Source organism: Streptomyces sp. NPDC104581, assembly GCF_055583685.1.
The window spans coordinates 7563-62959 of the sequence record NZ_JBVJNN010000021.1; the positions used below are offsets into that span (position 1 = coordinate 7563).

The following is a 55397-nucleotide window of genomic DNA, read 5'->3' on the forward strand; positions in this document are numbered from 1 at the left end:
CACCGCGAGACACCCGGCGCGGCGACCCTCCCCCAAGGGTCACGGGACCCCGCTGCGTCGTAGACCGGCCGACCACGAACGGTACGAGACCGGTCATCCGCCTCGCGACACCCCACCGCCGGACGCCGCGGGCCCACCCGACGGCCTGACCCGCGTTGGGACGCGCCCGCGAAGTCCCGCCCGGCACCGCGAGACACCCGGCGCGGCGACCCTCCCCCAAGGGTCACGGGACCCCGCTGCGTCGTAGACCGGCCGACCACGAACGGTACGAGACCGGTCCTCCGCCTCGCGACACCCCACCGCCGGACGCCGCGGGCCCGCCCCGCGGGCGGACGGCGCTACTTCGCGGACACGCCCTGACCACGCCACCGCTTCCGCTGCCGCAGCCCCGCCCCCGTCAGCCTCCGTACCAGCTCGCGCGAGCCCACCTCCACCGCGCCCGCCCGGACGGCGTCCATGTAGCGGTGGGACGGTACGTCGTAGTGATCGCGCTCGAACGCCCGCGCCGGGCACCCGATCCCCGCCGCGAAGGCGTGCAGTTCCTCGTACGAGACGTCACTGACCAGATGCGACCAGAGCCGCCCGTGCCCCGGCCAGGTCGGCGGGTCGATGTAGACGGTCACGTCAGCCGGCCCCCAGCACCGCGCCCAGCGACCCGACCGGCGCCACCACCACGGCCGCCTTCCCGCACACCCAGTGCGGGTCCGCGCCCAGCTCAGGCTCCACCTCCAGCGCGTGCGGCCCGCCCTCCGCCGCCAGCTCCGTGCGGGACTCGCCGCAGACGGGACAGAGCGGCCAGCGGCCGTGCGTCTCCAGGAGGGCGTCCTGTACGTCCTGGGCGACCAGGCCGACGACGAACTCGATCCCCTCCGGCCACTGCTCCACCCACCACCGCCGGTGGGACACGGCGTCCTCCACCAGCGAGACGATCTCGGCCCGCGCGACGTCACCCGCCGCGAGATCGGCGAGGACCAGGGCGCGTGCGCTGTGCAGCGCCTGCTCCAGGGGGTTCATGTCTTCCATGCCCCCATTGTCGTACGCCCGGCGCTCCGCCCCGGCGAGCCGCGGGTCACCCGCCTCCCGGACGCGGCGCCGCCGACCCGGCCCGGCCCTTGACGCATCCTCCCGGCTGAAATTATCTTTCAGGTGTGACCAGTGACGTGAAGGAAATTTACAGCGGTGGCGCCCCTCCGGCCCCCGCCGCCCTCGCGGCCAAGGTGCGTACCCTCGCGCCCTCCATGACGCGCTCCATGCAGCGCGTCGCCGAAGCCGTGGCCGCCGACCCCGCGCGGACCGCCGCCCTCACCGTCACGGGTCTCGCCGAACTCACCGGTACGAGCGAGGCCACCGTCGTCAGGACCGCCCGCCTCCTCGGCTACCCCGGCTACCGCGATCTGCGTCTCGCCCTCGCCGGCCTCGCCGCCCACCAGGAGTCCGGCGCGGCCCCGGCGGTCACCGCCGACATCGCCGTCGACGACCCGATCGCCGATGTCGTCGCCAAGCTCGCGTACGACGAGCAGCAGACCCTCGCCGACACCGCCGCCGGGCTCGACACCGTGCAGCTCGGCGCGGTCGTCACCGCCGCGGCGAACGCGCGGCGTATCGACATATACGGCGTCGGCGCGAGCGGTCTCGTCGGTATGGACCTCGCGCAGAAGCTCCTGCGCATCGGTCTGATAGCCCACGCGCACAGCGATCCGCACCTCGCGGTCACCAACGCCGTCCAGCTCCGGCCGGGCGACGTGGCCATAGCGATCACACACTCGGGCTCCACCGGGGACGTCATCGAGCCGCTGCGCGTCGCCTTCGACCGGGGCGCGACGACGGTCGCGATCACGGGCCGTCCGGACGGCGCGGTGTCGCAGTACGCGGACCACGTCCTCACCACGTCCACGGCCCGCGAGAGCGAGCTGCGGCCGGCGGCGATGTCCAGCAGGACGAGTCAGCTCCTGGTCGTGGACTGTCTGTTCGTGGGGGTCGCCCAGCGGACGTACGAGAGGGCGGCACCCGCCCTCGCTGCGTCCTACGAGGCACTGGCCCACCGCCACTCGCCGCGCTCGCGCTGATCCGGACCCGTACCCAGCCGCCGGTCGCCGCGCCGGCGAACGCGCACCCGCCGATGACGGACCGCCGATCACCGACCCGCGACCGTACCCCGCGACCTCAGCCGCGACCGCGCACCGCGACCGCACAGCCGCGCGCCGCCGCACAGGCGCGCACCGCCCAACCGCCCAACCGCTCGACCGCTCGACCGCTCGACCGCTCGACCGCGTCACCAAAACGGGGCTTCCTCAGGTTTCTGCCAGCTCGCCAGAAAGAGCCGCTTCTCCATGACCTCCATGCCCACCGATGCCTCCTCGATGTCCGGCGCCGGTTCCGCCTCCAGCCCCGCCTACGGCGAACTCCGCGCCGAGCTCGCGACCCTCACCACCGAGGCGTTCCGCCCCGAACTCGCCGACATCGACCGCCGGTCGACCGAGGACATCGCCCGCGTGATGAACGGCGAGGACCAGACCGTCCCGGCCGCCGTCGCCGCTCAGCTCCCCCGTATCGCCGCCGCCATCGACGCCACCGCCGAACGGATGGCCCGTGGCGGCAGGCTGATCTACGCGGGCGCCGGCACGGCCGGCCGTCTCGGCATCCTGGACGCCAGTGAGTGCCCTCCCACCTTCAACACGGACCCCTCGGAGGTCGTCGGCCTCATCGCGGGCGGCCCCGGCGCGATGGTCAAGTCCGTGGAGGGCGCCGAGGACTCGAAGGAACTGGCGGCGGCGGACCTGGCCGAGCTGGGGGTCGGCCCGGACGACACCGTCGTCGGCATCTCGGCGTCCGGCCGCACACCGTACGCGGTGGGCGCGGTCGAGCACGCCCGCTCGCTCGGCGCGCTCACCGTCGGTCTGTCCTGCAACGCGGACAGTCCGCTCGCCGCCGCTGCCGAACACGGCCTGGAGATCGTGGTGGGCCCCGAACTGCTCACGGGCTCGACGCGGTTGAAGGCGGGGACGGCGCAGAAGCTGGTCCTCAACATGATCTCGACGATCACGATGATCCGGCTCGGCAAGACGTACGGAAACCTGATGGTCGACGTCCGCGCGTCCAACGAGAAGCTGCGGGCCCGCTCCCGCCGTATCGTCGCGCTCGCGACCGGCGCGGGGGACGAGGAGATCGAGGCGGCGCTCGCGGCGACCGACGGCGAGGTGAAGAACGCGATCCTCACCATCCTCGGCTCGGTCGACGGACCCACGGCGGCCGGTCTGCTCGCGGACTCGCACGGTCATCTGCGGGCGGCGCTCCAGGCGTCGAAGGGGACCTCGTCCGATTCGTAGGATCGTGACACCGCGCACGACCGAGCCCCACCCCGAACACCCCGCATCTTCCGCAGCCCCCGCACTCCCCGGTAAGGACGACCGCCCATGACCACCGCCCACCCCGCCGACGCCCCTGCGGCCCTGTCCCGCGCCGAAGTGCGCGGGCGCGCGACCGGCGCCGGTGTCATGGCCTTCTTCGGCCTCGGCTGGACGGCGTGCGGTGTCACGGACATGCCGGTGCCGGCGGGCCGGGCGGTGTTCGCCGCCGCCGTACTCGCCTCGCTCACCGTCGCGTTCCTGGCCTCCCGCAGGAGCCGCGCGGCGGCGGACGCCCCGGCGCACGGCGACCCGACGGCGGCCACCAGGAAGAAGACGGGCCTGCGCTTCGGGCTGGTGGTGCTGGCGGAGTGGGTGGCGATCTTCGCGATCGCCCGCGCGCTGGTCGTGACGGACCACACGGAGGCGATCCCGGCGTTCGTCGCGGCGGTCGTGGGCGTCCACTTCTTCCCGCTGGCCCGTCTGTTCGGCGTCCGCGCCTACCACCTCACGGGCGCGGCGATGTGCGCGTCCGCCCTGGCCGCGGCCGTACTGGCGCCACTGACCTCGACCACCGCCCTCTGGACGGCCCTTCCGGGCTTCGGCTCGGCGGCGGCGCTGTACGCGACCTGCGTACATCTGCTGCGGTCGTGACGCGCTCGCGGCGGGCCTGCGCGTGATCCGGCCTCAGACAGGGAAAGCGGCGGTCTCCAGCGTCGTCCCGAACGGCTGGGGCAGCACGATCGGCTTCCCGAACGCCACCTGCTCGGAGTGCTTGTACGTGCCGTCCTCGCTCGGCTCGCTGAAGAGCGTCACCACGGGACCGCGGGTGTCGAACCGGTCGATGAGCAGGTAGAGCGGAACCAGCGCGCGGGCGTAGGCCCGGTACTTCTTCGTCCGGTCGTCGCGGGCGTTGCCCTTGGAGGTGATCTCCACGATGAGCAGGGCTTCCGCGGCGTCCACCGGATCGTTGGTGTCCGCTCCGACAGCCTCGACGGCCTCGGACGGCATGATCACCAGATCCGGCACGTAGAGCTTGTCGAGGGGCGCGACATGTACACCGAGGGTCTGGTAGATCTCCAAGTCCTCGGACAGATTCCGGTAGAGCGTGCGCTGCACCCTGGCTGCGATGCCGTTGTGATGCGCATGCGGCGGCGGTACCAAGACGATCTGCCCTTCGTCGATCTCGGCGCGCCAGCCTTCGGGCACGTCCAGCTCACGCCATGTCTCCAGTAGGTACTCCCACGGGCGGAACTCAGATGACGGGTCGTTCTCGACCATCGCGGCGGTCATCGCGGGTCCCTTCTCTGCGGCCTGAGCTAGGCGAGCGTAGATCGACAGATGGACAGCCCTGCCGACTCTTCACCCAGCGTCCCACGAACGAGTGACGAACGCATCGACCTGCCGTTTCGCCCTCCCCGGACGCCCGGCCGGGAGGGAAGCCCGCCCGCCATGCCGGAGCGCTTCGGGAACGCACGCGTCAACGCAGCGGTACGGACACCGCGTTGTACGTCGTCTCCGGTGTCGGAGGTGTCGTGAAGCGGGCGTTGACCAGATAGAGCCGGTCGCCGAGGCGGGCCGCGGTCGTGGGGACGTCGAAGCGGGGGTCGGTGATGGAGCGGCGCAGCGTCGCGGTGCGGGCGCGGGGGTCGAGGTCGAAGACCGTGATGACGTTGAGGCGGTTCTGCACCACGTACAGCGTGCGGCCGACGCGGAGCAGTCCGTCGCCGTTGACGACCGACTCCGCGCCCCGCAGGGTGATGTTCGTGGCGTGCCCGGTCCTCGGATCGACGCGGAACAGCGTGCCCGCCGGGCTGTTGACCACGATCAGCGCGCGGCCGTCGGGGGTGGTCTCGATGCCGTTGGCGCTGATGGTGCCGGCCGGCCCCTGCTCCCAGTCGCCGCCGAGCGGGACCTCCCGGAGGTCGCGGCCGCCTGCGCCGTGGCCGCGCGGGACGGTGTAGATCACGGGGGCGTGCGAGTTGGTGAACCAGGCGCGGTCGCCGTACAGGATCACGTCGTTGACGAAACCGGCCGTCGTGGGCTGATACGTGGCGGTGAGCCGGTTCGTACGGGTGTCGAGCACCCGGATGGAGGCGCTCAGACCGCCCGAGACGTAGAGGAGCCCGTCGCGGTCGAGCTTCAGGCCGGTGGCCGCCGCGCCGGCCGCGCCCGCGAGGACGGTCCTGCCCTCACCGGTGCGCAGATCGGCGCGGCGGACGGAGCCGTCCGCGAGGGAGCCCATGTAGGCGTACGGGCCGGCGCCGATGGCGATGCCCTCGGGGCGGAAACCGTTGGGCAGCGCGAACTCGGCGGGCCACTGGGGGCGGCCGGGCCGGCCGGTGCGCGGCTGCGCCGTGGCCGTGCCCGCACCGAGCGCGAACGCCGTCGCGGCGACGCCGCCGAGCACAGCACGGCGGGAGGGGCGGGAGGAGCCGGGGGGAGTCAGGGGCATGGTGTCGGGCCTCCGGGGCTTCGGGGGTGCCTGGGGACAGGGACAACTCCGGTGCGCTATGCGCACGTAACGCGCCGCGCCCGCCACCGAGTTCCCGGTGCCGGGGGCGAACGGTCCCGGCTGTAGCCTCGGCGGCATGTCAGCGAATGATCGGGAGACCGTGTCCGCCGAGGTGACGGCATGGCTGTCGGAGAACGCCGTGCCCCTGAGCGGCGGTCTCACCGCCGGAGCGCCCACTACCGACCTCCAGCCGCTCAAGCGGGTGCTCGACGGCGTACGGATCGTGGGGCTGGGCGAGTCCACCCGCGGCACCCGTGAGTTCTTCCGGCTCAAGCACCGTCTGCTGGAGTACCTGGTCACCGAACTGGGTTTCACCGTCCTGGCCATGGAGGCGAGCGCGTCCGCCGGTCCGGCCGTCGACGCGTACGTGCGCGACGGTGTCGGCGACCCCGAACAGGTGCTGAGCGGGCTGGGGTTCTGGACCTGGCGGACCGAAGAGGTCCTGGCCGTGATCAAGTGGATGCGCGCGTACAACGACGGGCGGCCGGACGGGGAGAAGGTCCGCTTCACCGGTGTCGACCCGCAGCGGTCGGGGGATTCGCTCGCGGTGCTCGAAGCGTTCCTGACCAGCGTGGCACCGGAGCGGCTGCCCGCCCTGCACTCCGCGCTCGGGGTGCTCGCCACCGCGTATCCGGGCTCGCTCCCCGACCCGGAGCAGAAGCTGATGGGCGAGGCGACGAGGCTGCTGGAGTTCGTCCGCGGCTACGACGAGCCCGGCACCCCCGCCGGCGCCGTGGCGGTGCGGCACGCGCGCAATCTGGTCAGGGCCGCCGATCTGGTGACGCGCGGCACCCGGCACCCGGATCCGGAACGGACCGTCCAGGCCGCACGGGACCGGTACATGGCGGAGGCCGTCGAGGACGTCATGGACGCCGACCCGGCGGCCAAGGTGGTGCTCTGGGGCCACAACGGCCATGTCACGAAGGGCCTCAACCCCGGTGGCGGCCGGCCGCTGGGCCTGCGTCTGCGCGAGCGGTACGGCGACGCGTACTACGCCCTCGGGCTCCTCTTCGGCTCGGGGTCCTTCCGTGCCCACCGCATCTGGCCGGGCCCCTGGAGCGGCGTGGGCGGTCTGACGGGCCGTATCGCCGAGGGCAACCCCATCGGCCCCGCCCCCGCGGGCACCGTGGAGGCGCAACTCGCCGCGGCGACACCGCAGGACCACCTGCTGGACCTGCGCCCCGCGACGGCCGGGGACGCGCCGCGCGCCGTACGGGAGTGGGCCGGGGCCACGCACGGGACGCGTACCTTCGGCGCGCTGGTGACGCGCTGGTTCTACCGCCGGGACCTCAGCCCGGTCCGGCCGGCGGACGCGTACGACGGACTGGCCTACGTGGCGGTCTCGACGGATTCCCGGCCGATCCCGCGGCACCGCCCGTAGACCGGGGGCAGGGGCGGAGCGGCCCGAACGCCCCGAGGGCGGCACCCCCTTCACGGGAGTGCCGCCCTCGGTTCGTCGATCCGTGCGGGACAGCCGAACGGCCAGAGGCCGGTCAGAAGTCCATGTCACCGCCCGGCATGCCGCCCGGCGCGCCGCCGGCGGCGGCCTTCTCCGGCTTGTCGGCGATGACGGCCTCGGTGGTGAGGAACAGCGCGGCGATCGACGCCGCGTTCTGGAGCGCGGAGCGCGTGACCTTCGCCGGGTCGATGATGCCCTCGGCGATCATGTCCACGTACTCGCCGGACGCGGCGTTCAGGCCGTGACCGATCTTGAGGTTGCGGACCTTCTCGACGATGACGCCACCCTCAAGACCCGCGTTGACCGCGATCTGCTTGAGCGGGGCCTCCAGCGCGAGCTTGACGGCGGCGGCGCCCGTCGCCTCGTCGCCTTCGAGCTCCAGCTTCTCGAACACCGAGGAAGCCTGGAGCAGAGCCACGCCACCACCGGCGACGATGCCCTCCTCGACGGCGGCCTTGGCGTTGCGCACCGCGTCCTCGATGCGGTGCTTGCGCTCCTTGAGCTCGACCTCGGTCGCGGCACCGGCCTTGATGACGGCCACGCCGCCGGCCAGCTTCGCGAGGCGCTCCTGGAGCTTCTCGCGGTCGTAGTCCGAGTCGGAGTTCTCGATCTCGGCGCGGATCTGGTTCACGCGACCGGCGACCTGCTCGCTGTCACCGGCACCGTCGACGATGGTGGTCTCGTCCTTGGTGATGACGACCTTGCGGGCGCGGCCCAGCAGGTCGAGACCGGCGTTCTCCAGCTTGAGGCCGACCTCCTCGGAGATGACCGTGCCGCCCGTGAGGATGGCGATGTCGTTCAGCATCGCCTTGCGGCGGTCACCGAAGCCCGGGGCCTTGACGGCGACGGACTTGAAGGTGCCCTTGATCTTGTTCACGACGAGGGTGGAGAGCGCCTCGCCCTCGACGTCCTCGGCGATGATCAGCAGCGGCTTGCCCGACTGGATGACCTTCTCCAGGAGCGGCAGGACGTCCTTGACGCTGCCGATCTTGGAGTTGACGATCAGGATGTACGGGTCGTCGAGCGACGCCTCCATACGCTCCATGTCGGTGGCGAAGTACGCCGAGATGTAGCCCTTGTCGAAGCGCATGCCCTCGGTGAGCTCGAGCTCGAGACCGAAGGTCTGCGACTCCTCGACGGTGATGACGCCTTCCTTGCCGACCTTGTCCATCGCCTCGGCGATGAGCTCGCCGATCTGGGTGTCGGCGGCGGAGATGGAGGCCGTCGAAGCGATCTGCTCCTTGGTCTCCACGTCCTTGGCCTGCTCCAGAAGCGCACCGGAGACGGCCTCGATGGCCTTCTCGATACCGCGCTTGAGGGCCATCGGGTTGGCGCCGGCGGCCACGTTGCGCAGGCCCTCGCGGACCAGGGCCTGGGCCAGGACGGTCGCGGTGGTCGTACCGTCACCGGCGACGTCGTCCGTCTTCTTGGCGACTTCCTTGACCAGCTCGGCGCCGATCTTCTCGTACGGGTCCTCGAGCTCGATCTCCTTGGCGATGGAGACACCATCGTTGGTGATCGTGGGGGCGCCCCACTTCTTCTCGAGGACGACGTTTCGGCCCTTGGGGCCAAGGGTGACCTTGACGGCGTCGGCGAGCTGGTTCATCCCGCGCTCGAGACCGCGCCGTGCCTCCTCGTCGAACGCGATGATCTTGGCCATGTGAAGTGGTCCTCCCGGACAGGGGGTGGATTGCTCCGGACCGTGTCCGCGCCCGCGACGGACGGCCGAAGAGCCCTGCGGTTCCTTGCCCCACAGGCTCTCGGGCCTCGCTGACCCGGTCCATAAGTTGTCACTCTCACCTACAGAGTGCTAACGCCAATGATTAGCACTCGACCCCCGAGAGTGCAAGCGACTCCCGGGTGACCGCGGAGCCGCGCGGGACCCGCGCACGCCTCGCGCACACCCCGGCGCGCACGCACGAGGGGCCCGTATCCCCTGCCGGGATACGGGCCCCTCGTCCGTGAGTGCGTCGTTGGCCGATCGCGCCGGGATCAGACGGCGAGCTTGACCATGTCCGCCTGCGGACCCTTCTGGCCCTGCGAGATCTCGAACTCAACTCGCTGACCTTCTTCAAGGGTGCGGTAGCCGTCCATCTGGATCGCGCTGTAGTGGACGAAAACATCCGCACCACCGTCGACCGCGATGAAGCCGTAGCCCTTCTCCGCGTTGAACCACTTGACGGTGCCCTGAGCCATGCCCAACTCCCCTATTACTGGCCCCTGCGCGGGACCGCACTTCGCGCCGGAACGCGTCGACCGCGGCTGAATGTATCTGCCCAACTGCCCTCTGCAACAGGTCAATCGGACGAGAATTCTGGGCACGGCAGAACACGCAAAGGGGTGAATTGCCGGGCCACCAGGGCAAGTCGGGCCGGGCAAAGCGCAAGGAACCGCGCAAACAGCGTCCGCACTTCGACCGCATCTTGTCGCGAACTCATATGCTCGTGGCACAGGCGGCGGCGGGGCTACCCCAACTGTACCGCGTTCAACCTCATGGAATTGCCCCCTCCGTTTCTCTCGCGGAGGGGGCAACACCGTTCACCGTGCGTGCCGTTCAGCCGCCGGCGACCGCCGGGATGATCGAGATCCCGGCACCGTCCGGGGTGGCGGTCTCCAGGCCCTGCTCGAAGCGGACGTCGTCGTCGTTCACGTACACGTTGACGAAGCGCCGGAGCTTGCCCTGGTCGTCCAGGACGCGGGCGGCGATGCCCGGGTGGTTGGTCTCCAGGGACTCGATGACCTGGGAGAGGGTCGTGCCCTCGGCCGGGACCTCGGCCTTCCCGCCGGTGTAGGTACGGAGGATGGTGGGGATGCGGACGTTCACGCTCATCGGTTTCTGCCTTCCGGGAAGGAGCGGGTTGGTGAGGTGCTCAACGCGCCAGACCGGCCGCGCGGAACGCGTCGAGGCTCGGCGGGATCGTCGCGGTCGGCCCCGTCGTCGGCGCGACGGCGTCCAGCGTCTTGAGCCCGTCCCCGGTGTTCAGCACGACCGTGGTGAGCGCCGGGTCGAGCAGACCCGCCTCGATGAGCTTGCGCGTCACGCCCACGGTCACCCCGCCCGCCGTCTCGGCGAAGATCCCCTCGGTCCGTGCGAGCAGCTTGATCGCGTCGACGACCTGCTCGTCGTCCACGTCCTCCACGGCGCCGCCGGTGCGGCGGGCGATGTCCAGCACGTACGGGCCGTCGGCCGGGTTGCCGATCGCCAGTGACTTGGCGATCGTGTCGGGCTTCTGCGGCCGTACGACGTCGTGGCCGGCCTTGAAGGCGACGGAGACCGGCGAGCAGCCCTCGGCCTGCGCGCCGAAGATCTTGTACGGCTTCTCCTCGACCAGGCCGAGCGCGATCAGCTCCTTGAGCCCCTTGTCGATCTTCGTCAGCTGCGAGCCGGACGCGACGGGGACGACGAGCTGGTCGGGCAGCACCCAGCCGAGCTGCTCGCAGATCTCGTAGGCGAGGGTCTTGGAGCCCTCGCCGTAGTACGGGCGGAGGTTGACGTTGACGAAGCCCCAGCCCTCGCCGAGCGGGTCGCCGATGAGCTCCGAGCAGAAGCGGTTGACGTCGTCGTAGTTGCCCTCGATGCCGACGAGTTCGCCGCCGTAGATCGCGGCCATGACGACCTTGCCCTGCTCCAGGTCGTGCGGGATGAACACGCAGGAACGGAAGCCGGCGCGGGCCGCGGCGGCGCCGACGGCGCCCGCGAGATTGCCGGTGGAGGAGCAGGAGAGCGTGGTGAAGCCGAAGGCGCGCGCCGCCTCGACGGCGATGGCGACGACGCGGTCCTTGAAGGAGTGCGTCGGGTTGCCGGAGTCGTCCTTCACGTACAGGGCGCCGGTGACGCCCAGCTCACGGGCGAGGTTGTCGGCCTTGACGAGCTTGGTGAAGCCGGGGTTGATGTTGGGCTTCGACGCGACGTCGGCGGGGACGGGCAGCAGCGGGGCGTAGCGCCAGATGTTGTCGGGACCGGCGGCGATGCGCCGCTTCAGCTCGTCCGGGTCGCCCGTCGGCAGGTCGTAGGCCACTTCGAGGGGGCCGAAACAGCTCTGACAGGCGAAGATCGGGCCGAGTGCGAAGCGTTCCCCGCATTCGCGGCACGAGAGGGCGGCGGCGGGTCCGAGGTCCACGGTGCCGGCGTCGGATGCTGCTGATCCGGTGGCAGTGGTGGTGTCGTTGGTGTCGGAGACGGTCTGCACAGCCATGAAGGCGAGGGCCCTTTCCTCATCTTCCTCGCGACGCATCTCGCCGCGAGACGGAATTGGCACCTTCCCCACCGTGACCTCGCGGTCGGCGGGAGGGTTGCCGGGGCTTCAACGGGCCGTTCCCTCTGCCCCTCTGGATGAGCGGTATTCGATTGTCAGCCTGATGACCCCGACGTGCGACGGTCATCCGCGTTGTTCAAGACTGTAACCGAACCCCTGGACGGTTGAAGGTCTCGTCCGATCCGCGAGATGGAGATCACGTGCTGGAAGAGGTGGAGCGCTGGCTGGCCCGGCGGTCCTGGTCCGCGGCGGACCGGCCGCCCGGCGTGCTGGCCGCGGCGAAGCAGGGTACGCAGGTCAGCGTGGTGCTCCCGGCCCTGAACGAGGCGGCGACGGTCGGCCGGATCGTGTCGGTGATCCGGCGCGAACTGATGTCGGGCCCGGCGCCCCTCGTCGACGAGCTGGTGGTGATCGACTCGGGTTCGACCGACCGTACGGGGGAGGTCGCGGCGGCGGCCGGGGCACGGGTGGTGCACCGGGACGACATCCTGCCGAGGCTGCCGGCCGTGCCGGGCAAGGGCGAGGTGCTGTGGCGCTCGCTGCTGGTGACGAGCGGCGACATCGTCTGTTTCGTGGACGCGGACCTGAGGGACTTCTCGGCGGATTTCGTGTCGGGGATCGTGGGGCCGCTGCTGACCGAGCCGGACGTGCTGTTCGTGAAGGCGATGTACGACCGCCCGCTGGGCGGCGAGCCGGGGCAGGGCGGGCGGGTGACGGAGCTGGTGGCGCGTCCGCTGCTGAATCTGCACTGGCCGCTGCTGGCGGGCTTCGTGCAGCCGCTGGGCGGCGAGTACGCGGTACGGCGCTCGCTGCTGGAGCGGCTGCCGTTCCCGGTCGGTTACGGGGTGGAGCTGGGGCTGCTCGTGGACGCGCTGCACACGGTGGGGCTGGACGCGCTGGGCCAGGTCGACGTCGGGGTGCGCAGACACCGCCACCAGGACGGGCGGGCGCTGGGGCGGATGGCGGCGGCGATCTACCGGACGGCGCAGGTGCGGCTGTCGCGGGGGCATCTGGTGCGGCCGGTGCTGACGCAGTTCGAGCGGGGCGGGGGCGGCTTCGAGCCGCGTACGCACGCGGTGGACACCGAGGAGCGGCCGCCGATGCGGGAGATCGCGGAGTACGCGGAGCGGCGCGCGGCGTAGGGGCGCCGGGGGGGGCGGGCCGCGCCGGGCGGGCCGTGAGGGGGTCGCCGGGTGCGGCCGGACGGCGTCGGGAGTCGCCGCGTGGCACCACCGGTCCGTTCGTATGATTTGCGTATATTGCCCGGTATGGCGATGACTGCGGTGACCCTGACCACGGAACAGCTCTGGCTGCTGGGCGGCGTGGCCCTGGCCCTCGTCGCCGCGGGGGTGGTGGCGCTCGCGGCGGGCCGGGGCCGCGGACGTGGCTGATCCTCGCCGACCTGAATCCGTACGTTTGAGCGTTTGTGCCACGGGCTAGATTTCGGCACATGGTCTCCGAGCACGCCGCCCAGGTTCTCGTCGCGTCCAATCGCGGCCCCGTCTCGTACACACTCGGCGAGGACGGCGAGCTGACCTCCGGGCGCGGCGGCGGCGGGCTCGTCTCGGGCCTCTCCGCCATCGGACCCGACTCGAACGCGGTGTGGGTCTGCGCGGCCCTCGGCGACGGCGACCGCGAGGCCGTACGGCGCACCGGCGGCCGGCTGGACACCGCCGACACGGGCGGCCAGCGGGTGAGGATGCTCGGCATCCCGCCGGAGACCTACGCGGACGCGTACAACGGCGTCGCCAACTCCACGCTCTGGTTCGTCCACCACCTGCTCTACCAGACACCGCTGGAGCCGGCCTTCGGCTCGGACTTCCGGGCGCGGTGGGCCTCCTACGAGGCGTACAACCGCGCGTTCGCGGAGGCCCTGGCCGACGAGGCGGGCGACGGCGCTGCCGTCCTGATCCAGGACTACCACCTGGCCCTGGTGCCCGGCATGCTCCGGGCGCTCCGGCCCGATCTGCGGATCGGGCACTTCTCGCACACCCCGTGGGCCCCCGTCGACTACTTCCGGCTGCTCCCCGACGACATCGCGCGCCAGCTGCTGCGCGGCATCCTCGGCGCCGACCGGGCCGCGTTCCTGACCCACCGCTGGGCCGACGCCTTCACCGCGTGCTGCGAGGAGCTGCTGGGCGGGACGGGGAAGACCCGGATCGGCGTGCACGGCCTGGGCGCCGACGCGGACTTCCTGCGGGAGCGGGCGAGCCGCCCCGACGTCGACGAGCGGCTGGCCGAGCTGAGGGAGCAGATCGGTGTCTCGGACGGGGCCCCGCGCAAGGCGATCGTGCGGGTGGACCGTACGGAGCTGTCGAAGAACATCGTGCGCGGGATGCTCGCCTACCGGCAGCTGCTGACGGACCGTCCGGAGTGGCGCGGGCGGGTCACGCACGTGGCGTTCGCCTACCCGTCCCGGCAGGACCTGGCCGTCTACCGCGACTACACGGCCCGGGTGCAGGAGGTGGCCGACGAGATCAACTCCGCCTACGGCACGCCCGACTGGACCCCGGTGGTGCTGCACGTCAAGGACGACTTCGCACGCTCGCTCGCCGCGTACCGCCTCGCGGACGTGGCGCTGGTCAACCCGATCCGCGACGGGATGAACCTGGTCGCGAAGGAGATCCCGGTCGTCTCGGAAGAGGGCTGCGCTCTGGTGCTGTCCCGCGAGGCGGGCGCGTACGAGGAGCTGGGCGACGACGCGCTGGTGGTGAACCCGTACGACGTCGCGGCCACGGCGGCGGCCCTGCACGAGGCCCTGTCCATGGACGGCGACGACCGCGCGGCCCGTACGAAACGCCTGGCCGCCGCCGCGACGGCGCTGCCCCCGCAGCGCTGGTTCCTGGACCAGCTGGAGGCGCTGCGGAACGGCTGAGCGGCCACCGGGCCGGTGGTCCTTGAGCAGTACGCCGTGGACGGGGCCGCCCGCCCGCCCCTGCACGATCGGGGGGTGGGTCCGCGCCGCCTCGCCGTCCACGACGTCCGGCGGCGGACGCCGGCCGGTGGCGGCGTGCCGCTCCCTGGCGGGCAGGGGTTTCTCACCGGTCACCCGGCCGGTGTCGAGGCCGCACACGTGGATGCCACGCCCGGCGAGCGCGGCGGCGCCGGCGCGGGTGAGCATGTTGAGGACCGCCGCGCGCGAGCGGCGCACCCGGTGTCGCCCCGGTCTCGGCCCGGCGCCCGAGGTCTGGACCTCTGTGCTATGGGCTGTCCCGTAATCCCCGGCGGGCGCGCGACGACGGCTACGGCTCCTCGCCGCGTTGTCGGATCGCCCGAATACGCCCAGTACGAGGACGACCCTCCGCCTTGCGACGCACCGCATCCGACGCCGCACACCGATCCACCGGGGATGACGGGACAGCCCTTAGAGGCGGGCGGCCACCGCCGCGAGGAAGCCGGTCAGCGCCCCCGGGCCCGGCAGCACCAGGTCGGCCTTCGCGGCGAGTTCGGGGACCTCGCCCGTGCCGCTGCACAGCAGCAGACCCGGATGGCCGTCGCGGCGCAGGGCCTCGACCGCCGCGTAGGCCGGGAGGTCCCCCAGGTCGTCGCCGCCGTAGACGACCGTCTCGGCGCCGATCTCGTCGACGTACTCGCGCAGGGCCACGCCCTTGTCCACGCCGGGCGGGCGCAGTTCCAGGACGAGGCGGCCCGGTTCGAGCAGCAGGCCGTGCCGGGCCGCCAGGTCGGCGAGCGGTTCGCGCAGGGCGTCGAAGGCGCCCTGCGGGTCCGTGGCCCGGCGGGTGTGGACCGCGACCGCCTGGCCCTTCTCCTCGATCCACGTACCGCGCCAGGAGTCGAACCGGTCGAGGAGCGAGGGGAGTTCGGCGCGCACGGCGGCGACGCCGGGATGCGGCTCCGGGGTCCGTACGGACCCGCCGGCCGCGTCCCAGCGTTCGGCGCCGTAGTGACCGAGGACGACGAGGTGTTCGAGGCCGGGCACCTGGGCGAAGCCGCCGTACCGTACGGCGACGTCGGCCGGGCGGCCGGTGATCACCGCGACGGACGCCAGGTGCGGGGCGAGGGCGACGAGCGCGGGGACCGCTCCGGGGTGGGCGCGGGCCTGTTCGGGGTCCGGGACTATGTCGGCGAGAGTGCCGTCGAAGTCGAGCGCGACGACGGCCTTGCCGGGCCGCGCGAGCAGCGCGGCCAGCCCTTCGGCGCCGGCGGGGGTGACGGGGGTCGGCAGGGGGTGCGAGTGGCTGCCCATGCTCCGACCCTATCCGCGAGCGTGTCCCGCCGGGGCGGTGGCGGAGGTTCGTTTCAGCCGGGTCCGTCCGGTGGCCGGCTCGTCCTCGTACGCCGGACGGGCTCGGTGGTGCCCGCCCCCGCCGGCCGTTCCCGTGTTCAGCGGCTCGCGCGGCGGGCGTCCCTGACGCGGCGCAGGCGGTTGACCGTCACCGGGTCGTGGACCAGGGCCAGCGGGTCGTCGATGAGCACGCCCAGCAGCTGGTAGTAGCGGGTGGGCGAGATGCCGAGCCGCTCCCTGATGACGCGTTCCTTCGCGCCGGGGCCCGGCCAGGAGCGCTTCTCCACGGCGAGGACGGCGCGGTCCCGCTCGGTCAGCTCCGACCGGCCGGCGCGACCGGGGCCCGCGTGGTCGCGGTCCTGGTGCGGCGCCTGCCCGGTCTCGGGCTCGGGTATCGGTGCGGCGGTGGCGGTCATAGGGCTGCCACGCTACTCGGCGTTCTCCGCCGTCGTCGCGTCGCGGCCGATCCTCGCCAGGATCTCCGAGGGCACCGCGCCGGGCTGCACCGTCTTGCCGATGTTCTTCTTGATGTCGTCGCTGACACCCGCCCACGACGTCTTGCCGAACGGGTACAGCTCGGCGGTGGGCAGCGCCTCCAGGAACTTCCGCAGGTCCTTGTGCTCGTCGTCCGCCACCATCGTCTCGGAGGCGCTGTAGGTGACGGGCAGGAGGTCGTACTGTCCGACGAAGTCCATGACGTTCTCGTCCTCGAAGGCGAAGTCGAGGAACCTTCCCGCCTGTTCACGGTGGCCGGCCTGCTTGAACGCCATGATCCAGTCGGCCACACCCATCGTGGCCTCGGACTTGCCGTCGATGCCGGGCAGCGGCACCATCCCCACGTCGACACCGGCCTTCTCGGCCTCCTGCATCATCGTCGGGTGCCCGTTGAGCATGCCGACCTCGCCGTCGGCGAACGCCTTGAAGGCGTCGGCGCGGTCCAGTTCACCGGGCGGTACGGAGCCGGTGAGGCCCTCGCCGACCAGCTCCTTCTGAAGCCATTCGAAGGTCCTGACGTTCGTCTCGGAGTCGACGGCGTACGAGCCGTCGGTCGCGTCCGTGTAGCCGCCGCCCCCGCTGAGCATCCACATCATGGTCTCCGCCTGCGCCTCCTCGGGCCCGAGCGGCAGGGCGAACGGGGTCGGTACGTCCTGCGCCTTGAGCGCCTCTGCGTCCGCCCTGATGTCGTCCCAGTTCCGCGGCGCGGAGAGACCGGCCGCCGCGAAGAGGCCCTTGTTGTAGAAGAGGAGCCGGGTGCTGGCGACGAACGGCATTCCGTACTGGGTCTGGTCGACCTTTCCGGCGTCGGCGAAGCGGGAGAGGAAGTTCGCCTGGGTGGGAATGGAGAGCAACTCGTCCGCGCTGTACAGCTCTTCCTTCTTCACGTAGTCGGCGTACGCGCCGATCTGCGCGATGTCGGGCGCCTCGCCGTCCCTGACCATCTTCGCCACGTCGGCGTCCACGGTCTTCCAGGAACGTATGTCGACGTCGACCTTGATACCCGGGTTCTTGGACTCGAACTCGTCGGCCAGGCTGTTCCAGTACTTCTCCGAGCTGTTGGCGGCGCTGTTGCCGTAGTCCGCCGCCACCACTCTCAGGGTGACGTCACCGGAACCGCCGGAGCTGCCGCAGCCGCTCAGCGCCATCGTCATGCCCAGTGCGGCCATCGCCGCGGAAGCCCTAAGGAAGCGCTGCTGCACAGCTCTTTTCCCACCCTTGTATTCACTCGGCCGTCTTTACGGCGTTCGTTGTCCCAGTCGGTCCCCCGCGACGTCCTGCGTTGACGATGGGCGATTTTTCCCCATGCACCGCCGGAGGTCTACACCAGCCCCGTATCGCTTCGGCAACTTCCCTGGCCCGTCAGGTTTGGCGAAGGCTTTGTATGCACTGGCAACAATCCCGCACAGTGGACTAGACCTGTCTTGGGTTTTCGCGCGAGAATGCGTCTGTGAGACACGTCATCGCCCTGGATGTGGGCGGCACCGGTATGAAGGCCGCCCTGGTCGGGACGGACGGCGCGCTGCTGTACGAAGCACGCCGCGCGACCGACAGGGAGCGTGGCCCCGACGCCATCGTCGAGACGATCCTCGGCTTCGCGGCGGATCTGCGCGCGTACGGGGTCGAGCACTTGGGCGAGAGCGCCGTCGCCGCCGGAGTGGCGGTACCGGGCATAGTCGACGCCGAGCGCGGGATCGCGCTGTACGCGGCGAACCTCGGCTGGCGCGATCTGCCGCTGCGCGACCTGCTGGCGGCCCGGCTGGGCGGCGTACCCGTCGCGCTCGGGCACGACGTACGCACCGGCGGGCTCGCCGAGGGGCGGATCGGCGCGGGCCGGGGCTCGGACCGGTTCTTCTTCGTCCCCCTCGGCACCGGCATCGCCGGCGCCATCGGCATCGAAGGGGCCATAGAGGCGGGCGCGCACGGCTACGCGGGCGAGATCGGGCACGTGGTGGTCCGGCCCGACGGGCCCGTGTGCGGCTGCGGGCAGACCGGCTGCATGGAGACGCTCGCGTCGGCCGCGGCCGTGACCCGGGCGTGGGCGGCGGCCGGCGGCGATCCGGAGGCCGACGCCGCCGACTGCGCGAAGGCCGTGGCGTCCGGCGATCCGAGGGCCGTGGCGGTCTGGGCGGACGCCGTCGACGCGCTCGCGGCGGGGCTGGTCACCGCGCTCACCCTGCTCGACCCCCGGCGGCTGATCATCGGTGGCGGTCTCGCCGAGGCCGGGGAAACGTTGTTCACACCCCTGCGGGCCGCGGTCGAGGAGCGGGTCACGTTCCAGAAGCTGCCCGAGATCGTCCCGGCGGCCCTCGGGGACACCGCCGGTTGCCTGGGCGCGGGGCTGCTCGCCTGGGATCTTCTCTCGACGGAGGTATCCGCCTGATGGCCGCACGCGCCGAAAGCACTGTTCTCGCCGGGGCCCGGGTGGTGCTGCCGACCGGGATCGTGGAGAACGGACGGGTGAGCGTCGAGGGCGGACGTATCACCGGGGCCGGGCCGGCCGCCGCCGCGGGGGACCCCGCCGGATCCCCCGGTGCCGTCGCCCCCGGGGCGCTCGACCTGACCGGCCACTGGGTGGTGCCCGGCTTCGTGGACATGCACAACCACGGCGGCGGCGGCGCGTCCTTCATGTCGGGCTGTGCGGACGATGTCCTCAAGGGCGTCCGTACGCACCAGGAGCACGGCACCACCACACTCGTCGCCTCCACCGTCACCGGCGAGATGGACTTCCTCGCACAGCGCGCCGGGTTCCTCTCCGAACTCGTCGAGCAGGGCGACCTCGCCGGCATCCACTTCGAGGGCCCGTTCATCTCGCCCTGCCGCAAGGGCGCGCACAGCGAGGGGCTGCTGCGCGACCCGGACCCGGCCGAGGTGCGCAAGCTCCTCGACGCCGCCCGCGGCACGGCCAGGATGGTGACCCTGGCGACCGAACTGCCGGGCGGCATCGACTCCGTACGGCTGCTGGTCGAGCACGGCGTGATCGCGGCGATCGGGCACACGGACGCGAGTTACGAGCAGACCGTCGAGGCCGTCGACGCGGGCGCGACGGTCGCCACGCACCTGTTCAACGCGATGCCGCCGCTCGGCCACCGGGCGCCGGGGCCGATCGCCGCGCTGCTCGAGGACGAGCGGATCACCGTTGAGCTGATCAACGACGGCACGCATCTGCATCCGGCGGCGCTGGAGCTGGCGTTCCACCGGGCGGGCGCGGGCCGGGTCGCGTTCATCACGGACGCGATGGACGCGGCCGGTTTCGGTGACGGCGTCTACCAGCTCGGGCCGCTGGAGGTGGAGGTCAGGGACGGTGTCGCACGGCTCGCCGTGGGCGGTTCGATCGCCGGCTCGACCCTGACCCTGGACACGGCGTTCAGGCGCGCGGCGACGATCGACCGGCTGCCGGTCACCGACATCGTGCGGGCGATCTCCGCCAACCCGGCGAAGCTGCTGGGCGTGGACGACCGGGTGGGCTCGCTGGAGGCGGGCAAGGACGCCGACCTGGTGATCCTCGACGCGGACTTCGCGATCGCGGGTGTGCTGCGCAAGGGCGAGTGGGTGGTCAAGCCCGGACCGGGGCGGTAGCTCCGGCGGGTGCCGTGCCGGGCGGCCGGAGGTCATCCGTTCCGCTCCCCCCGCTGGGACGCCCGCCCCGGCTTTGGCATGATCAGGACCTGTACGGAGCGGGCGGGCGGCCCCTCCCCCGTCGCACCCCGAGGGAGGGCACCGCGCATGATCCTCACGGTCACGCTCAACACCGCCCTCGACATCACCTACCGCACCCCCGCCCTCACCCCGCACACCACCAACCGCGTCGCCGAGGTCTCCGAGCGGCCCGGCGGCAAGGGCCTCAACGTCGCCCGAGTGCTGTCGGCGCTCGGCCACGAGACCACCGTGACCGGGTTCGCCGGCGGCCGGACCGGCGACGCGCTGCGCGAACTGCTCGCCGCCGAGGGCCCGTCCGACGCGCTCGTGCGCATCGCGGGCACCACGCGCCGCACCGTCGCCGTCGTCGACGAGACGACCGGTGACACGACCCAGCTGAACGAACCGGGACCGACCGTCACACCCGCCGAGTGGGCCTCCTTCCTCACCTCCTACGAAGGGCTCGCCGCCCGCGCGGACGCCGTCGCGCTCTGCGGCAGCCTGCCGCCCGGCGTCCACGTCGGCGCGTACGCGGAGCTGGTACGCCTCGCGCGGGCCGCGAACCTGCCCGTCCTCCTCGACACCAGCGGCGAACCCCTGCGCCGGGGCATCGCCGCCCGCCCCGACCTCGTGAAGCCCAACGCCGACGAACTGGCCGGGCTCACCGGCTCGCGCGAGCCGGTGCGCGCGACCCGTGACGCGCGCAGGCGCGGCGGCCGGGCCGTGGTCGCCTCGCTCGGCGCCACCGGTCTGCTCGCCGCGACCCCGGACGGCTCGTGGCGGGCGGCGCCGCCCAAGACCGTGCGGGGCAATCCGACGGGCGCCGGGGACTCGGCGGTGGCCGGGCTGCTGTCGGGGCTCGTGGAGCGGCTGCCGTGGCCCGACAGGCTCGCGAGGGCGGTCGCGCTCTCCACGGCGACGGTCCTGGCGCCTGCGGCGGGCGAGTACGACCGGGAGGCGTACGCGGAGCTGCTGCCACGGATCGCCGTGACGGAACAGACACCGTGACCGAGCGGGCTCGGTGACGGAACGGAACACTCCGAACAGGGGGCCACATGCCACTCGTCAGTACCGGTGAACTCGTCTCGGCGGCGGCCGGACAGCGGGACGGGCGGCGCGGCGTCGCCGCGTTCAACGTCATCACGCTGGAGCACGCCGAGGCGATCGCCGCCGGCGCCGAACGGGCGGGCCGGCCCGCGATCCTCCAGATCTCCGAGAACGCGGTGAAGTTCCACGGCGGCCGGCTGACGGCCGTCGCCGCGGCCACCGCCGCCGTGGCACGCGCCTCGGACGCCCCGCTCTCGCTCCATCTCGACCACGTCGAATCGGCCGGACTGCTGCGCGCGGCCGACTCGGAGGGCTTCAGCTCCGTGATGTTCGACGCGTCGAAGCTGACCTACGGGGCGAACGTCGAGGCCACCGCGGAGGCGGTCGCCTGGGGCCACGCGCGCGGCATCTGGGTCGAGGCCGAGCTGGGCAAGGTCGGCGGCAAGGACGGCGAACCACCGCTGGGCGCCCACGCCCCCGGGGTCCGTACGGACCCCGCCGAGGCGGTCGCGTACGTGGACGCCACCGGCGTCGACGCGCTGGCCGTCGCGGTCGGCTCCTCGCACGCGATGACGGACCGCACGGCGGCCCTGGACCACGAGCTGATCGGCGCGCTGCGCCGGGCCGTCGCCGTACCGCTGGTGCTGCACGGCTCGTCGGGGGTCCCCGACGAGGAGATCCGGCGGGCGGTCGCGGCGGGCATGGTCAAGATCAATGTCGGTACGGCCCTGAACACGGCCTTCACCGCCGCGGTCCGCGCCCGTCTGGAGAGCGACACGGAGACGGTCGACCCCCGGAAATACCTCGCCCCGGCTCGCGAGGCGATGACCGGGACGGTGGAGGCGTTCCTGAGAGTGATCGGCGGCTGAGGAGCCGGCCGGGGAGGGCGCGCAGGGCGATTCCCCGCGCACCTGCTACCTGGGCGGCGAGACCTCGAGCCAGTCGAGGATGGCATCGCACTGGTTGCCCTGCTCACAGGAGATCTTGATCTCGTTGTTCCCCTTCTGGAGCTGGACCGGCGCCCAGGTGGTCTGCCAGTTCTTCTCCCAGTCGGGGTCGTCGGACTTGATGAAGTTCTTGAGGCCCAGCGGCGAGGTGTTGGCCTTGCCGTTCACCGTCAGCGTCGCGTTGGCGTCCTTGGCGGGGATGGCGTAGCGCACGTTGAGCGCGTACTCCCCCGCCTCCGCGATGTCGGCGGTCCAGGTCACCGAGGCGCCGACGGTGTTGAAGCCGGTCACATACGCGCCGTCCGCACCCTTCGCGCCCTTGATGTCCTTCGCCAGCACCGCCGGTGAGCCGAGCTTCAGCGTCGCCGCGTCCTGCTTCGGGAGTTCGATCGGCTTCTCGGGCTCCGGGTCCTGCTGGCCGGTGTCCTCGCTCGGCGCCGCCGACTCGCCCGTGGTCGGGCCGTCCGTCGGGCCGCCGTCGGCCTTCTTGCTGTCGTCCCCGTTGGAGAGCAGCGCGGCCGTGATTCCGATCACGACGACCGCCACGATCGCGACGGCGCCGATGAGCAGGCCCCTGGTGTTGGGTCCGCCGCCGTTGCCGCGACCGCCGCCGCCGTTGCGCTGGGCGGGAACCGTACGGGTGGTGGCGCCGCCGGTCTCGGGGGCCGCGTAGTGCGCGTCGGGGGCGTGTCCGTAGGGAGCCTGGCCGTGCGGCGCCTGCTGGCCGTACTGCTGCTGGCCTCCGTACTGAGGCTGCTGCCCGTAGGGCTGCTGTTGCTGCGGGACCTGACCGTACTGGCGCTCGCCGACGGTCCTGACCTGGTTGTACGACGTTCTCGGCACACCGGGCTGAGAGGCGGGACCTGGGTAGCCGTAACCGCCGCGCCGGGCCTGCGCACCGTTCGCGGCCGTCTGTCCGTCCTCGTACAGATAACCGAACGGATCGTCGTCCTCGGGCTTACCCGTGCCGTTGTTCCCGGCCGTCATCCCTGGGTCACTCCTCACCATCTCGCCAGCGTCGCCGACCGGCCGAGCCTACCTTCGATTGGGCAAGCATACGGACGGGCCTTGATCGGAGTGGGCGGTTGCGCCATCCCCCGGTGAACATCGGGGGACGTCGGTGGACATCGGTCAACAGCCGTACAGAGATATGGGACACGGCGGCCCCCGCGCACCGCCGATGTCACCCCGCCCTGCGCTGGACCTTGCTGCGCGAGCGCTTCTCGATGTACATCCGCTGGTCCGCGGATTTCAGCACTTCCTCGACCGTCATCCCGCAGCTCGCCCAGCCGATACCGAAGCTGGCCCCCACCCGGACCGCCCTGCCGTCCACCCTGATGGGCGGGATGATCGCGTTCCGCAGCCGGACCGCCAGGTCGGCGGCGTCCGTGGCGCCGAGGCCGTCGGCGAGGACCACGAACTCGTCGCCGCCCAGGCGTGCGACGGTGTCGCCGTCCCGCACGCCGGTGTTCAGCCTGCGGGCGACCTCGATGAGGACGGCGTCGCCGGTGTTGTGGCCGAAACGGTCATTGATCGACTTGAAACCGTCGAGGTCGCAGAAGAGGACGGCGAGGCCCTTGCTCCCGTCGTCGGGGTCGTCGCCCGGCGCGACGGTGTGCACGTGGTGGTCCAGGGGCACGGGGGCGGCGGACTGGTCGAAACCGTCTCCCTGGAAGGCGCGCTCGTCGGGGTCCCGGTAGGGGTCGTACGGCAGCCCGTACGGCTCATAGGGCCCGTACGGCCCGTGGCCGGGGTCGTAGCCCTCGGCCGCACCGCCGTGGCCCCCGCCGAAACCGGGCGCGGGCACGGGCGCGTAACCGGCGCCGCTGGTCCCGTTGTAGCCGCCGTAGCCGGACCCCTGGCCGTACGGGACCACTCCGGTGCCGTAACCGCCCTCGTCGTATCCACCGCCGCCGGGGAGCGCCGCGGTGCCGCCCTCGTACACGCCGTACGCCTTGTCCACGGTCTGCACGTCCGTCTCCCGCACCGATACGGCGCCCGGACGCTCGCAGAGGCGGGCACTGAGCCGGGCGCGCAGTTCGGCGCTGTTGGGCAGGCCGGTCAGGGAGTCGTGCGAGGCGCGGTGGGCGAGCTGGAGCTCGTTGCGCTTGCGCTCCTCTATGTCCTCGACATGGGTGAGGAGGAAACGGGGGCCGTCGGTGGTGTCGGCGACGACGGAGTTGCGCAGCGACACCCAGACGTAGGTGTTGTCACGGCGCGCCAGCCGCAGCTCGGCGCGACCGCCCTCCGCCGAGGTGCGCAGCAGGGTGCCGATGTCCTCGGGGTGGACGAGGTCGGAGAAGGCGTAGCGGCGGATGGCGGATGCGGACCGGCCGAGCAGCCGGCACAGCGCGTCGTTCGTCCGCAGCAGCCTGCCGTGCTGGTCCCCGCCCATCTCGGCGATGGCCATACCGCTGGGCGCGTACTCGAACGCCTGCCGGAACGACTCCTCGCTGGCGCGCAGCGCCTGCTGCTCCCGCTCCAGCCGCACCAGCGCGCGCTGCATGTTTGCTCTGAGGCGGGCGTTGCTTATCGCAATGGCGGCCTGGGAGGCGTACATCTGGAGCGCTTCGCGCCCCCAGGGGCCCGGACGGCGCCCGCCGCGCGGCCGGTCGACGGATATGACCCCGAGGAGCTCGCGCCCGCCTCCAGAGGCGTACATGGGGGCGTAGAGGCGGTCCTGCGGGTGCCACTCGTCCTCGAAGCGCGGATCGGGCCCCTCGGTGTACCACTGCGGGACATCGTCATCCAGCAGGATCCAGCCCTCGGTGTGGGGTATGTACCGCAGCTCGCCCCAGCTCTCGCCCATGCTGAGCCGGCGTTCCCAGGAGGCGCGCGCGCCGACGCGGCCGGTGATCAGCGCCTCGGCCGCGTCGTTGCCGGCGAAGGCGGCGACGACCAGGTCACCGTCGGGCTGTACGAGGTTGACGCAGGCCAGCTCGTAGCCGAGGCCCTTGACTATGCCGTCGGCAACTGTCTGAAGGGTGTCGGCCAGGCTGCGGGCGGTGTTGAGCTCGCCGACCACGTCGTGCAGCTGCCGCAGGGTCGCAAGGCGGACGTACGGCTCCGACTCGGTCTCCATCGTTCGCTCTCCCCGAGACCTCGACAGCAACTCCAGAATTCTCATCGGCTCGCTTGATGCGTATCCCGGCCACTGAATCACAGCGAGCTGTGCCGTCGGTACACAGGGTCAACAATTCCTGAGCCCTGTGAGCCAAGTCACATATGAGGAAGAAGTGTTGAGCAGGGGCGTGGGAGCGCTCCAGGGCTTCATGAACGCAAATATCGAGGTGGGAAGCGGTGCGGCAGGGGGCGCGCGGAGGGGCGCACTATGGGCGCACGCTCCGGCGTGCGGAGGCGCTGAGGGCCGTGCGGTGACCTTGCTCCCGGGGCGCGCGAAGTGTCGCGACTCACTCGCACGGAGGGCTGGACCTAGGTCCTGGCTGGTTCTGTGGTCCGATGCGGGCACTTCACCGCCGGGGCTAGCGTGGACGACGTGCTGCAGAAGACAACCGCCCGGCGTACCGAGGCCCAGCCTCCCGACGCCGCGTCTCCCGAAGCCGTCGTCCATCCTGAGGGTGTGAGCAACGACGAGTTCCGCGCCGCGCTCTCCCGGCTGGCCGCCGGGGTGGTGCTGGTCACCGCGCACGACCCGGACGACGGTCCGAACGGCGCGGACGCCGGAATGACGGCCACGTCCTTCATGTCCGTCTCGCTCGACCCTCCCCTGGTGGTGGTGAGCCTGCGCAACGGCTCCCGGATGGACGACCTGCTGGACGAACAGCCGATGTGGGCGGCGTCGATGCTCTCCGAGAGCCAGGTGCGGATCGCCGGCCGCTTCGCGATGAAGGGCCGGATCAGCGACCGGCTGCTCTTCGAGGACATGTCCTACCGGCGCGGCGAGGTGAGCGGCGCCCCGCTGATCGACGGCACACTGACGGCCCTGGAGTGCCGTACGGAACAGCGGATCGTGACCGGCGACCACACGCTGGTCGTGGGCCGCGTCCTGACGGCCACCGTGCCGGGCGGATCGGGCGACGGGGGCCCGCTGACGTACTTCCGCGGGAAATACCGGCAGTTGGGGCAGGGACAGGGGCAGGGCTGAGGAGGCGGAGCGGCGCCGCACCCCGGCCGCGTGCCCGCCCCGCTACGACCAATCCCGGCCGGTGCGCCCGCGCTTGGTCTCCGCGCGCTGCTTCTTCTGGCGCAGCCTGCGCTCGTTGATACCGCGCGGGATCTTCGTGGCGCGGCGCGGACGCGGCGGTGGGGCCGTCGCCTCGGCGAGGAGCGAGGCCATGCGCACCAGGGCCGTCTCGCGGTTGCGCCACTGGGACCGGTGCTCCGACGACCGTACGGTCACGACACCGCCCACCAGCCGGCTCGCGAGCCGCTCCAGCGCGCGCTCCTTCCACACCTCGGGCAGCGACTCCGTCTTCGCGAGGTCGAAGCGCAGCTCCACCTGCGAGTCGCTGGTGTTCACATGCTGCCCGCCGGGTCCCGACGAGCGCGAGAAACGCCACATGAGCTCGGCCTCCGGAAGGGAGACGGAGCCGCGAATGACGTGCGGGGACCCGGACATGTGTCCATCGTCCCGTGTCCGCACAGACAAATCAAAGGCGTTAAGGAACCTCTGAGTCCTCTCTCCGCGTTATGGCGGGTGACGGTAACTTCGGAAGCCGATCGAAGTCCGCACGAGCACGTACACAACGAAAGGGACCACCCCATGGCTGTAAGCCTGTCCAAGGGCGGCAACGTCTCGCTGACCAAGGAGGCACCGGGCCTGACAGCCGTCACGGTCGGCCTCGGCTGGGACGTCCGCTCCACCACCGGCACGGACTTCGACCTCGACGCCTCGGCGATCGCGGTCAACGCGGGCGGAAAGGTTGTCTCCGACAGCCACTTCATCTTCTTCAACAACAAGTCCACGCCGGACCAGACCATCGTCCACACCGGCGACAACCGCACCGGTGAGGGCGCGGGCGACGACGAGGCGATCAACGTCAACCTGGCGGGTCTGCCGGCCGACGTCGACAAGATCGTCTTCCCGGTCTCCATCTACGACGCCGAGACCCGCAGCCAGAACTTCGGCCAGGTCCGCAACGCGTACATCCGCATCGTGAACCAGGCCGGCGGCGGCGAGATCGCCCGCTACGACCTGAGCGAGGACGCCGCCACCGAGACCGCGATGGTCTTCGGCGAGCTGTACCGCAACGGCGCGGAGTGGAAGTTCCGCGCGGTGGGCCAGGGTTACGCGTCGGGCCTCGCGGGCATCGCCACGGACTTCGGCGTCAACCTCTGACCCGCCGAACCGCTGAACGCTGAACCGCCGATCCGCCGAGTCGCTCGCTGAGTGACCGGGGGAAGGGCGCGAAGAGGCCTCCGGCTTCGCGGCTGGGGGCCTTTGGCGTGCGAGCCCCCGAACCCACGGAGCGGTGCACGCGCGGAGCCGTACGAGCGCCGAACCGTACACACGCGGAAGCGGTGCGCCCACGGAGCGGTGCACGCGCCGAGCCCCGCACTCGGATAACCGCGCACGCACGGATCGCGGCGGGCGCGAAATCGTCCGCGCGGCGTCGTGACACCATCGGACGCGTGCTCGACATCGGCTACTCCCTCTCCCGCCGCTTTCCCGATCCCCCGCAGACCGACTACCGTCTCGCCGACGTCCGGACCCTGCGGCACGATCTGTTCTGCGGCGACGTGTACCTGGCCGACACCAAGGCCGACCGCGAGCTGTCCACAGGCTGGGGATGGGTGCCGGTGCTGGACTTCGCGTGGGCGCTGTGCGACATCGTGGAGCAGCTGGACCGTGATCCGCGCGGCAACCGGTCCGCGAACAGGCAGTACGCCGAGCTGGACTTCACCGAGTCGACGGACCGCGTGCTCTTCGAGCGGCGCTTCGGCTGGGTCGACGTGACCGCCGACTGGATGCCCGCCGACGAACCCCCGCTCACCTTCGGCCACCGGCTGCTGCGCCGCGAGTCGCGCGACTTCCTGCACGACCTGCTGGCCGATCTCGGGGACATGCACGAGGGGCTGATGGGTAACCCGGTGATCTGGGACATCCAGACCCGCTTCCCCCGCGTCTGACCGCCCCTTCCTCCGCTCCGCCCCTCCCGCGCGGCCGCCCGCTGTCCGTCCCGGCGCGAAGTGACATGACATCAGCCCTTGTGCACCGACTCCGGCGGGCATGGGCCGACATGGGTGAGCCCACACGTCCCTGTGGGATGATTTCGGATTGGCAGGAATACAGCCGCCGAAGGCGGGCAGGCGCACTTCTGCCGGGACGCCACCAGGAACCCAGACACCAGGGTTCGCCCCCCACATGGCCGTGCCCCCGGAGCACATTGAGGACCCCGACCCACCCCCCACGGTCGGGGTCCTCCGCTTGAGTGGCTCAGCCGCCCGGCGTCTCACCCACCCGGCGCGTCATCCAAGCGGCGCGTCATCCAAGCGGCGCGTCATCCACGCGGCCCGTCATCCACGCGTACGCCGATCTGCGCGGCGAACGCGGGTGCCAGATCCAGCAGTTGCGCCGTACTGATGACGGCGCCGGCCAGCCGGTCGACCCCGCGCGCGATGCCCAGCTCCGCGACGGTCCGCAGATCGACGTCCTTCATCCGGACGCCACTGAGGTCCGCGTCCCTCAGGACACAGTCCCGGAACTCGACGCGCTCCAACTCCGCTCCCCCGAAGTCCGGCTCGGCGAGGACGCAGCCCTCGAACACCACGTCCTTCAGCTTCGCCTTCCGCAGATTCAGATAGTCGATCTTGCCGCCCCGGATCAGCACCCGCTCGAACACCGCACCGTGCAACTGCACCCCGCCCAGCCGCGCGTCCACCACCTCGACGTCCCGCAGCGACGCTCCCGCCAGGTCCGTGCCCACCCCCCGGATCCCGTCAAGAACAGAGTCGATGAAGCGGGCCCGGCCCAGATCCGTCCGGTCGAGCCCGCACTCGCGCAGCGCGCAGTCCATGAACCGGGCCCCCGGACCCTCCTGATCCGCCAGATCCAGTCCGCCGAACTCCTGCCCGTCGTAATCCCCGTCGGGCTCCAACTCCCCCTCGTACGGCACCAGCGGCGGCAGCCGGACCTCCGGCCGCCGCACCGGCGCGATCCTGCCGGCCGCCCCCGGCTTCCCCTCCCCCGTCTTCCCCGCCGTCGTCCCGCGCGTCGTCGCTCTCCGAACCATGGGCCCATCGTGACGCACACCACTGACAGTCGCCCGAAATGCCCGGCTCGTAATGTCACAAACCGCACCCACGTCCCGTCATATCCATGAGGACCAACGCGCAGGCACACCGGGCACGAGTGAACGAGTGAAGGGGCAACAGCCATGGATCACATCACCGTCGTCGGCGGCGGCTTCGCCGGACTCACCGCGGCCATCTCCGCGGCCGAGTCGGGCGCCAGGGTGACCGTCTTCGAGGCGCACCACACCTTCGGCGGACGCGCCCGGACCACCGAGGGCCCCTACCGCGCCAACGAGGGCCCGCACGTCTTCTACCACCGCGGCCCCCACTGGGCCTGGCTCAGGCAGCGCGGTCTCCTCGGCCCCGTGGCCCGCGTCCCGGCCCTCGAAGCCGCCCGCCTCCGCTTCCACCGCGACGGCGCGCTCCGCAAGGCCCCGCCCTTCGGGCTGCTCAGGGCGAGCCGCAGCAGGGCCGAACTGGCGCCCGTGGACGTCGACTTCCACACCTGGGCCGCCGAGCGGCACGGCCACGACGCGGCCGTCGCCGCCGCCCGTTACGCCGCCGTCGTCCTCTTCCACCACGATCCCGGCTCCCTCTCCGCCGCCTTCGTCCAGGAACGGCTCCGGCGCGCCGCGACCGTCCCGCCGGAGGCCCACATCGCGACCGGCGGCTGGAGCCAGGTCATCGACCGGATGCTCGGGCGGGCCTGGAACCTGGGTGTACGCGTCGAGACCGTCTCCCGCGTCGACACCCTCCCCGAGGACGGCCCGGTGATCGTCGCGACATCGCTCGACGCGGCCCGGCCGCTGCTCGGCGACGACAGTCTGCGGTGGGACAGCGGACGCACCGCCCTGCTGGACCTCGGGCTCACCACCCGCAGGGGCGACCCCTTCGTCATCTGCGATCTCGACGCGCCGGGCTGGCTGGAACGGTTCACCGCCGCCGATCCCTCTCTCGCGCCGTCGGGCGAGCAGCTGCTCCAGGGCCAGTTCCCGGTCGCCCCCGGCGAACCGGCGGCCACCGGCCTCGCGCGCGCCGAGAACCTGCTCGACCTGGGCTTCCCCGACTGGCGCGAACGGGCCGTCTGGCGGCGCCAGTCGCTCGCCGCCGGCCGTACGGGGGCGGTCGACCTGCCGGGCACCACCTGGCGCGACCGGCCGCACATCGACCGGGGTGACGGCGTCTATCTCGTCGGGGACCAGGTCGCCGCGCCCGGTGTTCTCTCCGAGGTGTCGTTCAACAGCGCGATCGAGGCGGCCTCGCTCGCGCTGCTCAGGGTCGGCCGCGCACGGCTCCGCCACTCCGCCTGACCCCAGATCCCAGATCCCAGACCCGCGCGGCCTCACCCGGCCCCGTACCCGCCCGACCTCAAGTCCGCTTGACCTCAAGTCCGCTTGAGGTCGGAGGCTGGCTCCCGTACGACGCCCCGGAACAGCGACGCGCCCGAGCGCGCGACGCGACGTACCGGGACCGAACGAGGGAGCCAGCCATGCACGCCGTCCGCCTCCACGCCTTCGGGCCCGCCGAGAACCTGGTCCACGAACGGACCGACGACCCCGTCCCCGGCCCCGGCCAGGTCCGGATCGCCGTCGCCGCTGCCGGGGTCCATGTCCTGGACACCGCCCTGCGCGAGGGCGAACAGGGCCCGGTCCCCCACCCCGTCGCACTGCCCACCGTCCCCGGCCGTGAAGTGGCGGGCACGGTCGACGCGCTCGGTGAGGGCACCGACGCGGGCTGGCTCGGCAAGCGGGTCGTCGCCCACCTCGGCATGGTCCCCGGCGGGTACGCGGAACTCGCCGTCACCGACGCCGTCCGGCTCCACGAGATCCCCGGCAACCTCGACGCGGCCGAGGCCGTCGCCATGATCGGAACCGGCCGCACCACCATGGGCATCCTCCAGTTCACCACCCTCGGCCCCGAGGACGTCGCGATCGTCCCCGCCGCCGCCGGAGGCATCGGCACACTCCTGGTCCAGTACGCGAAGAACGCCGGCGCGACCGTCGTCGGCCTCGCCGGCGGCCCCGCCAAAGTGGCGCGCGTGACCGGGAACGGCGCCGACATCGCCGTCGACTACACAGCGCCCGGCTGGCCCGCGGAGGTCCGCGCCCGGCTCGGCGGGCGCCCCGCCACCGTCGTCTTCGACCCGGTCGGCGGCGACACCGGACGCGCCGCCGTCGACCTCCTCGGCAAGGGCGGGCGGCACATCGTCTTCGGCTGGGCCGGCGAAGGCATCCGCGACGGCGAACCGCTCACCTACACCGAGGAGGAGCAGGCGGCGCGCGGCATCACCTCCGAAGTCGTCGTCGGCCCCGTCATGCTCCAGAGGGCGGGCGGCCACGTCCGCGTACTGGAGGACCGCGCCCTGGCCGAGGCCGCCGCGGGCCGCCTGCGTCCCGCCGTCATGCGCTTCCCGCTCGCCGACGCGGCCCGCGCGCACCGCGCGATCGAGACGCGCGGCACGGTGGGCAAGGTGGTCCTGGAGCCACGTCTCGACCCGTCGGACGAGGGACGGGGCGAGTGACGGGTGACGAGGGACGGATCGACTCACCGGACCTCGGACGGACGGCAACCCCGCAACCGGGCCGGGGCGGACGGGGATCGGGCAGCGACCGGCTGACTGGATCAGGCCGACGACGGGCCGGGCGCCGACAGACGCTCGGCCAGCCGGTCGAGACCGCCCTTGATCAGCTGCCCGTACCCGTCGTCACCGAGCGTGCCCACCGCCTCCCGTCCGCGCGCCAGATGATCACGGGCCCGGTCGAGATCGCCCAGCCGCCGGTACACATCCCCCAGGTTGAGATGGAGCGACGGGTAGAACGCGGCCACCGGGCTCGCCACCCCCGCGAGCCGCGCCCGCTCGTCCGAGACCAGATCCGCCGCCTCCAGCGCCCGCAGGTCCCAGACCAGTTCCTCCCGCGGATCGTCCTGGACATCGGCCATGGAATGAGCCAGCGCGCATATGTGGAACGGATCGCCGTCCGCGCCCAGCCGGTCCCACACACCGGTGAACACCCGCCGGGCGGCGTCCCGTTCACCCCGCTGCCCCAGCTCCATGCCACGGCCGATCTCCGCCATCACCGGATCGGGCTGTTGCGTCGTCGTCCCGGACACGAGATCCCCCAGAAAGTCGGTCTCCGCACTCGTCACCGAGAGTAGAGGGCCCCACTGACAACGCCACCGACGCCACCGGCGCCGCACCTCAGCCGCCGGACGCCCCCAGCGCGGCCAGCTCCCCGTCCGTCAGCCGGAACACCGTCCACCCGTCCTGCGGCCGCGCCCCCAGCGCCCGGTAGAAGGCGATCGACGGCTCGTTCCAGTCCAGTACGGACCACTCCAGCCGCCCGTACCCGCGCTCCACACAGATCCGCGCCAGCTCCGTCAGCAGCGCCTTCCCGTGCCCGCCGCCGCGCAGCCCCGGACGGACGTACAGATCCTCCAGGTGGATGCCGTGCACCCCGCGCCACGTCGAGAAGTTGAGGAACCACAGCGCGAACCCCGCCACCGCGCCCTCGTCCGTCTCCGCGACGTGCGCGTACGCCGCGGGCCGCTCCCCGAACAGCGCCTCCCCCAACTGCGCCTCGGTCGCCCGCGCCTCGTCCGGGGCCTTCTCGTATGCCGCCAGTTCACGGATCATCGCGTGGATCACCGGAACGTCGGCGGCCGTCGCCGTACGAATCATGACCGCAGCCTGCCCTCTCACCGGCCGCCGCGCCAGCGACGGCCGGGGCGGCCGGGGCGGCCCGCTCCGGGCCCCACGATCCCGGCCGCGGCCCTCAGACCCGGCGGTCCCGCAACTCCCGCCCCACGGCCAGATGCACGGGCGACAGCCCCCGCTCCCCGTCCCCGATGTCCCACAGACAGTTCTGGAGCACCCGCCCCAGCATCCACGCCCGCGCACGCCCCCGGTCCAGCCCCATGACCTCCGTCATGAGATCGAACCTCCACAGGATGTCGCCCGCGTCGAACCGGTTGACGACGGCCGGCAGCAGCTCGAACCCCGGATCCCCGGCAAGCGGCTTCGGATCGATCGCCAGCCACGGCTCACGGCCCCGCCCCTCCCCTGCGGCCGGGCCCGCCACGGGCGCCAGCACGTTCCCGAAGTGCAGATCCCAGTGCAGCAGCCGGTCACCCGGCTCACCGGCCACCTCGCGCACCGCCGCCGCGCAGTCCAGGAGCAGCCGCCGCTCCGCGCCGCCGGGGAGCGTCCGCACCCTCACCGGCGCCTCGTCGAGCATCGCCGCCGTGATCGCGTCCAGCGTCCGCAGGTCCGCCGGCGCGGCCCGCGCCGTCAACCGGGCCAGCAGCCCGGCCACGACCGCCACCCCGTCCCGTACCGGAACACCCGTCAGATCGCGCGCCGCGTCCAGCCGCTCCAGCAGCAGCGTGCCCGACGCCTCGTCGTACTCCAGCAGCCGCACCGCGCCGTCGCCGTCCCACAGCCGCAGCGCCACCGGCTCACCGGCCGTCTCCTCGTCGAGGTTCTGGAGCTTCAGCACCGCCGCCGTACCGTCCGCCCGCTCCACCGGCAGCACCAGCGCGCACATGCCGTGCGTCGCCGGGCCCGTACGCCGGAGTTCCCACCTCTTCAGGAAGTCGGCCGCGCGCGCCGGGAGCGCGGCGATGAACGCGCGCCCCCGAGCGCCCAGGAACATCGACTGCGTCCTCACCAGCTCCGCCGGAATCTCCATCGTCCCGAGCCTACGAGCGCGCTCCCCGAACCTGGACACAGGCGCGGAAAGCGGTGTACGAACACCGTCATGAGCAGCACCACCAACGGCGGCATCTCCTTCTGGTACGCCCAGGACGGCATACCCGCGCCCCGCGAACCCCTCCCCGGCGACACGACCGCCGATGTCTGCGTCGTCGGCGGCGGCTTCACCGGCCTGTGGACGGCCTACTACCTGAAGAAGGCCGTGCCCTTCCTCAACATCACCGTCCTGGAAGCCAAGTTCTGCGGATACGGCGCCTCCGGACGCAACGGCGGCTGGCTCTACAACGGCATCGCCGGACGCGACGCCCACGCCCTCAAGCACGGCCACGACGCCGCCGTACGGCTCCAGCAGGCCATGAACGACACCGTGGCCGAGGTCGTACGCGTCGCCGCCGACGAGTCCATCGACGCCGACATCCACCAGGGCGGCGTCCTCGAAGTCGCGTACACACCCGCGCAGCTCGCCCGACTCAAGGACTTCCACGCCGCCGAGACCGCCTTCGGCGAGACCGACCGCACCCTGCACGGCGCACGCGAGACCGCCGCACGCGTACGGGTCACCGGAGCCGTCGGCTCCACCTGGACCCCGCACGGCGCCCGGCTGCACCCGGTCAAACTCCTCAAGGGCCTCGCCGCTGCCGTCGAGGCGCTCGGCGTCACCATCCACGAGTCGACACCGGTCACGGAGATCAAGCCCAAACACGCCGTCACCCCGTACGGCACCGTCCGCGCGCCCTACGTCCTGCGCTGCACCGAGGGCTTCACCGCCGGCCTCAAGGGCCAGCGCCGCACCTGGCTCCCCATGAACTCCTCGATGATCGTCACCGAACCGCTGCCCGCCGCGGTGTGGGACACCATCGGCTGGGACGGCCGCGAGACCCTCGGCGACATGGCACACGCCTACATGTACGCCCAGCGCACCGCCGACGACCGCATCGCGCTCGGCGGCCGGGGAGTCCCGTACCGCTACGGCTCCCGCACCGACAACGACGGCCGCACCCAGACCGCCACCGTGGCCGCCCTGCGCGACATCCTGGTCCGCTTCTTCCCCACCACGGCCGGCGTCCGTATCGACCACGCCTGGTCGGGCGTGCTCGGCGTCCCCCGCGACTGGTGCGCCACGGTCACCCTCGACCGCTCCACGGGCCTCGGCTGGGCGGGCGGCTACGTCGGCTCGGGGGTCGCCACGACCAACCTCGCGGCCCGCACCCTGCGCGACCTGATCCGCCAGGACTCCGGCCAGGACGGCCCCACGGACCTCACGACCCTGCCCTGGGTCAACCACAAGGTCCGCAAGTGGGAACCGGAGCCCCTGCGCTGGCTGGGAGTCCACACGCTCTACGCGGCCTACCGCACGGCGGACCACCGCGAGTCCACGTCCCACACGACGACAACCCACCGCCTGGCCCGCACGGCCAACCGCATAGCGGGCCGCCACTGACCCCGGGACTCCCCGCACCCCACCGAAAAGCCGAAAGGCCAGGTCACCCTTGATGACCTGGCCTTCCCCCGAGCCGCCTGTCGGAATCGAACCGACGACCGTTCCATTACAAGTGGAGAGCTCTGCCAACTGAGCTAAGGCGGCGTTTCGCACACGGTGGAAGCGGTGCGCGAGAGTGCCTCACTCTACACAGCGGCCAACCGCCCCAGCCACAGAGATCCACCCGCGCGTGACCTCACGAGCACGCGTTCGTTGTACGGACGGACGCACTGTCCGACGATGTGATCATGACGGGGGGAGCCGTGGTGGAGGCCGTGGGCGGACGCATACGTGTCACCGGCCCGGAGGCTCGACGCGTCAAGCGTGAGTCGCTCGGTATCGCCGATCCGCGCAAGCACCACGACCGCCGCGCCGCGCCGCCCACGCGTCGGTCCCGTGCCGGGCGACCGGACATGCGGCAGCGCGTCTACCGCTTCCGCTTCTATCCGTCCCCCGCACAGGCACAGCAGTTGGCGGACACCTTCGGCGCGTGCCGGTGGGTCTACAACGAAGGGCTCACCCTCCGTACGGAGGCCTGGGAACGGCACCGCGTCTCCGTGGGCTTCGCCGAGACCTGCCGCGCTCTGACCGGGTGGCGGCGGGCGGAGGGGACCTCGTGGCTGGCCGCGGTGTCGTCCACCGTGCTGCAACAGGCTCTGCGGCACCTGGACAGCGCGTTCTCCCGGTTCTTCAAGGGGGCGGCGAAGCATCCGCGGCGGAAGAGGAAACACCGGTCACGCGACTCGGCGACGTACGTGCGGACGGGTTTCCGCTGGATCGAGGACCCCGAGCACCCGGGGACCGGGCTGGTGACGTTGGCGAAGCAGAACGACCCACTGGATGTCCGCTGGTCCCGCGCGCTGCCCAGCGGGACGGCGCCGGTGAAACTGACCGTGACACGGGACAGGGCCCACCGCTTCTTCCTGTCCGTACTGGTGGAGGAGCGGATCCAGCGATTGCCCGCAGTGTTCCTGCCCGGTGACGGTGCTCCGAAGGCGGTGGGCCTGGATCTCGGCCTGGCGTCCCTCGTGACCCTGGACGACGGTACGAAGCTCGGTCACCCCCGCCTCCTGAAGAAGTACGAAGGCGAACTGGCCCGTGCGCAGCGGAGCCTGCACCGCGGGGCGAGGGGTTCGGCGAACCGGGAGAAGGCCCGCCTCCGGATCGCCCGGCTGCACGCTCTCATAGGCGACGTACGCAGAGACATGCTGAACCAGTTCACGACCCGCCTCGTGCGCGAGAACCAAGTGCTCGTGGTGGAAGACCTGTCCGTCGTGACCCTGCTGCGGTCGGCCAGGGGCGCGGGACGCCGGAGGAAAGCCGGGCTGAGCCGCTCCATGCTGGACGCGTCGTGGGGCGAGCTCCTGCGTCAACTGCGCTACAAGTGCGCTTGGTACGGACGCACGCTGGTGGTCGTCGACCGCTTCTTTCCCTCGACGCGCCGCTGCTCCTCCTGCCACACGACGGGCCCACGACTGGACATGTCGGTACGGACCTGGACGTGCTCCGGGTGCGGCGTCGAGCACGACCGCGATGTGAACGCGGCGGTGAACCTCCGCGACGAGGGAATGCGGCTCTACCGGACAGTGGCGTCGGCACTGCCTCCCGGCCAGGAGCCACCCCCGGTGATCAGCGCATCGGAGCTGACGGAGTCCGCGAACCGCGAGGCCCCGTAGAAGCCATTGCCGGGTTTGTTCGCGGTACGGACCGACGGGCCGTCGGCCGGAGCGCCTGTGGAGCCCGCGTAGGACCGGACGAACGCGCCTCTTGAGAGGTCGCGGCCGGACGGCTGCGGGCGTCGAAGCAGGAAACCCGTCCCGTGAGGGGCGGGAGACCACCGCACGCGGTGGGCCAGGTCAAAAGTGCGCTGCTCTGCCGTTTCCCCATGAACAAGATCGAAAATTTCGGCGACGCAGGACTACTGACAGATCTTGAAACGCGGGGTAGCGTCACCTCAAGTTCATCCAGGTGGACTAGACCCATCCTCCGCCCTCCGGCGGGGGAGCCATTCCTTTACTCGGATCGTCCGGCACGTTCCTGCCGGTGAAGGGACCACATCACCATGGCCACTGTTCAGTTCGACAAGGCGACCCGTGTGTACCCGGGTTCCACGAAGCCCGCTGTCGATCAGCTCGAGCTCGATGTCGCCGACGGCGAGTTCCTCGTGCTCGTCGGGCCCTCCGGTTGCGGCAAGTCGACCTCCCTGCGCATGCTCGCGGGTCTTGAGGACGTCAACGGCGGAGCGATCCGCATCGGTGACCGCGACGTCACGCACCTGCCGCCCAAGGACCGGGACATCGCGATGGTGTTCCAGAACTACGCGCTCTACCCGCACATGTCGGTCGCCGACAACATGGGCTTCGCGCTGAAGATCGCGGGCGTCAACAAGGCCGACATCCGTAAGAAGGTCGAAGAGGCCGCGAAGATCCTCGACCTCACCGAGTACCTGGACCGCAAGCCGAAGGCGCTCTCCGGTGGTCAGCGCCAGCGTGTGGCGATGGGCCGTGCGATCGTGCGTGAGCCGCAGGTGTTCCTCATGGACGAGCCGCTGTCGAACCTCGACGCCAAGCTCCGTGTGTCGACCCGTACGCAGATCGCCTCGCTCCAGCGCCGTCTGGGCATCACGACCGTGTACGTCACGCACGACCAGGTCGAGGCCATGACCATGGGTGACCGGGTCGCCGTCCTCAAGGACGGTCTGCTCCAGCAGGTGGACTCGCCGCGCAACATGTACGACCGTCCCGCCAACCTCTTCGTCGCCGGCTTCATCGGCTCCCCGGCCATGAACCTGGTCGAGGTCCCGATCACCGACGGCGGTGTGAAGTTCGGCAACAGCGTCGTCCCGGTCTCCCGCGAGGCGCTGTCCGCCGCGGCCGACCGCGGTGACAGCACCGTCACGGTCGGTGTCCGCCCGGAGCACTTCGACATCGTGGAGCAGGGCGGCGAGGTCGCGAAGTCGCTGTCGAAGGACGCCGACGACGCGCCGGCCGGTCTGGCCGTCACCGTCAACGTCGTCGAGGAGCTGGGCGCCGACGGTTACGTCTACGGCGACGCGCAGGTCGGCGGCGAGCACAAGGACCTGGTGGTCCGCGTCAACGGCCGCGCCGTTCCCGAGAAGGGCGCCAAGCTGCACGTCGTGCCGCGGCCGGGCGAGACGCACGTCTTCGCGTCGTCCACGGGCGAGCGTCTCAGCGACTGATCCCCTTCAGCGCGACTGAACTGAAGAACGTACTTACGGCCCCGCACTTCGGTGCGGGGCCGTTTGCGTGGGCGGCTCGCGCGGACACAAATACCCCGGCACACGGGCCATTTCGAATCGCGTGCGTCAACACCCGATTCGAAAAGCCCAGTCGAACCATCCCTCGGCCGAGTGACTAAATGTCGCCAAATCATCACTGACCGCTACGCTCGCCTCCGTGACCCACACTGCCCGCCGAATCGGCCGAACTCTCGCCCTCGTACTGCCCGTCGTCCTCGTCCTCTCCGGAACCCTGGCGGTCGCGACCGTCCCGTGGGCGGCGAAGAACTCCGAGGCACAGATCCTCACCGCGTCCTCGGACAAGGCGTCCGTGCGTGCCAAGTCCCGCGCCCCGCAGGACGTTCTCCGCGACAAGCTGCTCGTGGAGCTCCAGGAGAAGGACCCGGGGATCGCCCTGACCCACCTCCAGCGCCAGATCGAGGAGCGCCCCTCGCTCGCCAAGCACTGCATGTCCCTGGCACGCGCGCTCGGCCGCGCCGCTGTCGCGCACTACGGACCCACCCGCGCGCAGTCGTTCTCCCGCCCCGTGTGCGACACCTCGTTCGCCTACGGGGTCTCCCAGCAGACCGCGGGGCACTGAGCACCGCCTCCCCGACCGCCCCGCCTATCGTTCACGGCATGATGACGTTTCCGACGCAGGCCGTGGTCCTCGCGGGCGGCCAGGGTTCGCGGCTGCGCCCGTACACCGACGACCGACCGAAGCCGATGGTCGAGATCCCCGGGACGGGGACCCCGATCATCGGCCATCAGCTCGCCTGGCTGGCCGCCGAGGGCGTCACGGACGCCGTTGTCTCGTGCGGCCATCTCGCCGAGGTGCTCCAGGAGTGGCTGGACGCTTCGGAACTCCCGCTGCGTGTCACGACCGTGGTGGAGAACGAGCCGCTCGGCCGCGGCGGTGGTCTCAAGTACGCGGCCGCCCGGCTGCCCGAGCCCGAGCGGCCCTGGTACGCCACCAACGGCGACATCTGGACACGTTTCTCGCTGCGCGAGATGGCCGCGTTCCATGCCGAGCGCGATGCCACCGCGACGCTCGCCCTCGCCCGGCCGAGGATTCCCTGGGGGGCCGTGGAGACCGACGAGTTCGGCCATGTGCTGGATTTCATCGAGTCGCCGCCGTCGCCGTATCTGATCAACGCGGGTGTGTACGTGTTCTCTTCGGAGTTCGCGGGTCTGCTGCCCGACCGGGGCGACCACGAGCGGACGACCTTTCCCCGGCTGGCGCGCGAACGCCGGCTGGCGGGCTTCCCGCTGCCGCAGGGCGCGTACTGGCGGGCCATCGACACCGCGAAGGACCTCACCGAGGCGGCCAAGGAGCTGGCGTCCGCCGCGCGTTGACGTACTCCCGGCCGCTCCCGTCGCCCCTCCCCCGGGCCTTTCGCCGCCCCTCACCGACCGGTGCCGGGCCGCACGCTCCTGACGGGGCCTGACGGGCGCCGGAGCGTCTCCGTGCCCCTCGGGGCCGTACGGGACACCGGGGGCCCGCAGACGGGCGCAGAGCCCACACGGAGGGCACGGCAGACAGCTACGAGGGCGGCCACCCGATCCCGCCGGGTGGCCGCCCTCGTACGTGTTCCGGCCGTCGCCGCGCCGCCTCAGCCCAGCAGGCCGCCGATCGGGTTCTTGGCGCCTCCGCCACCGCCGCCGGTGGACGAGCCGCCCTCGCCGCCCGTCGTGCCGCCGCCGTCGCCTCCGCCTCCCGTGGTGCCGCCGCCGCCCGTCGAGCCGCCGCTCGTGGCGGGACCCTGGCTGCTGGACGGCGGTGGTGCCTGCTGCTGCTGGGACGTCTGCGGGGGTGCCTGGCCGGTGCCCTGGGTCTGGCTGGGCTGTCCGCTCGCGCCGGTCGGGCCGGGCTCGCGGGCCGGGTCGCGGCCCGGCGTCGACTGCTCGGCGGACGGTCCGCTGGTCTGGCCGGCGGTCGGCGCGGCGCTGCCGCCGTTCTGCCGGGCCTCGCCGGTGGGCGAGCCGGACGCGCTGCTCCTGCCGGACTTCTGCGGGAGCGGCGAGCCGGGAAGCTGGTTGACCGGGTTGTTCGGTCCGGGCACGGTCACCATGTCCGTGGACCGTACGGCGCCGCCGAGCATGGAGCCGATGAGCAGCGTCAGACCGATGACCACGGTCGCGACGACCGCGCCCCGGCGCAGTACGCGGCGCCGCAGCTCCCGCAGGGGAGTGCGCGGGCCGAGCTTGCGCCAGGCCTCGCCGGCCAGGCGTCCGTCCAGCGAGTAGACGGGGGCGCCCGCGATGATCAGCGGGGACCAGGCGGCCAGGTAGATGATGTCGGGCGCGTCGTAGACGGGGACGGTGCGCCAGCTGACGGTGAGGATCAGCGCGGCCGAGAGCAGCGCCCCGAAGCAGGCGGCGAGCCGCTGCCAGAGGCCGAGGACGGTGAGCACTCCGGCGATGATCTGGAGGAACGCGACGCTGAGTCCGGCGCCGACGGGGTGCGAGAGGGCGAAGTCGCGCAGGGGTTCGGCGAGCGCCCACGGCTGGAGCGAGGTGAGCCAGGTGACCATGGAGCCGCGCTTGCCGCCGTCGAAGTAGACGGGGTCGCAGAGCTTGCCCATGCCCGCGTAGACGGAGATGAGTCCGAGGAAGACGCGGAGCGGGAGGAGCACCACGCCGAGGTTCATACGGCGGCCGGGGTAGTAGGCGTGCCGTACGGCGGCGTCGGCCGGTGAGAGGTCCCGGCGGTCGCCGCGGGGGTCGTCACCGTGGTCGTGGCCGCGGCGTTCGCGTTCGTAGTCGCGCTCGTACTCGAGGTCGTCGCGGTCGTCGTGGCCGCCGCGGTGGCGTGCGCCGCCCGCGCCGTAGGTGTCGTAGTCGGGTGTGTCGTACGCGCCGACGGCCTGGCGCATGGGGGGCAGCAGGGGGGTGTCGGATCCGGCGCCGGCGCGGTGCGGTACGCGCGGGGTCGGCATCGTGTCGTCGCCGAGGTCGATGCGCGGGATGACCTGGGTGGAGCCGGTGGCCCCGGCTTCGTAGGGGCTGCCCGGCGCGTCGGTGAGGGCCGCGCCCGTGGCGGTCGCGGAGGAGTTCCGTACGGCCTGGAGGAGCCCGGTGGCTCCGAGGTCGCCCGGTTCCGACCTGCCGCTCCAGACGACGGGGGCCCGGCGGCGGGCGGCGCCTGCGGGGCGGCTCATCGCGGGGATCCGCGCGGTGTCCGCCGTGGCGCGTACGGGGCTGGGGCGCTGGCTCGCTGCGAGCTTCACCCGAAAGCTGGCGTGGTTCACGATGACCTGCGCGGGATCGCAGTCCACCTTGACCATGCTCAGCGGGGGCTGTTCGTCGAACCCGGGCCGGGGCGTTCTGGTGTCCACACTCATCTAACCGAGTGACTTGTGTTTAGGACACTGCCTTGACGGCCGGGAAATGTCCGAGACCCGTCAAGAGTGGGGCGACGGGGACATCAGTACGAGGGCTACCCCGTACCCGCCCGGCGCCACCGCGTACCGCGCCGCCCCGTACCACCGCGTAAGGAACCGCAACGCGCCGCCCCGCACCGGCGCGGTGCCCGTCGCCGGGCCCGCGCCCCCGGCCGCTCAGCCGCGCCGGCGGGCCGCCTCGTACAGCACCACACCCGCGGCGACGCCCGCGTTCAGCGATTCGGCGCCGCCCGGCATCGGGATCCGCACCAGGTGGTCGCAGGTCTCGCCGACCAGCCGGGACAGGCCCTTGCCCTCGCTGCCGACCACGATCACGACGGGGCCGCCGAGCGCCGGGAGGTCGCCGACCTCGGTGTCGCCGTCGGCCGCGAGACCGACGACGGTCAGCCCGGCCTTCCGGTAACTCTCCAGCGCGCGGGTGAGGTTGGTGGCGCGGGCGACGGGCGTACGGGCGGCGGTGCCGGCCGAGGTCTTCCACGCCCCGGCGGTCATCCCGGCGGCGCGCCGCTCGGGGACGACGACGCCGTGACCGCCGAAGGCGGTGACGGAGCGGACGACGGCGCCGAGGTTGCGCGGGTCGGTGATGCCGTCGAGCGCGACGATCAGCGGGTCCTCGCCCTCGTCGAAGGCGGCGGCGGCCAGGTCCTCGGGGTGCGCGTACTCGTACGGCGGGACCTGGAGCACCAGGCCCTGGTGGTTGAGGCCGTTGGTCATGCGGTCCAGCTCGGGCCGGGGGGCTTCCATCAGGTGGATGCCGCCGCGGTCGGCGGCGAGCTGGAGGGCCTCGCGCACCCGCTCGTCGTTCTCGATGTACTGCTGTACGTAGAGCATCGTCGCCGGTACGCCGTCGCGCAGCGCCTCGAAGACCGGGTTGCGGCCGACGACCATCTCGCTGGTGCCCTTGCCGCCGCGCCGGGTGACCTGGCGGCGGGCGGTCAGCTTGGCCTTGGCGTTGGCGACACGGTTCTGCACATGGCCCTTGCGGGCGGACGCCGGCGGCGTCGGGCCCTTGCCCTCCAGTCCGCGGCGCCGCTTGCCACCGCTGCCGACCTGCGCGCCCTTCTTGTTGGACGTGCGGCGGTTCCTGCGTTGGCTGTTCCCGGCCATGACCTACCTGTTTCGTTGCTTTCGTCGGTTCGTGAGAACTTCACTTCGTTCACGCGAGTGTGCCGCCCGGCGGCCGGACAGCACAATCGGGGCCCGGCCGGAGCCCTGTGGCGCCCGGTCCGCCCGGCGCCTCCTCTTCAGGAGGCCGTTCCCCGCCTCCTCTTCAGGAGGCTGTGCTGTCTGCCCCGCTCAGCGGGGGCCGAGCGTCCACCGCGGGCCCGCCGGACTGTCCTCGATGACGAGTCCGGACTGCTGGAGCCGGTCCCTGATGGCGTCGGCCGCGGCCCAGTCCTTGCGGGCCCGGGCCGACTCACGCTGGTCGAGCACCAGCCGTACGAGGGTGTCGACGACTCCGTGGAGGCTGTCGCGCCCGTCGGGGCCGTCCTCGCCCGCGCCCGCTCCCGTCCAGTGTGCGTCCAGCGGGTCCAGACCGAGAACTCCGAGCATCGCGCGGACCTCGGCGAGACGGGCGACCGCCGCTTCCTTGTCGTCGGCGGCGAGGGCCGAGTTCCCCTGCCGGACGGTGGTGTGGATGATCGCGAGGGCCTGCGGGACTCCGAGGTCGTCGTCCATCGCCTCGGCGAAGGCGGGCGGTACCTCGTCGGCGGGCCGCACGGTGTGGCCGGCCATCTCGATGACGCGCTGGACGAAGCCCTCGATCCGCCCGAAGGCGGACTCGGCCTCGCGCAGGGCCTCCTCGCTGTACTCGATCATCGAGCGGTAGTGCGGGGTGCCGAGGTAGTAGCGCAGGACGATGGGCCGCCAGTGCTTGACCATCTCGCTGACCAGGACCGAGTTGCCGAGCGACTTGGACATCTTCTCGCCGCTCATGGTGACCCAGGCGTTGTGCACCCAGTAATCGGCGAACCCGTCGCCGTACGCCTTGGCCTGCGCGATCTCGTTCTCGTGGTGCGGGAAGACCAGGTCGAGCCCGCCGCCGTGGATGTCGAAGGCGCTGCCGAGGTACTTGTGCGCCATGGCGGAGCACTCCAGGTGCCAGCCGGGCCGGCCGGGGCCCCAGGGGGTCTCCCAGTACGGCTCGCCGGGCTTGGCGGCCTTCCACATGGCGAAGTCGCGCCGGTCGCGCTTGCCGGTCTCGCCCTCGCCCGAGGGCTGGCGCAGGTCGTCGATGTCCTGGTTGGAGAGCTGGAGGTACTCCGGGAAGGACCGCACGTCGAAGTAGACGTTGCCGTCGCTCGCGTAGGCGTGACCGCGCTCGATGAGGACGCGCATCATGTCGATCATCTCGGGGACGTGCCCGGTGGCGCGCGGCTCGTAGGTGGGCGGCAGGCAGCCGAGCACGTCGTAGCCGGCGTTGAAGGCGCGTTCGTTCTCGTACCCGATCGCCCACCAGGGGCGGTCCTGGACGGCCGACTTGGCGATGATCTTGTCGTCGATGTCGGTGACGTTCCGTACGAAGGTCACGTCGTAGCCGCGGTGGGTGAACCAGCGCCGCAGGATGTCGAAGTTGAGCCCCGACCTGATGTGCCCGATGTGCGGTGCGGACTGCACGGTGGCACCGCAGAGGTAGATCGAGACACAGCCCGGGACGAGCGGGGTGAAGTCACGGATCTGCCGGGCGCCGGTGTCGTACAGCCGAATAGTCACCAGACAAGGGTAGTGCTCCGGAGGCAGTGCACCGGGCCCCTTGGGCAGACGGGACACCGAAGCGTGACGTTGCGCGCCCCGCACGACCCCCGGCGGAGGCTGCCGGAGGGGGGCCGGGCGCTCCCGGACGGCGGCGCGCGGCGCCCTCCGCGACGTCCGGGCACTGTCCGTGATCGGACAGTGCCCGGTGGCGCCGGGACGGCGTCAGATGCGGCCGACGACCTTCCGGGGGGTGATCCGGACGACCACGCGCTCGTCGTCCTGCGCCGCGTTCGAGTTGAACTCGGCGTACGGCTTCCCCACGTACTTCACCGCCAGCTCGTCGATGAGCTCCTGGCCGCCCTCCGTGGTGAGGGTGGCCGACCCGCGGATCTCGGCGTACGAGTACGGGGCGTCGAAGGGCTGGAGCATGACCGTCACCCTCGGGTCGCGCCGCAGGTTCTCCTCCTTACGACGGCCGACGGTCGTCGAGATGAGGATGTCGTCGCCGTCACGCTTCACCCATACCGGCGACACCTGGGGGCTGCCGTCGGGCTGGATGGTGGCGATCGCGACGAAGACGGGGCTGTCGAGGAGCTCCTTGAGCTTCTCGGAGAGAGCGACTGCCATCGATGCTGCCTTTCCTGGAAGGGATGCGCGGAAGGGGTACGCCGTGGTGCGCGTACCCCTCGTCGCCTTCTCAACCGACGTGGGCCGCCCGGTATTTCGGGTCCGGCCGCCCGATGTCGGCGGGCCGCCCGCCGTCTGGTCGGGCGGGCGTCCGCGCGGAGGGTTCAGCCGGCGCGCACCAGCAGCGCGGTGGCGATCGCGGCCAGGCCCTCGCCGCGTCCTGTCAGCCCCAGCCCGTCGGTGGTCGTGCCGGACACGGAGACGGGCGCGCCGACGGCTTCCGACAGCGCCTTCACGGCCTCGTCGCGGCGCTTGCCGATCTTCGGCCGCACGCCGATGACCTGGACGGCGACGTTGCCGATGACGAACCCCTCGGCGCGGACGATCCTGGCCGCCTCCTTGAGGAGGGTGACGCCGGAGGCACCGGACCACTCGGGCCGGGAGGTCCCGAAGTGCGCGCCGAGGTCGCCGGCGCCGGCCGCGGAGAAGAGCGCGTCGCAGGCGGCGTGGGCGGCGACGTCGCCGTCGGAGTGGCCGGCGAGGCCGTAGCCGTCGTTCCCCGGGCCGTCCCAGAGCAGACCGGCGCACCACAGCTCACGCCCGGCCTCGAAGGCGTGCACGTCGGTGCCGATGCCGATCAGCGGCAGGGCGGGGAGCGGTGCGGACTCAGAACCCATCGGTGGCCCTCCTGCGGGCGAGTACGGCCTCGGCGAGCACCAGGTCCAGCGGCCGGGTCACCTTGAACGCCTCCTCGTGGCCGGGCACGACCACCACGGGCGCGCCGAGCTGTTCGACGAGCCCGGCGTCGTCGGTGGCGCCCTGGCCGGCGAGCGGCACGGTCAGGTGCGCGCGTACGAGGGTGTCCCGGTCGAAGCCCTGCGGGGTCTGTACGGCGCGCAGTCTGGCGCGCTCGGGGGTGGCCACGACGGGCTCGGGCTGGTCCTTCCCGCCGGGCTCGACCTCTTTGACGGTGTCGGCGAGCGGCAGGGCGGGGACGACGGCGGGCGCTCCGGCCCGTACGGCGTCCACCACGGCGTCCACGGTGTCGACCGGCACGAGCGGGCGTGCCGCGTCGTGGACGAGGACGGTGGTGATGTCGTCCGGCAGCGCCTCCACGCCGAGCCGTACGGACTCCTGGCGGGTCTCGCCGCCGGGCACCACGAGATAGTCGGTGCGGGTGGGCAGCGAGTGCTCGTCGAGGAGCAGCTTCACCGGCCCCGCGTCGTCGGGCGGGGCCACCACGACCACGAGGGAGACCGCGCGGGAAGCCGCCATGGCCCGTACCGCGTGGACCAGCATCGGGGTGCCGCCCAGGGTGCGGAGCGCCTTGGGGGCGCCGGGTCCGAGCCGTATGCCACGGCCCGCCGCGGGGATCACGGCGGCGGTGCGGTGTGGGCTCGATTCGTCTGACATCGGTTGCACTCCGGCAGGTTTGTTTCCTCGGCCGACATGGGTATGGCCTCAGCGTGCCGGGCGCGGCGCCTTGACCGGACCCTTCCGTGACACTGGTTGAGACCAGCTGCGCCAGCTGCCCGGGCCCGGCACACCAGGATCGGGCGCAGGCGCGTGTGCCGGATTCGAGTACGGATACGGGGACTGCGGGGGAAATTCGGTTGTGACGGGGTGTCACATCCGAGTAGATCTTAGGGCCGGACGAGGCTCGTGAAGAGGTCCCGCCGCAGAGATTCTCACTTGCCGGGTCCGCCGACTCCTCCGGGCATGCCGCAGTGCCCGGCGACTCAGCGTCTGGATGAATCACTGCTGGTCAGCGGGCACCGCGGCATTGATGCCTGGTCCTGTTTCACGTCCGGCCACTGCTCCGCGTCGGTGCGCGTGTGACGCGCACATCGGCGTGCACGACAGCCGGGACGTCCGGGTCAGGACCCGGTCAGGACGCGAGGACCTCGTCGAGCAGGGCCTCGGCCTTGTCCTCGTTGGTGTTCTCCGCGAGAGCCAGCTCGCTCACCAGAATCTGGCGCGCCTTGGCGAGCATGCGCTTCTCACCTGCGGAGAGACCGCGCTCCCGCTCCCGGCGCCAGAGGTCGCGGACCACTTCGGCGACCTTGATGACATCGCCGGAGGCGAGCTTCTCGAGGTTTGCCTTGTAGCGCCGGGACCAGTTCGTCGGCTCTTCGGCGTACGGTGCCCGGAGCACCTCGAAGACCCGGTCCAGCCCATCCTGACCGACCACATCGCGCACTCCGACGAACTCCGCATTGTCCGCCGGGACACGAACCGTCAGGTCGCCCTGGGCGACCTTGAGCACCAAGTAGGTCTTGTCCACGCCTTTGATCTGGCGAGTTTCGATAGCCTCGATCAGCGCGGCCCCGTGATGGGGATAGACCACGGTGTCGCCAACCTTGAACGTCATGTGACAGGTACCCCTTCCGTGGCTATCCAGGGTAACACGGGAACGGCCTGTTCTGAATGGCGTTTTCGCAGGTCAGGGCGCATCTCGGGGCTTGACAACAGCAATAGGAACGTGCTGCGAGCGGCTTCCGGAACGAGGTATTCGCAGGTGGGAGCGGCTGCGAAGCCGGACGGAAACACACGTGTTCCACCACCCCGAACCCCGCCACGATGGGTTGAACATCCACATATGTCTGGTTCCGAAGGCTGAACTTCCCCTGCTCCGTTCGGATGTCGGTCACACGTACGGACGGAAGTGCGAACCCAATCCGAATTTGATCACCCGCGGTTTACACAGCTATCCGGCGCTATTCGTAAGGAATGTGTGTCGGGCCGGGGAATTGATCACCGGACTTATGTGAACGGCGTACTAAACATGCCGTGACCACTTACTTCCGCCTCTCCCGGGACCGCACTCATCGGTCGTCCCCCGGTCGCGTCCCCGGCCGCCCTCGCCGCCGGCCGGGCGCCGTAGTGGCGGGTCGGGTGCGGGGCTGTGACGGGGGCTCGGTAACCTGGGCCCGCTGAACCAGCGCCAGCCTCACTCAGCCCGCCCGCACGTCCAAGTCCAAGGAGTTGCCGCCGCCGTGAGCCGCAGCCTTCGACGCGGCACCCTCGCCGCGTCTGCCATCGCGTTCTCGATCGCCTCGCTCGCCGCGTGCGGCGCCGGCAACAACGCGCAGACGCTCGGCGTCCGACCTGACAACGCCTCGACCTCGATCGGCGACATCAGCGTCCAGAACGCCACGGTCGTCACTCAGCCCAAGGCCACCGCCGAAGGCCCCGCCGTCATCACCGCGACCCTCTTCAACAACGGCCGCACCCAGCAGACGCTCGACGCCATCACGCTGCCGGACAGCGGCAACACCGTGACGATCACCCCGGTCAAGGGCAAGGGACCGCTCAAGGTGCCCGCGGGCGGCTCGGTCCTGATCGGCGGCGAGGGCAACGCCTCCGCCGTGATCGAGACCGGCAACGAGCCCGCGCGCAACGGCGACGCCCAGCGCGTGGTGTTCCAGTTCAGCGAGACCGGTGACGTCGCGCTCGACGCCTTCGTGGTCCCGGCGACCGGCCCCTTCACGGGCTTCGGGCCCAGCGCGCAGCCGTCGCCCGGCCCCACGCAGCAGCCGGGCGGTTCGCCCTCGGGCTCCCCGTCCGACGGCGCGTCCGGCGCCCCCGGCGACGAGGAGCGGGACGACAGCGCCAACGGTGGGTCCGAGGCGCCCGAAGGCACCGCCGAAGGCGCGGACCAGGGCACCGAGGAGGGCGAGCAGTCGACACCGACGGACGCCGCCTCGGCATCCTCGAACACGGAGAACTGAGCACCGGGCCACGTGTGAGGGCGCCGTACCGGGATCCCGGTACGGCGCCCTCACACGTGTGACCGCGTACGAGCCGCGCGCGATCTCTCCGGGCGAACGGGGCAGGGTGACAGGGGCCGGGGGCCGGAGCCGGACGCCGGAGCCGGGGGGGTCTACGGCTCGAACTTGTAGCCGAGACCGCGCACCGTCACCAGGTACCGCGGCGCCCCCGGGTCCGGCTCGATCTTCGCCCGCAGCCGCTTGACGTGGACGTCGAGGGTCTTGGTGTCCCCCACGTAGTCGGCGCCCCAGACCCGGTCGATGAGCTGCATACGGGTCAGCACCCGGCCCGCGTTGCGCAGCAGCATCTCCAGGAGGTCGAACTCCTTCAGCGGCAGGTCGACCTTGCCGCCGGAGACCGTCACGACGTGGCGGTCCACGTCCATCCGGACCGGGCCGGCCTCCAGGGCGGCGGGCGTGACCTCCTCCGGCTCGCCCCTGCGGCGCAGCACCGCGCGGATGCGCGCCACCAGCTCCCGCGAGGAGAAGGGCTTGGTCACATAGTCGTCGGCTCCTATTTCCAGGCCGACGACCTTGTCGATCTCACTGTCCTTGGCGGTCACCATGATCACCGGGACGTTGGACTTCCCGCGCAGCTGGCGGCACACCTCGGTGCCGGGCAGACCGGGGAGCATCAGGTCGAGGAGGACGAGGTCGGCGCCGTTGCGTTCGAACTCGTCGAGCCCCGCGGGCCCGGTGGTCGCGATCGCGACCTCGAAGCCTTCCTTGCGGAGCATGTAGGAAAGGGCGTCGCTGAAGGATTCCTCATCCTCGACGACGAGCACTCGGGTCACGGAAGGACCTCCGGGGCAGGGATCTCAGTCGATTGGTCAAGATCGTTGACGTCGTGATGAAAGCGGCGCTGGGCGTCTTCGTCCTGGCCGGTGGGTGTGCGGTCCCGTCCGGCGCGCGCCTCGGGGAGCCTCAGGGTGAAGGTGGAGCCCTGGCCTTCGGAGCTCCACATCGTGACCTCCCCGCCGTGCGAGGCGGCCACGTGCTTGACGATGGCCAGGCCGAGGCCCGTGCCACCGGTGGCTCGGGAGCGGGCCGGATCGACGCGGTAGAACCGCTCGAAGACGCGTTCCCGGTCCTTCTCGGAGATGCCGATCCCCTGGTCGGTGACGGCTATCTCGATCAGATCCCCGCCCGGCGCCGCCACATGGCGGGCCGCGATGCCCACTCGGGTCCGGGCCGGGGAGTAGTTGACGGCGTTCTCGACGAGGTTGCCGAGGGCGGCGGCCAGCTGGCCGCGGTTGCCCCAGACCCGCAGGTCGGCGGCGCCGCCCGCGGCCATGGTGATCTGCTTGGTGGACGCCGCGTGCCGGGACCTGTCGATGGCCTCGTCGACGAGTTCGTCCACCCGTACGGGTTCGGCGTCCTCCAGCGGGTCGTCGTTCTGCACCCGCGAGAGGTCGATGAGTTCCTGTACGAGATTGGTGAGCCGGGTCGCCTCGATCTGCATGCGGCCGGCGAAGCGGGTGACCGCCACGGGGTCGTCGGAGGCGTCCATGACCGCCTCGGAGAGCAGGGAGAGCGCCCCGGTGGGGGTCTTGAGCTCATGGCTGACGTTCGCCACGAAGTCACGCCGGACCGCTTCGATCCTGCGTGCCTCCGTGAGGTCCTCGACCAGGAGCAGTACGAGGCGGGAGCCGAGCGGCGCCACCCGGGCCGATACGGCCAGGGCATCGCCGCGGCCGGTGCCGCGCCGCGGAAGGTCGAGCTCCACCTGGCGTATCTCGCCGTCGCGGCGGGTGTCGCGCGCCATGTGCAGCATCGGCTCGACGGCGAGCTTGCCGCCCCTGACCAGACCCAGCGCGTACGCGGCCGAGCTGGCCTTGACCACCGAGTCGCTCTCGTCGAGCACGACGGCGGAGGAGCGGAGGACGGAGAGCACGGTGTCGACGCCGGGCGGAAGACCGGCCTCCGTGTGCAGTGAGCTACGGGTGGGACGGGCCTGGTCACGCTCGCTCCAGCGGAACGCCAGCATGGCGATCACGCCGGTACACGCCCCGGCGATCGCTGCCACTGCGGCGACCGCCGCGTTCACGTCCATGTATCCAGGTTATGCGCGGTCAGCGACACTCTCCCAGCCGTACAGGTGTCTTCTCGAACACTCGTCGCCCAGAGTTCACCGTGGAGAAAGTGCCGGTTCACTTGGGAGGGAGCATCCGGACTCCTGACGGCCCGAACGTGGGACCGTGGGGGTTCGACAGCCCCTACCCCTGACGGTCCGTAGCCGGTCCGTGCGACGAGGACGGTGCTGTTCGGGGGCCATTTCGACGTACTCGGACACCCCGGACCACCGGCAGGAAAACCCAGAGAGGGACACCCATGCGGGACGCGTACCACGAGGAACTTGACTCGATCGGCGAGGGCCTGGTCGAGATGGCCCGGCTGGTCGGGTCGGCGATCGGGCGCGCCACCACGTCCATGCTCGACGCCGATCTGAAGCTCGCCGAGAGCGTGATCGCCGGCGACCAGAAGGTCGACGACCTCCAGCACGACCTGGAGGCACGGGCCATCGCGCTGCTGGCGCGGCAGCAGCCGGTCGCCACCGATCTGCGGATCGTGGTCACGTCGCTGCGGATGAGCGCGGACCTGGAGCGCTCGGGCGACCTGGCGCAGCACGTCGCCAAGCTGGCCCGGCTCCGCTTCCCGGTCAACGCGGTGCCGCACGACCTGCACGCGACGATCCTGGAGATGGGGCAGCTCGCGCAGCGGCTGATGGCGAAGGCGGCCGAGGTCATCATCACCAAGGACGTCGATCTGGCGCTTCAGCTGGAGCAGGACGACGACGAGATGGATCTGCTCCACCGCACGCTGTTCCAGCATCTGATGGACGACCGCTGGAAGCACGGCATCGAGACGGCGGTGGACGTGACGCTGCTCGGCCGGTACTACGAGCGGTTCGCCGACCACGCGGTGTCGGTGGCCAAGCGTGTGGTCTATCTGGTGACGGGTGAGCACGCGGACGAGATCCAGCAGGCGGAGGCCCCGGTCGAAGGGGCCTGACGGCCTGGTGTGCCGCATGCGCCCGGTGGGACGGGGCTCTTGGGGGCGCACGGGGGCGTGTCGCGGTGGCGGTGGGGGGCGCCTGCGCGTATGCGCCGTTGATGCGCCCGCCATGGTGCCGGTGCAATGGGCGGACACGCACCCATGTTCGCCCGTGCACACCTTCGAGGAGGAACCATGGCCGAGTCCCCCATGACCGACACCCGGCGGGAAGCGCCAGCCGAACGGGTACGCCCCCCGCTCCTCGGCGCGTGCGGCTGCGGCTCGGGCTGCGGCTGCGGCTGCCAGTCCGGCGGGCCCTGCGCCTGCGGCGGCAGCTGCGGCTGACACGTACAAGGGCCCGGTCCGGTGGTGAAGACCTCCACCCGGACCGGGCCCTGCTCACCGGGCTCCTTACTACTACTTCTTCTTGCCCTGGTTCTTCACGGCCTCGATCGCGGCCGCCGCCGCGTCCGGGTCCAGGTAGGTGCCGCCCTGCTGGAGGGGGCGGAACTCGGCGTCCAGGTCGTAGGCGAGCGGGATGCCCGTGGGGATGTTGAGGCCCGCGATGTCCGCGTCCGAGACGCCGTCCAGGTGCTTCACCAGCGCGCGCAGGCTGTTGCCGTGCGCGGCGACCAGGACCGTGCGGCCCGTCAGCAGGTCCGGGACGATGCTGTCGTACCAGTACGGCAGCATGCGGACGACGACGTCCTTCAGGCACTCGGTGCGCGGGCGCAGCTCCGGCGGGATCGTCGCGTAGCGCGGGTCGTCGCTCTGCGAGAACTCGGCGCCGTCCTCCAGCTCCGGCGGCGGGGTGTCGTACGAGCGGCGCCAGAGCATGAACTGCTCCTCGCCGAACTCGGCGAGCGTCTGCGCCTTGTCCTTGCCCTGGAGGGCGCCGTAGTGCCGCTCGTTCAGGCGCCAGGAGCGGCGGACGGGGATCCAGGAGCGGTCGGCGGACTCCAGCGCCAGTGTGGCGGTGCGGATCGCGCGCTTCTGAAGGGAGGTGTGCAGGACGTCGGGCAGCAGGCCCGCGTCCTTCAGGAGTTCACCGCCGCGCACGGCCTCCTTCTCGCCCTTGTCCGTGAGATTGACGTCCACCCAGCCGGTGAACAGATTCTTCGCGTTCCATTCGCTCTCGCCGTGGCGGAGGAGGATCAACTTGTACGGTGCGTCGGCCATGGGCCCGAGCCTAATCGAACGTTTCCGATTGACGGTCGCCGTCAATTGACTGGCGGCCCGGCGACGCCCTTACGTAAGTTGCGGTTGGCCGATCGGCCACTTACCACGCCGGAGTCCTCGGGGGGAACGCCGCATGTCCGTCGCCGCACTGGGACGCGCCACGGGGGAGAGCGTCAGAAGAAGCGTCGCGGGGCTGCCGCGTGAGTTCTGGTGGCTGTGGACGAGCACGCTGGTCAACCGGCTGGGCGCGTTCGTCACCACCTTCATGGCGTTGTATCTGACCGTGGAGCGCGGCTACTCGGCGTCGTACGCCGGTCTCGTCGCCGCGCTCCACGGTCTCGGCGGTGTCGTCTCCGCGGTCGGCGCGGGCGTGATGACCGACCGGCTCGGGAGGCGGCCCACGCTGCTCGTCGCGCAGTCGTCGACCGCCGCGTCCGTGGCGCTGCTCGGTTTCGTGCAGCACCCCGTGGCCATCGCCGCCGTCGCGTGCCTGGTCGGTATGACCTCCAACGCCTCGCGCCCCGCGGTGCAGGCGATGATGGCGGACATCGTGAAGCCCGAGGACCGGGTGCGGGCGTTCTCGCTCAACTACTGGGCCATCAACCTGGGTTTCGCGGTCTCGGCGGGTGCGGCGGGCTTCATCGCCGAGTACAGCTATCTCGCCGGTTTCCTCGGTGAGGCGGCGCTGACGCTGGCCTGCGCCGTACTGATCTACGTCAAACTGCCCGAGTCCCGGCCCGAACGCACCGCCGTGGGCGGCGGGAGCACGCCGGGGACCGGGATGGGGACGGTCCTGCGGGACGGCAGGTTCATGGGTGTGGTGGGGCTGTCGTTCGTGGTCGCGCTGATCTTCCAGCAGGCGTTCGTGGGGCTGCCGGTCGCGATGGGGGCGGACGGGTTCAGCAGTTCCGACTTCGGGATGGTCATCGCGTTCAACGGTGTGCTGATCGTGCTGCTCCAGATCCCGGTGACCCGTCTCATCGAACACCGTGACACCCGCCGGCTGCTGATCCTGTCCTCGGCGCTCGCGGGGTACGGCTTCGCGCTCACGGCCTTCGCCGGGTCACTGGCCGTCTACGTGCTGGCGGTGTGCGTGTGGACCCTGGCCGAGATCGTCAACGCCCCGACGCAGACCAGCCTCGTGGTGCGGCTGTCGCCGGCCGACGGGCGGGGCCGCTACCAGGGCATGTACACGATGTCGTGGGCGGTGGCCGGTCTGGTCGCGCCGCTGATGGCGGGCTTCCTGATCGACCGCTACGGAGCCGACTGGCTGTGGGGGATGTGCGCGCTGCTGGGGACCGTGGCGGCCGGCGGCTACTGGCTGCTGATGCGGGCGCTCCCGGCGGAGGGGGCCGACCGGGGCGCGACGGAGAGGGGCGTGCCGGACGGGAGCGCGGCCGACCGGGACGTCACGGACGGGAAGTGGGCCGGCACCGGCGCCGAGCCCGTCGCGCGGCCCGTCCTGTCCGGCGAGGCGCCCGAGCGGCTGTGAGACCGCTCAGCTCGCCGTTTCCGGCGACCGGCTCTCCGCCGCCGCGTGCCCGTACACGCTCCGCACGTTGTCCTTAGGCGCCGGCCGGGTCCGCCCGGCCGGGCCCGCCGCGAAGGCACGGAGCACGTTCTCGGTGGTACGGGTGACGAAGGCGCCGGTGCGGGCGTCCATCCCGTGGTTGCGGCCGTTCTCCCGGGTCCCCGCCATCAGGCCCTCGACCCAGCGCATCGTCCCGGTGGCGAAGACGCCCGCACCGCCGGGGACGGTGTAGTACGCGGAGTCGGCGTGGCTGTCCCGGCCCCGGCAGACCAGCGGGGAGTGGGCGACGATCTCCAGCGGCGACGGCGTGGGCTGGTCCGGCGTCACCCGGTCGTACTCGACACCGACCAGGTGGTCGAAGGAGTCGCCGCGCCGCACCCCGGTCCCCTCGAAGATCCAGTGGTCCGCGCCGTGGACGACGTAGGGGGCGTCGGTGGGGAAGCCCTCGTACAGGACCCCGGTCAGGGACGACTCGGGATCGGCGGCCGGGGGCACGCGGAAGTCGGTGGTCACCATGGTGCGGTGCTCGACGAGGTACGGGTCCTTCTCGTAGTCGGTCTTGAAGCAGACGACCGTGCGGACGGGGCCCCCGTCGCCGTCCCGCTCCAGCCGGACGCGGCGGAA

General features: G+C 71.6%; 54 protein-coding genes, 1 tRNA gene and 1 riboswitch (1 of these 56 only partly in view). Of the genes, 25 read left to right on the plus strand and 30 right to left on the minus strand.

Features of this window, described 5'->3' with window-relative positions:
- Positions 1-338: 338 nt before the first annotated feature.
- Positions 339-623, minus strand: a complete 285-nt coding sequence (locus ACZ61E_RS18660; RefSeq protein WP_469700720.1) for a DUF4031 domain-containing protein — start codon at positions 621-623, stop codon at positions 339-341.
- 1 nt (position 624) lies between these two features.
- Positions 625-1023, minus strand: coding sequence for a hypothetical protein (locus tag ACZ61E_RS18665; RefSeq protein ID WP_469700722.1), 399 nt, complete (start codon positions 1021-1023; stop codon positions 625-627).
- A gap of 125 nt (positions 1024-1148) precedes the next feature.
- Between ACZ61E_RS18665 and ACZ61E_RS18670 the strand changes: the two genes are divergently transcribed.
- The 3 genes from ACZ61E_RS18670 to ACZ61E_RS18680 all read left to right on the plus strand — a co-directional run bounded on the left by ACZ61E_RS18670 (position 1149) and on the right by ACZ61E_RS18680 (position 3998).
- Positions 1149-2066, plus strand: coding sequence for a MurR/RpiR family transcriptional regulator (locus tag ACZ61E_RS18670; RefSeq protein WP_469700723.1), 918 nt, complete (start codon positions 1149-1151; stop codon positions 2064-2066).
- Positions 2067-2330: 264 nt separating this feature from the next.
- A complete protein-coding gene (murQ, locus tag ACZ61E_RS18675) occupies positions 2331-3326 on the plus strand; it encodes an N-acetylmuramic acid 6-phosphate etherase (RefSeq protein ID WP_469700724.1) in 996 nt (331 codons plus the stop codon).
- 87 nt (positions 3327-3413) lie between these two features.
- Positions 3414-3998, plus strand: coding sequence for a DUF7010 family protein (locus ACZ61E_RS18680; protein WP_469700726.1), 585 nt, complete (start codon positions 3414-3416; stop codon positions 3996-3998).
- 33 nt (positions 3999-4031) lie between these two features.
- Here ACZ61E_RS18680 and ACZ61E_RS18685 read toward each other — a convergent pair whose 3' ends face one another.
- Together ACZ61E_RS18685 and ACZ61E_RS18690 are read right to left on the minus strand one after the other, a co-directional pair.
- Positions 4032-4637 (minus strand): Uma2 family endonuclease, encoded by a 606-nt coding sequence (locus ACZ61E_RS18685; RefSeq protein ID WP_469700728.1) that lies wholly within the window; start codon positions 4635-4637, stop codon positions 4032-4034.
- Positions 4638-4824: 187 nt separating this feature from the next.
- Positions 4825-5799, minus strand: coding sequence for an NHL repeat-containing protein (locus tag ACZ61E_RS18690; protein WP_469700729.1), 975 nt, complete (start codon positions 5797-5799; stop codon positions 4825-4827).
- Between the two features lie 136 nt (positions 5800-5935).
- On the opposite strand from ACZ61E_RS18690, the gene ACZ61E_RS18695 reads away from it, so the two are divergent.
- Entirely contained in the window at positions 5936-7240 is a 1305-nt protein-coding gene (locus ACZ61E_RS18695; RefSeq protein WP_469700731.1) for an erythromycin esterase family protein, read from the plus strand.
- Positions 7241-7352: 112 nt separating this feature from the next.
- Here ACZ61E_RS18695 and groL read toward each other — a convergent pair whose 3' ends face one another.
- The 4 genes from groL to thrC form a co-directional block, all read right to left on the minus strand.
- The gene (gene groL, locus ACZ61E_RS18700) at positions 7353-8978 is read right to left on the minus strand and encodes a chaperonin GroEL (protein WP_469700732.1); all 1626 of its coding nucleotides are present in this window, start codon (positions 8976-8978) and stop codon (positions 7353-7355) included.
- A gap of 332 nt (positions 8979-9310) precedes the next feature.
- Entirely contained in the window at positions 9311-9514 is a 204-nt protein-coding gene (locus tag ACZ61E_RS18705) for a cold-shock protein (RefSeq protein WP_005315736.1), read from the minus strand.
- A 358-nt stretch (positions 9515-9872) separates the two neighbouring features.
- Positions 9873-10148, minus strand: coding sequence for a ubiquitin-like small modifier protein 1 (locus tag ACZ61E_RS18710; protein ID WP_078076586.1), 276 nt, complete (start codon positions 10146-10148; stop codon positions 9873-9875).
- Positions 10149-10188: 40 nt separating this feature from the next.
- Positions 10189-11514: a threonine synthase gene (thrC, locus tag ACZ61E_RS18715; protein WP_469700733.1), complete on the minus strand. Its 1326-nt coding sequence runs from the start codon at positions 11512-11514 to the stop codon at positions 10189-10191.
- A gap of 16 nt (positions 11515-11530) precedes the next feature.
- Positions 11531-11658: riboswitch (SAM riboswitch) on the minus strand.
- 116 nt (positions 11659-11774) lie between these two features.
- On the opposite strand from thrC, the gene ACZ61E_RS18720 reads away from it, so the two are divergent.
- From ACZ61E_RS18720 to ACZ61E_RS18730, 3 genes are all read left to right on the plus strand, one after another.
- Entirely contained in the window at positions 11775-12716 is a 942-nt protein-coding gene (locus tag ACZ61E_RS18720) for a glucosyl-3-phosphoglycerate synthase (protein ID WP_469700734.1), read from the plus strand.
- A 126-nt stretch (positions 12717-12842) separates the two neighbouring features.
- Entirely contained in the window at positions 12843-12965 is a 123-nt protein-coding gene (locus ACZ61E_RS18725) for a hypothetical protein (protein WP_469700736.1), read from the plus strand.
- A 59-nt stretch (positions 12966-13024) separates the two neighbouring features.
- A complete protein-coding gene (locus ACZ61E_RS18730; protein WP_469700737.1) occupies positions 13025-14449 on the plus strand; it encodes an alpha,alpha-trehalose-phosphate synthase (UDP-forming) in 1425 nt (474 codons plus the stop codon).
- A gap of 489 nt (positions 14450-14938) precedes the next feature.
- Here ACZ61E_RS18730 and otsB read toward each other — a convergent pair whose 3' ends face one another.
- The 3 genes from otsB to ACZ61E_RS18745 all read right to left on the minus strand — a co-directional run bounded on the left by otsB (position 14939) and on the right by ACZ61E_RS18745 (position 17484).
- On the minus strand, positions 14939-15781 hold the full coding sequence (otsB, locus tag ACZ61E_RS18735) for a trehalose-phosphatase (RefSeq protein WP_469700738.1): 843 nt from the start codon (positions 15779-15781) through the stop codon (positions 14939-14941).
- A gap of 137 nt (positions 15782-15918) precedes the next feature.
- On the minus strand, positions 15919-16236 hold the full coding sequence (locus tag ACZ61E_RS18740; protein WP_469700739.1) for a DUF3263 domain-containing protein: 318 nt from the start codon (positions 16234-16236) through the stop codon (positions 15919-15921).
- 12 nt (positions 16237-16248) lie between these two features.
- Positions 16249-17484: an ABC transporter substrate-binding protein gene (locus ACZ61E_RS18745; RefSeq protein ID WP_469700740.1), complete on the minus strand. Its 1236-nt coding sequence runs from the start codon at positions 17482-17484 to the stop codon at positions 16249-16251.
- A 281-nt stretch (positions 17485-17765) separates the two neighbouring features.
- On the opposite strand from ACZ61E_RS18745, the gene ACZ61E_RS18750 reads away from it, so the two are divergent.
- The 4 genes from ACZ61E_RS18750 to ACZ61E_RS18765 all read left to right on the plus strand — a co-directional run bounded on the left by ACZ61E_RS18750 (position 17766) and on the right by ACZ61E_RS18765 (position 21870).
- The gene (locus tag ACZ61E_RS18750; RefSeq protein ID WP_469700741.1) at positions 17766-18698 is read left to right on the plus strand and encodes an ROK family protein; all 933 of its coding nucleotides are present in this window, start codon (positions 17766-17768) and stop codon (positions 18696-18698) included.
- Positions 18698-19894, plus strand: coding sequence for an N-acetylglucosamine-6-phosphate deacetylase (gene nagA, locus ACZ61E_RS18755; RefSeq protein ID WP_469700742.1), 1197 nt, complete (start codon positions 18698-18700; stop codon positions 19892-19894). The genes ACZ61E_RS18750 and nagA overlap by 1 nt, the downstream gene beginning before the upstream one ends.
- A gap of 147 nt (positions 19895-20041) precedes the next feature.
- Positions 20042-20962 (plus strand): 1-phosphofructokinase family hexose kinase, encoded by a 921-nt coding sequence (locus tag ACZ61E_RS18760; protein ID WP_469700743.1) that lies wholly within the window; start codon positions 20042-20044, stop codon positions 20960-20962.
- Positions 20963-21009: 47 nt separating this feature from the next.
- Positions 21010-21870 (plus strand): class II fructose-bisphosphate aldolase, encoded by an 861-nt coding sequence (locus ACZ61E_RS18765; RefSeq protein WP_469700744.1) that lies wholly within the window; start codon positions 21010-21012, stop codon positions 21868-21870.
- 45 nt (positions 21871-21915) lie between these two features.
- Here the strand turns inward: ACZ61E_RS18765 and ACZ61E_RS18770 are convergent, their stop codons facing one another.
- Both ACZ61E_RS18770 and ACZ61E_RS18775 read right to left on the minus strand, forming a co-directional pair.
- Positions 21916-22935, minus strand: a complete 1020-nt coding sequence (locus ACZ61E_RS18770) for a CBM35 domain-containing protein (RefSeq protein WP_469700745.1) — start codon at positions 22933-22935, stop codon at positions 21916-21918.
- Between the two features lie 196 nt (positions 22936-23131).
- Positions 23132-25030, minus strand: a complete 1899-nt coding sequence (locus tag ACZ61E_RS18775) for a GGDEF domain-containing protein (RefSeq protein ID WP_469700747.1) — start codon at positions 25028-25030, stop codon at positions 23132-23134.
- 498 nt (positions 25031-25528) lie between these two features.
- Between ACZ61E_RS18775 and ACZ61E_RS18780 the strand changes: the two genes are divergently transcribed.
- Positions 25529-26053 (plus strand): flavin reductase family protein, encoded by a 525-nt coding sequence (locus tag ACZ61E_RS18780; RefSeq protein WP_469700882.1) that lies wholly within the window; start codon positions 25529-25531, stop codon positions 26051-26053.
- 42 nt (positions 26054-26095) lie between these two features.
- Here the strand turns inward: ACZ61E_RS18780 and arfB are convergent, their stop codons facing one another.
- The gene (arfB, locus tag ACZ61E_RS18785; protein WP_469700748.1) at positions 26096-26527 is read right to left on the minus strand and encodes an alternative ribosome rescue aminoacyl-tRNA hydrolase ArfB; all 432 of its coding nucleotides are present in this window, start codon (positions 26525-26527) and stop codon (positions 26096-26098) included.
- A 144-nt stretch (positions 26528-26671) separates the two neighbouring features.
- Between arfB and ACZ61E_RS18790 the strand changes: the two genes are divergently transcribed.
- Complete coding sequence (locus ACZ61E_RS18790; RefSeq protein ID WP_469700749.1) at positions 26672-27247, plus strand: TerD family protein; 576 nt, start codon at positions 26672-26674, stop codon at positions 27245-27247.
- A gap of 293 nt (positions 27248-27540) precedes the next feature.
- On the plus strand, positions 27541-28038 hold the full coding sequence (locus tag ACZ61E_RS18795) for a hypothetical protein (protein ID WP_469700750.1): 498 nt from the start codon (positions 27541-27543) through the stop codon (positions 28036-28038).
- A gap of 371 nt (positions 28039-28409) precedes the next feature.
- On the opposite strand, the gene ACZ61E_RS18800 is transcribed toward ACZ61E_RS18795, so the two are convergent.
- A complete protein-coding gene (locus ACZ61E_RS18800; RefSeq protein WP_469700752.1) occupies positions 28410-29141 on the minus strand; it encodes a pentapeptide repeat-containing protein in 732 nt (243 codons plus the stop codon).
- Between the two features lie 144 nt (positions 29142-29285).
- Between ACZ61E_RS18800 and ACZ61E_RS18805 the strand changes: the two genes are divergently transcribed.
- Positions 29286-30452 carry an NAD(P)-binding protein gene (locus ACZ61E_RS18805; protein ID WP_469700753.1) on the plus strand — a complete coding sequence of 389 codons (1167 nt, stop codon included), beginning with the start codon at positions 29286-29288 and terminating at the stop codon, positions 30450-30452.
- A 179-nt stretch (positions 30453-30631) separates the two neighbouring features.
- Positions 30632-31663, plus strand: coding sequence for a zinc-binding dehydrogenase (locus tag ACZ61E_RS18810; protein ID WP_469700754.1), 1032 nt, complete (start codon positions 30632-30634; stop codon positions 31661-31663).
- A 101-nt stretch (positions 31664-31764) separates the two neighbouring features.
- Here the strand turns inward: ACZ61E_RS18810 and ACZ61E_RS18815 are convergent, their stop codons facing one another.
- From ACZ61E_RS18815 to ACZ61E_RS18825, 3 genes are all read right to left on the minus strand, one after another.
- Entirely contained in the window at positions 31765-32289 is a 525-nt protein-coding gene (locus ACZ61E_RS18815) for a hypothetical protein (RefSeq protein WP_469700756.1), read from the minus strand.
- 52 nt (positions 32290-32341) lie between these two features.
- On the minus strand, positions 32342-32821 hold the full coding sequence (locus ACZ61E_RS18820; protein ID WP_469700758.1) for a GNAT family N-acetyltransferase: 480 nt from the start codon (positions 32819-32821) through the stop codon (positions 32342-32344).
- A 94-nt stretch (positions 32822-32915) separates the two neighbouring features.
- The gene (locus tag ACZ61E_RS18825) at positions 32916-33830 is read right to left on the minus strand and encodes an aminoglycoside phosphotransferase family protein (protein ID WP_469700759.1); all 915 of its coding nucleotides are present in this window, start codon (positions 33828-33830) and stop codon (positions 32916-32918) included.
- 69 nt (positions 33831-33899) lie between these two features.
- On the opposite strand from ACZ61E_RS18825, the gene ACZ61E_RS18830 reads away from it, so the two are divergent.
- The gene (locus ACZ61E_RS18830; RefSeq protein ID WP_469700760.1) at positions 33900-35294 is read left to right on the plus strand and encodes an NAD(P)/FAD-dependent oxidoreductase; all 1395 of its coding nucleotides are present in this window, start codon (positions 33900-33902) and stop codon (positions 35292-35294) included.
- 71 nt (positions 35295-35365) lie between these two features.
- On the opposite strand, the gene ACZ61E_RS18835 is transcribed toward ACZ61E_RS18830, so the two are convergent.
- A tRNA-Thr gene (locus ACZ61E_RS18835) sits at positions 35366-35438 on the minus strand.
- Between the two features lie 143 nt (positions 35439-35581).
- Here ACZ61E_RS18835 and ACZ61E_RS18840 point away from each other — a divergent pair.
- The 4 genes from ACZ61E_RS18840 to ACZ61E_RS18855 all read left to right on the plus strand — a co-directional run bounded on the left by ACZ61E_RS18840 (position 35582) and on the right by ACZ61E_RS18855 (position 39927).
- Positions 35582-37009, plus strand: coding sequence for an RNA-guided endonuclease InsQ/TnpB family protein (locus ACZ61E_RS18840; RefSeq protein ID WP_469700761.1), 1428 nt, complete (start codon positions 35582-35584; stop codon positions 37007-37009).
- A 386-nt stretch (positions 37010-37395) separates the two neighbouring features.
- Entirely contained in the window at positions 37396-38532 is a 1137-nt protein-coding gene (locus tag ACZ61E_RS18845) for an ABC transporter ATP-binding protein (RefSeq protein ID WP_469700763.1), read from the plus strand.
- Between the two features lie 217 nt (positions 38533-38749).
- The gene (locus tag ACZ61E_RS18850) at positions 38750-39172 is read left to right on the plus strand and encodes a hypothetical protein (RefSeq protein WP_078076561.1); all 423 of its coding nucleotides are present in this window, start codon (positions 38750-38752) and stop codon (positions 39170-39172) included.
- A 38-nt stretch (positions 39173-39210) separates the two neighbouring features.
- Positions 39211-39927, plus strand: a complete 717-nt coding sequence (locus ACZ61E_RS18855; protein ID WP_469700764.1) for a nucleotidyltransferase family protein — start codon at positions 39211-39213, stop codon at positions 39925-39927.
- 257 nt (positions 39928-40184) lie between these two features.
- Here the strand turns inward: ACZ61E_RS18855 and ACZ61E_RS18860 are convergent, their stop codons facing one another.
- The 7 genes from ACZ61E_RS18860 to ACZ61E_RS18890 form a co-directional block, all read right to left on the minus strand.
- Positions 40185-41915, minus strand: a complete 1731-nt coding sequence (locus ACZ61E_RS18860) for a DoxX family protein (RefSeq protein WP_469700765.1) — start codon at positions 41913-41915, stop codon at positions 40185-40187.
- A 216-nt stretch (positions 41916-42131) separates the two neighbouring features.
- Entirely contained in the window at positions 42132-43082 is a 951-nt protein-coding gene (rlmB, locus tag ACZ61E_RS18865; RefSeq protein ID WP_469700766.1) for a 23S rRNA (guanosine(2251)-2'-O)-methyltransferase RlmB, read from the minus strand.
- Positions 43083-43271: 189 nt separating this feature from the next.
- Positions 43272-44690 (minus strand): cysteine--tRNA ligase, encoded by a 1419-nt coding sequence (gene cysS, locus ACZ61E_RS18870; RefSeq protein ID WP_469700767.1) that lies wholly within the window; start codon positions 44688-44690, stop codon positions 43272-43274.
- Positions 44691-44894: 204 nt separating this feature from the next.
- A complete protein-coding gene (locus ACZ61E_RS18875; RefSeq protein ID WP_469700769.1) occupies positions 44895-45299 on the minus strand; it encodes a PPOX class F420-dependent oxidoreductase in 405 nt (134 codons plus the stop codon).
- Positions 45300-45463: 164 nt separating this feature from the next.
- Positions 45464-45976, minus strand: coding sequence for a 2-C-methyl-D-erythritol 2,4-cyclodiphosphate synthase (gene ispF / locus ACZ61E_RS18880; protein ID WP_469700770.1), 513 nt, complete (start codon positions 45974-45976; stop codon positions 45464-45466).
- Positions 45966-46712 carry a 2-C-methyl-D-erythritol 4-phosphate cytidylyltransferase gene (gene ispD / locus ACZ61E_RS18885; protein ID WP_469700771.1) on the minus strand — a complete coding sequence of 249 codons (747 nt, stop codon included), beginning with the start codon at positions 46710-46712 and terminating at the stop codon, positions 45966-45968. The genes ispF and ispD overlap by 11 nt, the downstream gene beginning before the upstream one ends.
- Positions 46713-47187: 475 nt before the next feature.
- The gene (locus ACZ61E_RS18890; RefSeq protein ID WP_003953493.1) at positions 47188-47670 is read right to left on the minus strand and encodes a CarD family transcriptional regulator; all 483 of its coding nucleotides are present in this window, start codon (positions 47668-47670) and stop codon (positions 47188-47190) included.
- Between the two features lie 625 nt (positions 47671-48295).
- Here ACZ61E_RS18890 and ACZ61E_RS18895 point away from each other — a divergent pair.
- Positions 48296-49030 (plus strand): copper chaperone PCu(A)C domain-containing protein, encoded by a 735-nt coding sequence (locus ACZ61E_RS18895; RefSeq protein WP_469700773.1) that lies wholly within the window; start codon positions 48296-48298, stop codon positions 49028-49030.
- 152 nt (positions 49031-49182) lie between these two features.
- On the opposite strand, the gene phoP is transcribed toward ACZ61E_RS18895, so the two are convergent.
- Entirely contained in the window at positions 49183-49854 is a 672-nt protein-coding gene (gene phoP, locus ACZ61E_RS18900) for a two-component system response regulator PhoP (protein WP_023540733.1), read from the minus strand.
- Positions 49855-49859: 5 nt separating this feature from the next.
- Entirely contained in the window at positions 49860-51122 is a 1263-nt protein-coding gene (phoR, locus tag ACZ61E_RS18905; protein WP_469700775.1) for a two-component system sensor histidine kinase PhoR, read from the minus strand.
- 278 nt (positions 51123-51400) lie between these two features.
- On the opposite strand from phoR, the gene phoU reads away from it, so the two are divergent.
- Both phoU and ACZ61E_RS18915 read left to right on the plus strand, forming a co-directional pair.
- Positions 51401-52081 (plus strand): phosphate signaling complex protein PhoU, encoded by a 681-nt coding sequence (phoU, locus tag ACZ61E_RS18910; protein WP_078076550.1) that lies wholly within the window; start codon positions 51401-51403, stop codon positions 52079-52081.
- Positions 52082-52258: 177 nt separating this feature from the next.
- The gene (locus ACZ61E_RS18915; RefSeq protein WP_469700777.1) at positions 52259-52408 is read left to right on the plus strand and encodes a hypothetical protein; all 150 of its coding nucleotides are present in this window, start codon (positions 52259-52261) and stop codon (positions 52406-52408) included.
- A 72-nt stretch (positions 52409-52480) separates the two neighbouring features.
- Here the strand turns inward: ACZ61E_RS18915 and ACZ61E_RS18920 are convergent, their stop codons facing one another.
- Positions 52481-53242 (minus strand): phosphoglyceromutase, encoded by a 762-nt coding sequence (locus tag ACZ61E_RS18920; RefSeq protein WP_469700779.1) that lies wholly within the window; start codon positions 53240-53242, stop codon positions 52481-52483.
- Positions 53243-53375: 133 nt separating this feature from the next.
- Here ACZ61E_RS18920 and ACZ61E_RS18925 point away from each other — a divergent pair, with 133 nt between their 5' ends.
- The gene (locus tag ACZ61E_RS18925) at positions 53376-54734 is read left to right on the plus strand and encodes an MDR family MFS transporter (RefSeq protein WP_469700781.1); all 1359 of its coding nucleotides are present in this window, start codon (positions 53376-53378) and stop codon (positions 54732-54734) included.
- Positions 54735-54740: 6 nt separating this feature from the next.
- Here ACZ61E_RS18925 and ACZ61E_RS18930 read toward each other — a convergent pair whose 3' ends face one another.
- Positions 54741-55397, minus strand: partial view of a N,N-dimethylformamidase beta subunit family domain-containing protein gene (locus tag ACZ61E_RS18930; protein ID WP_469700782.1) — the final stretch only. It continues 993 nt past the right edge of the window; the window shows 657 of its 1650 coding nt (coding positions 994-1650); its start codon lies beyond the right edge, outside the window; the stop codon is at positions 54741-54743.

Bases quoted from the DNA above. Each gene is read 5' to 3' on its own strand.
- ACZ61E_RS18665 (WP_469700722.1), bottom strand. From the start codon at position 1,023: ATGGAAGACATGAACCCCCTGGAGCAGGCGCTGCACAGCGCACGCGCC.
- murQ (WP_469700724.1), top strand. From the start codon at position 2,331: ATGACCTCCATGCCCACCGATGCCTCCTCGATGTCCGGCGCCGGTTCC.
- ACZ61E_RS18680 (WP_469700726.1), top strand. From the start codon at position 3,414: ATGACCACCGCCCACCCCGCCGACGCCCCTGCGGCCCTGTCCCGCGCC.
- ACZ61E_RS18685 (WP_469700728.1), bottom strand. From the start codon at position 4,637: ATGACCGCCGCGATGGTCGAGAACGACCCGTCATCTGAGTTCCGCCCG.
- ACZ61E_RS18690 (WP_469700729.1), bottom strand. From the start codon at position 5,799: ATGCCCCTGACTCCCCCCGGCTCCTCCCGCCCCTCCCGCCGTGCTGTG.
- ACZ61E_RS18695 (WP_469700731.1), top strand. From the start codon at position 5,936: ATGTCAGCGAATGATCGGGAGACCGTGTCCGCCGAGGTGACGGCATGG.
- groL (WP_469700732.1), bottom strand. From the start codon at position 8,978: ATGGCCAAGATCATCGCGTTCGACGAGGAGGCACGGCGCGGTCTCGAG.
- ACZ61E_RS18705 (WP_005315736.1), bottom strand. From the start codon at position 9,514: ATGGCTCAGGGCACCGTCAAGTGGTTCAACGCGGAGAAGGGCTACGGC.
- ACZ61E_RS18710 (WP_078076586.1), bottom strand. From the start codon at position 10,148: ATGAGCGTGAACGTCCGCATCCCCACCATCCTCCGTACCTACACCGGC.
- thrC (WP_469700733.1), bottom strand. From the start codon at position 11,514: ATGGCTGTGCAGACCGTCTCCGACACCAACGACACCACCACTGCCACC.
- ACZ61E_RS18725 (WP_469700736.1), top strand. From the start codon at position 12,843: ATGGCGATGACTGCGGTGACCCTGACCACGGAACAGCTCTGGCTGCTG.
- ACZ61E_RS18730 (WP_469700737.1), top strand. From the start codon at position 13,025: ATGGTCTCCGAGCACGCCGCCCAGGTTCTCGTCGCGTCCAATCGCGGC.
- otsB (WP_469700738.1), bottom strand. From the start codon at position 15,781: ATGGGCAGCCACTCGCACCCCCTGCCGACCCCCGTCACCCCCGCCGGC.
- ACZ61E_RS18740 (WP_469700739.1), bottom strand. From the start codon at position 16,236: ATGACCGCCACCGCCGCACCGATACCCGAGCCCGAGACCGGGCAGGCG.
- ACZ61E_RS18745 (WP_469700740.1), bottom strand. From the start codon at position 17,484: ATGGCCGCACTGGGCATGACGATGGCGCTGAGCGGCTGCGGCAGCTCC.
- nagA (WP_469700742.1), top strand. From the start codon at position 18,698: ATGGCCGCACGCGCCGAAAGCACTGTTCTCGCCGGGGCCCGGGTGGTG.
- ACZ61E_RS18760 (WP_469700743.1), top strand. From the start codon at position 20,042: ATGATCCTCACGGTCACGCTCAACACCGCCCTCGACATCACCTACCGC.
- ACZ61E_RS18765 (WP_469700744.1), top strand. From the start codon at position 21,010: ATGCCACTCGTCAGTACCGGTGAACTCGTCTCGGCGGCGGCCGGACAG.
- ACZ61E_RS18770 (WP_469700745.1), bottom strand. From the start codon at position 22,935: ATGACGGCCGGGAACAACGGCACGGGTAAGCCCGAGGACGACGATCCG.
- ACZ61E_RS18775 (WP_469700747.1), bottom strand. From the start codon at position 25,030: ATGGAGACCGAGTCGGAGCCGTACGTCCGCCTTGCGACCCTGCGGCAG.
- arfB (WP_469700748.1), bottom strand. From the start codon at position 26,527: ATGTCCGGGTCCCCGCACGTCATTCGCGGCTCCGTCTCCCTTCCGGAG.
- ACZ61E_RS18790 (WP_469700749.1), top strand. From the start codon at position 26,672: ATGGCTGTAAGCCTGTCCAAGGGCGGCAACGTCTCGCTGACCAAGGAG.
- ACZ61E_RS18800 (WP_469700752.1), bottom strand. From the start codon at position 29,141: ATGGTTCGGAGAGCGACGACGCGCGGGACGACGGCGGGGAAGACGGGG.
- ACZ61E_RS18805 (WP_469700753.1), top strand. From the start codon at position 29,286: ATGGATCACATCACCGTCGTCGGCGGCGGCTTCGCCGGACTCACCGCG.
- ACZ61E_RS18810 (WP_469700754.1), top strand. From the start codon at position 30,632: ATGCACGCCGTCCGCCTCCACGCCTTCGGGCCCGCCGAGAACCTGGTC.
- ACZ61E_RS18820 (WP_469700758.1), bottom strand. From the start codon at position 32,821: ATGATTCGTACGGCGACGGCCGCCGACGTTCCGGTGATCCACGCGATG.
- ACZ61E_RS18825 (WP_469700759.1), bottom strand. From the start codon at position 33,830: ATGGAGATTCCGGCGGAGCTGGTGAGGACGCAGTCGATGTTCCTGGGC.
- ACZ61E_RS18830 (WP_469700760.1), top strand. From the start codon at position 33,900: ATGAGCAGCACCACCAACGGCGGCATCTCCTTCTGGTACGCCCAGGAC.
- ACZ61E_RS18840 (WP_469700761.1), top strand. From the start codon at position 35,582: ATGACGGGGGGAGCCGTGGTGGAGGCCGTGGGCGGACGCATACGTGTC.
- ACZ61E_RS18845 (WP_469700763.1), top strand. From the start codon at position 37,396: ATGGCCACTGTTCAGTTCGACAAGGCGACCCGTGTGTACCCGGGTTCC.
- ACZ61E_RS18855 (WP_469700764.1), top strand. From the start codon at position 39,211: ATGATGACGTTTCCGACGCAGGCCGTGGTCCTCGCGGGCGGCCAGGGT.
- ACZ61E_RS18860 (WP_469700765.1), bottom strand. From the start codon at position 41,915: ATGAGTGTGGACACCAGAACGCCCCGGCCCGGGTTCGACGAACAGCCC.
- rlmB (WP_469700766.1), bottom strand. From the start codon at position 43,082: ATGGCCGGGAACAGCCAACGCAGGAACCGCCGCACGTCCAACAAGAAG.
- ACZ61E_RS18875 (WP_469700769.1), bottom strand. From the start codon at position 45,299: ATGGCAGTCGCTCTCTCCGAGAAGCTCAAGGAGCTCCTCGACAGCCCC.
- ispF (WP_469700770.1), bottom strand. From the start codon at position 45,976: ATGGGTTCTGAGTCCGCACCGCTCCCCGCCCTGCCGCTGATCGGCATC.
- ispD (WP_469700771.1), bottom strand. From the start codon at position 46,712: ATGTCAGACGAATCGAGCCCACACCGCACCGCCGCCGTGATCCCCGCG.
- ACZ61E_RS18890 (WP_003953493.1), bottom strand. From the start codon at position 47,670: ATGACGTTCAAGGTTGGCGACACCGTGGTCTATCCCCATCACGGGGCC.
- phoR (WP_469700775.1), bottom strand. From the start codon at position 51,122: ATGGACGTGAACGCGGCGGTCGCCGCAGTGGCAGCGATCGCCGGGGCG.
- phoU (WP_078076550.1), top strand. From the start codon at position 51,401: ATGCGGGACGCGTACCACGAGGAACTTGACTCGATCGGCGAGGGCCTG.
- ACZ61E_RS18915 (WP_469700777.1), top strand. From the start codon at position 52,259: ATGGCCGAGTCCCCCATGACCGACACCCGGCGGGAAGCGCCAGCCGAA.
- ACZ61E_RS18920 (WP_469700779.1), bottom strand. From the start codon at position 53,242: ATGGCCGACGCACCGTACAAGTTGATCCTCCTCCGCCACGGCGAGAGC.
- ACZ61E_RS18925 (WP_469700781.1), top strand. From the start codon at position 53,376: ATGTCCGTCGCCGCACTGGGACGCGCCACGGGGGAGAGCGTCAGAAGA.